Consider the following 56,155-nt stretch of genomic DNA (forward strand, 5'->3'; position numbering starts at 1 on the left):
CCTGGCTGGCCTGGTTGCCGGTTCTGCCGGCATGCGCATTCTCGGCCAGCGCGATAAGAATGAACAGGGCCAAGACAACAGCAAGGAGGAATAATCGATGGATATCAGTCGTCGTAAATTCCTGCAGATCGGAGCTGTCGCCAGTGGCAGTGTGGTCTGTGCCGGGGTCAAGCCGGCCTCAGCGCGAGATCTTCGCGAACCGAATCCGGAATGGCTCGGTATGCTCAATGACACCACGCGCTGCATAGGTTGTAAGGCTTGCCAGGTTGCTTGTAAAAAAGAAAACAAGCTGCCCATGGAGAGCACTCTCAACGAGTCTGCTAATGTTGGTCGCGATGTTTATGATGCGCCGCGAGGCTTGTCGGAGCGGACCTACACCTTGATCAAGATGCAGCAGGACGAAGAGAATGGAAAAACAACCTTCGTCAAGACTCAATGCATGCATTGCAGTGAACCGGCCTGCGCTTCCGCCTGTATCGTCGGGGCCCTGAAGAAGCAGGAGAATGGTGCCGTTGCTTATGATTCGGGCCTCTGCATGGGGTGTCGTTACTGTATGGTTGCCTGCCCGTTCAATGTGCCCCAGTTCGAATGGCAGAATGCTATCCCCTCAATCAAAAAGTGCACTCTTTGCCGTGAAACAAAGCTCAAGGAAGGCAAGCCGACGGCATGCAGCAGTGTCTGCCCGGCGGGTGCCATCAGCTTCGGCAAGCGCTCTGATTTGATCAAGCTTGCTCGTAAACGAATCGAGAAAGACCCGGAACTTTACCAGGATCATATCTATGGTGAAAAGGAAGTCGGTGGTACCGGCGTTCTCTACCTGGCGCGTCCGAAGATGCAGTTTGCCTCCCTCGGCCTGCCCGCGTTCAAGTACCGCACCGTGGCCGGTCTGACCGAAAGCATCCAGCATCGAATCTTCCAGTACTTTATTCCACCCATCGCTGTTTACAGTGTCCTGGGTGGCATTATGTACCGCAATCAGAGCCGCAAGAAAAATGGCGGTGAGGAAGGAGGCAGTCATGAATAAAGCGGCCCCTCTGCAACATAATTTCTTTACCCCGAACGTCTGGCTGCTGATTTTCTTCATGGGCTCCGGCGCGGTCTTTGCCTTCTTCCGTTTTTTCTACGGCTTCGGCAGTATCACCAATCTGAATGCTGCCTATCCTTTTGGTATCTGGATCGCTTTTGATGTTGCCTGCGGGGTGGCCCTGGCCGCCGGTGGTTTCACCACTGCGGCGATCGTCGAAATCTTCGGTCGCGACAAGTACCACGCGCTGGTACGCCCCGCTATTTTGACTGCCTTTATCGGTTATTTCCTGGTCGGCCTGGCGGTCTTCTTCGACCTTGGCAAATACTACAATATCTGGCACGCCCTGGTGTACTGGAACGGCACCTCGGTGCTCTTCGAGGTGGCCTGGTGCGTCATGCTCTACCTGACCGTCCTCGGGATTGAAAATATTCCGGCCGTAGTGGAGCAGTTCAAGGGCAAGGTCAACCTGCCCGGACAGATGGCTTCGTTTAACAAGCCTTCGGAGTGGCTGCTTGGTAAAGCGGACAACATTCTCAACCGGACCATGGCTTTCTTCGTGATTGCCGGTGTTGTGCTCTCCTTCGGGCATCAGTCGTCACTCGGCACCATGATGTTGATTGCTCCTTACAAGCTGCATGACCTGTGGTACACACCGCTGTCTCCTTTGCTCTTCTTGACCTCGGCTGTAAGCGTTGGTCTGCCCATGGTGATTTTCGAAGCGTCGCTGGCGACCGTCCTCTTCAAGCGTAAGCCGGAAACGGAACTGCTCGCTGATATCGCCAAGTACATCCCGCTTTTTCTCGGCACTTACCTGCTGCTGCGAATCGGCGACCTGGCTTACCGTGGTGTTTTGGCCCAGGCCTTTGACGGCAGCGTGCAGGGCAACTCTTTCCTGGTTGAATTTGCACTCTTTGCGGTTCCTTATTTTATGCTCAAACGGCGCAAGATTCGTCGCGACGCGCTTAAACTCTTCCTCTGTGCCTTCTCGGTAATCCTTGGCGTGGTCCTGAACCGCTTCAATGTTTTTTTGATCGGCATGGATATGGGCCCTGAATTCAACTACTTCCCATCGGTCGGTGAGTTTGCTGTCACCTTCGCCTTTTTGGCCTTTGGAGTTTTCCTCTATAGGTTGGGTGTTAATTACTTGCCAATCCTGGAAGAGCAGTAAGGTTTTTACGTTGTACATAAGGATCATCCGACCTCTCTCCCGGATTGATCTGCTTTTGCAGGGCCTGCCAATCGGCGGGTCCTGATTTTTTAGAGGGACGGCGTATACGTCGTGATGTGCAACGGCTGTATCGCGCCATGAGCTTGATTTAACGTTACTTTTTTCGTATACAATCTTCTCCTGGAGCTTGACTCATATTTATGTCGTCACGTAGACTGAACCTCGGTGGTCAGTACCAGCTGCCCAGCAAAAACACCTATCGAGGTTTCCCCCTAATGCGTACCACTCAGGCGCCGACCAGCGCCGCGGCAGAATCATCCACATGGCGTGCTCTCAGCCGGGTGGAGATAGATCTTTTTGTGCGCTCCATGATGACCGCCTATGAAGTGGTCGGCGTACAGAAAAAGCATGGTCGCATGACTATGGACAAGGTTGAAGATCCGTCCGAGCTTTTACTGGAGTTTCCTCCTCAGGTCCACTCGCCGAAAAAATTCCTTTTCCCCAACTGGCAGAAACTGTTTCGGTTCAGCCTCGGTGGCAAGGTTCATCTCGAAGCTGACAAGGCCGCAGTGCCACGCGTCATCTTCGGTATGCATCCGTGTGACCTGCATGCAGTGCAGGTCCTTGATGACTGTCTTTTTGAGGGTGAGGCTGACAGTGTCTACCGTTCCAAGCGTGAAGCGACCCTGTTGATCGGTGTTGACTGTCTCCCCGATGAGCACTGTTTCTGCAGCAGTGTCGGCACAGATCGCACCGACAGTGGCTTTGATTTATTTTTTCACCGTGCCGATGAAGGCTACCTGGTGCAGTCAGGTTCTGAACGTGGCGAAGCCCTTTTGCGCCGCCATGCACCCCAGGTCGCCAAACGTGATGAGGAAGCTCCTTTGCCGCTGCAGGTGAAGCCTTGCGAGCATCAACTCGATTTTGCCGTTGATGCCTTGGCGCCATTGCTCGGTGATGTTTATGACCATCATCTCTGGAAGGAGATTGGCGAGCGTTGTCTTGGCTGCGGAGCCTGTACCCTGCTTTGTCCGACCTGTTACTGCTTTAACGTCGAGGACCGCATGGATGACGACCTCGCCGGTGGAGAGCGGGTGAGAACCTGGGACTCGTGCCAGTTCGATCATTTTACCCGGGTCGCTGGTGGGCGGGACTTTCGTTCCGACCAGGCCGACCGTCAACGTCACAGGTTCTTTCGCAAGTACAAATATCTCTGGGAAAAGCACGAACGCACGGCTTGCGTCGGTTGCGGCCGTTGCAGTCGGGAATGCCTGGCAAATATCGCCCCGGTCAACGTGCTCAACCGGCTCTTTGTTGAAGAAGCCAGCCCTGAACTCAAGGCTCTTCCGGCGAATGAATATCAGCCGGACATGGTTGAAATTATTGCTGTTGAGGACCTCACCAACCAGGACAAGCTGTTTCGTCTGAGGTTGAACACTCCGATTCATTTCACTCCCGGCATGTTTGTCGCTATTTCGATCTTCGGCCTTGGAGAAGCTCCTTTTACCATCGCGTCCTCGTCAGATGATGACATGCATGTCGAGATTGTGGTGCGTGCCAAAGGGGCTCTGACCCGGGCCCTGCATCGTCTGCAGTCCGGTGACAGCGTCGGTCTGCGTGGCCCCTTCGGCCATGGCTTCCAGGTTGAAGGTTTTGCCGGCCGTGACCTCCTGCTGGTGGCTGGCGGCCTTGGCCTTGTGACGCTGCGTTCTTTACTGTTGAGTCTGTTGGCCAACAGGCAAAGCTTCGGGACGATCCAACTGCTTTATGGTGTTCGTAACATGGACCACATGCTCTTTCAAAAAGAGTTGCTCGAATGGCATGGCAGCAACCAACTCGACTGTCGCTTCGCTATCAAAGAGCCGGGAAACAGCTGGGGGGTGCCGACAGGAGATATCACTCACCTCTTCCGCAACCTGGATCTACAGCCACAACGGACCAGCGTTGCCGTCTCCGGCCCGGCCGGAATGTATCGCTTTATCAATCCTTTACTGCTGCGTATGGGTGTTGATGAAGAGGCCCTGTTCCTGAACCTGGAGCGTCACATGAAGTGCGGTCTTGGCAAATGCGGCAAGTGTCGCATCAATGATGTCTGTGTCTGCGAAACCGGTCCGATATTCCCCTATAGCAAAGTCAAGCATCTGAAAGAGGCGATTGAACGATGAAGCCGCGTGTCGGATTTTTTGATTTTACCGGTTGTGAAGGTTGTCAGTTGACGATCCTCAATCTCGCCGAAAAGCTTCTGGACGTGCTCGACTTGGTCGAGGTCGTCGAGTTCCGCGAGGTGCAGGGCCATTGTAATGAAGACCTCGACATTGCTTTCGTTGAGGGTAGTATCTGTCGCCTTGATGAAGAAAAACGCCTGCGAATGATTCGAACCAGGAGCAAAAAACTGATTACCCTGGGCGCCTGTGCCGATCTAGCCGGCATCAATATCGCCCATGAAGAGGCTGGTGGCGCAGAGCTGGCCATGGCCGTTTATGGCAGCGACAGCAAGCATCTGCAGGGGGGGCAGGCTCGTCCCGTGAGTGTCATTGTGCCGATCGATGGCCGGATTCCCGGTTGCCCGGTCGATGGTCAGGAGTTCCTTTCCATCCTTCATGCTCTCCTGCTTGATCGTCCAACAAACCTGCCGGCCTTTTCTCTCTGTGTCGAATGCAAGCTCGCCGAGTTACCCTGTACTTTTGAGCAGGGCATCGTCTGTCTTGGTCCGGTGGTTCGGGCGGGGTGCAATGCGCTCTGTATTGAAGGCGGCGACCGCTGTCGCGGCTGTCGTGGTTTGGTCGATAATCCACGGGAAAGTTCGTATCACCGTGTACTGGAAACGTTTAATCGCAGCGTCGATGATATTTTAGAGGAATACCGCACCTACAACCTGCGGATTGATGAAGAATAATGAAAGTTCAGGTCCCTTATCTTAGCCGTATTGAAGGTCATGCTCACCTGGTTGTTGACACCAAGGCCGGCGAGGTCGTGGAATGTCAGCTTGAGGTGGTGGAGACGCCACGCTTCTTTGAAAAACTGCTGGTCGGGCGACATTACTCCGAGGTCGCTGGTTTGGCTTCACGGATTTGCGGAGTCTGCTCCCACTCTCACACATTGGTTTCCCTGATGGCCACCGAGCGGGCTTTCGGCATGGAGGTCAGCGAACAGGTCACCAGCCTGCGGCGTCTTCTGATGTACGGCGAGATTCTGCAAAGCCACCTGTTGCACCTGTACTTTATGGCTGTGCCTGATTACCTGGGGGTGAACAGCCTGCTGGCTATGGCGCAGTCCCGCCGAGACCTAGTCGCCAGGGCTTTGCGCTTGAAAAAACTTGGCAGCGACATTTGCGAAGTGATCGGTGGCAGACCGGTACACCCGGTCACAACCTGCGTCGGTGGCTTCCACCGCTTCCCCGAAGCGAGTGAGTTGCAGCGCCTGCGTCGTTGTCTTTCCAAAGCGTTGCCGGACCTCGAGCAGACAGTGGAGTTGGTTGCCGGGCTCGATTGGCCGGACTTCTCCCACCAGGCCGAGTGCCTGGCGTTGCATGATAGTGATGGTTACCCGCAATTTGGCGAAACCCTGATTTCGAGCGCCGGTCTGCAGGTCCCGAACAGTTGCTACCGGGAGATGATTCGCGAATATGTGGTGCCGCATTCAACGGCCAAGCATGCCCGGATCAACGACGAAACCTATATGGTCGGTCCGCTGGCCCGTTTGCGGCAGGGTTTTCATCATCTTTCACCCTTGGCCCGCGAGGTCGCCGACTTGCAAGGGCTCTCGCCCTCGACCAATAATCCCTACCTCTCGCAAGGCGCACGCCTCGTCGAAGTGCTGCACTGTGTCGAGCAATCGATGCACCTGATTGATCATCTTCTGCTGGAGGGTCTCAAATACGAAGAACCGGTTGTGACCTGCAAGGCGAGAGAAGGGGTGGCGACGCTTGAGGCTCCACGGGGTGTTCTGTTGCATGCCTACAGTTATGACAAGGAGGGTTTTCTCACCTCGGCGGATTGCGTCATTCCTACGGCGCAGAACCTGGCCAATCTTGAGATGAACCTGAGAGCTAGAGTGCCGCAGATTATTGATGAAGAGCCGGATACCTTTCAATCAGAGTTGGAGAAGCTGGTGCGGGCCTACGATCCCTGCTTGAGTTGCTCGACTCACCTGTTGACGATAGACAGGCTCTGACTGGTTGCTATATAGAGTTGCTTTAAATCAAACAACTAAGGCCCCGCAGCATATGCTGCGGGGCCTTGATTATATGGTTGTCCCCAAAGGGGTTCTTAGAATCTGAATGTCGCCCGAACGGTTGCGGTCTGGGTCGAGCCTTCGCCGTCGCTGTGACCAAAGGCGTACCCACCCTTAATCTCTGCAATGTCTTTTATGGGGATTATCAGCTGGGGAACGGACTGGTAAATCTGACGGTCACCAAAGTCGGTACTGTAGAGGACTTCAAAGGCCGGTTTGATGAAGCCCTCGGCATTGAAGACTGCCCCGCCACTCAAGTTCATGAAGTAAAATTCCGTGCCGTTATTACTCGGGTTGAGGTCATCCGTGTCGAAATAATATCGGCCGTCCAGGCTCGCCTGCAGACGAATATCACGATCAGAACGGGCATTGTCCATGTTGACACCGAAGCGAATCACCTGGCCTCGGTGGTTGTACTTGTCGTCTATGCTGGTGTCCAAGGCATTGGTGCGACGACCGTATCCAAGGTAGGTGGAGGTGTTGACCACAGACTTTTTGGTCGTGCTGAGCTCTCTTTGCAAGACCAGGTTGGCAAAGTCAAAAACGCCGCCGTTTCCGTCTATGTCAATTTTTTGTTGCGCTTTAATTCCCCAGGCGTCCCCATCGGTATAGAAAGGAATTTCAAGCCGGACTTCCCAGCGTTTTTCTGTGCCGAAGGGTAGGATGCCTTCGATTTTTGTGGTGTAGCCATCAAACTCTTCCGCTTCCTCGATACGCACGTTTCTGAAATCGTCGTAGGTCAGATTGATGGTGAATCTTTGAGCATTGCGGGCGTTTCGGGTGTAGAGAGGTTCCAGTTCGTAAAGGTTCTGTTGTACTCTCCGGTCGCTATTGTCGGCGAAGGAGGTGGCTGCAAAACAGAGCAGGATGCAGAGGAGGCATGACGATACTTGTTTCATCTTAATTTCCCTTACTTGTTCTTTAATGATTGCGGGTTTCGACTCTTTAGATGGTCGGCCGCGAAGTGTAATTATTTTATGAGCGGCTGTCAAAGGCTTATAGAAAATGACCCCGAATAACCAGGTTGACAAACTTTCTCAACCTTTATTGTTTCCCGGAGACCATAGCGCTGCAGCTATAACCGAAGTCTGTGATGGCTTTGCAGACACCAAGAGATCGTAGTGCTCCGGCATGGCTGATGTCCTTGATGTAGCCGGTAAACTGCACATCGTTCCACTTGGGGTGGCCTGTCTTCTTGAGCTCTTCCTTGTTGCCAAGCAGGGAGTAATGCACCGAGCTGACTAGATCGTTTGCCAACCCCTCCTCCTCCTGAATCATGGTGGCCAGAACTGAACGGACAGCAAAGACCTCCACGTCCCTCTGTAACCAAGGGTAGTCTTCAGGGCCCAGACTCGTCCACGAGTAGAAACTTGAGGATTTTTTAAAGCGAGGCAGCGCCACCAGGTCAAGTCCGGTCTGCTCGACCAGTAACGGGTAGGGCTTCCCTGCAGTAACGATAACCAGTTCAATTGCTCCGTTCCTGAGTTCGTCAAATGCGCTTTCGTAGTCCTTGTGGGTGTAGCTGAACTGTTTATCGTAGACGTCTTCAATAACGGCAGCCGTCAGGCATGACCCGCCGTTTTCCGGGCCACATCCAACCACGAAACTCTTCTGCTTGGCAAAGTCGAGGTCCTTTCCTCTGGCTTTTATGACATGGACCTCTTCGCTGAAAAGGGGCATCACAACGTGGATGTCCTCGTTTATACTGATTCCGGTATTGCGATAAAGGTTCTCTGCCGCCCTCGCAAAGGCATCGATCTGGAAGATGGCAAATTCAGTATCGCTGTTGAACAGTGCGACGATATTCTCCCATGACCCCTGTGAGGGTAGAACTTGCAGGTGGACTCCTGAAGGGGCAGTGACCAACGAAGTCTCCTGCCCGATCTGGTAGTAAGTCCCCGTCTCCGGGCCGGTCATCAGGCGCAGCTCAACGGCTTGAGAGGATGTTGACCAGAAGCAGAAAAGCACTAGCGTCAAAAAAAGTTTTTGCATAAGAAACCACCCAGAAAAGATAAAAGATGTGTAGCCGTTTAGCTTCATAAGTTGCACGTAAGGCGTATCGTGCTACTGCTTTATATGACACCGCGCGCAATGACTCCGGGCATCAAAGGCACGCTCGCCGTTATGGCAGACCCCGCAAAGCTTGCCAGCGTAAATATCATCCATAGTCACCTCTACGGTTCCCTGCTTCATCCTCGGAAACGTTTCCTCGTTGTGGCAGTCCTTGCATTTTTGGCCCGCCTCCCTGTGCAATGCGCCGTCAAAGGTCACAACGCCCATGGGGCTTTTGCTGAATTCAAGGGTCTTTTCTGCCGGCACAGCCAGGGCAATACGGGTGCTTACGAACAGGACCGTCACAATGAGAAACGCGAACTTCTGCATGGTTCTTCTCCTTGAAGCCAAGGCCTTGATTGATATCGTCGGGGGCCTTGATTTTAGTCAACCTTCTGCAAGGGCTTAGCTTACTTTATTGTTTCCTGACTGACCAGTGCTTTAACTGCTGTTTTTCACCGCGAGTCGTCCGCACCAAGAGATGCTCCAGCTTTTTGTTTCTGGCTTGCGAGGAGCAAGCTCCTCAGCAGACGGATTGGTCTCATTTCGACATCTCCTTTGCAGGCTCGCTGCTCATCGAAATCTCCAGGGTGCTGACATAGGTCCCCGCTTCTTTGAGCCAGTTCTCGAGTTGGTTGACTGATACTTGTTGTGGATTGAAGATGACGCGATCAACTTCGCGTGCGCCGCTCCACCCGGGTTCGACTGAGAGCACCCCGGCTTTACCAGACAGGGCGTCGACTCCTACAGTGTAGCAGTGAACCACGAAGGTTGCTCTGGCCATTCCGGGAGGGATTTCTGCTGTCGCCTTGAAGGCGAACAACACAAGGGCCATCAGGGTTGCTGAAATGATCAATGAGGTTTGCATTGCGGTTGTCCTTTCGGTGTCTGGTTTGCGACCTGAGAGGACGATAGCAAAAAGATATAAACAGGTGAGAAAGGTTCGGTAAAGGTCTTGTAAAGGTTGATGCCCGGGCAGATCAAAGGCTTTTAGACCCGGCAGGGGGTCCGCCGGCAACGTTATCTTCTCTGTGTCGACAAATAAAACGGCAGCAAAGAAAAGACCCTTATCCTATGTCTGGAGTTCGAACCAGATACGGGTTTCGCCTGTTACGCTTTGGGCGCCGACTTTTCCGCCGTGGGCTTCAACCAGCTGCTTGACGATCGCCAGGCCGATCCCCGCACCTCCAGCCTCGCGGGAGCGGGAAGGGTCGGCAGTGAAGAAGCGTTCAAAGATAAAAGGAAGATCTTTTTCGGCAATGCCTGGCCCGCTGTTGATAAAATCGATTCGAATCGACTTTGCGGCATGAGTGCTGGAGATGGTGACTTCGCCACCTACCGGAGTATATTTCCAGCAATTTTCCACCAGGTTGCGAATGACCTGAAGCAGTTTGTCGCGGTCTGCCTGTACCTTCACCTGATCGACAAAATTTGTCGTGACGCTGATTCCCTTCTCTTCGAAATTCATCCGATAGAGTGTTAATATCTCGCGGAGACATGCCTGCAGATCAACTGGTTGACGTTCGAGATAGGCGTGGGCTGCGTCGGCCCGGGCCAGCTGGCCAAGTCCTTCGACCAGGGTGACCAGACGCAGGTTCTCCTGCTGCAGCATCTCGAGGGTTTGTTTATCCGCAGGGATGACGCCGTCGCTCAAGCCTTCCAGGTAGCCACGCAGGTTTGTGAGCGGGGTGCGTAGCTCATGGGCGACGTCGGCGACCATGGTTTTGCGCAGCCGTTCGAGTTTTTCGAGACTATCCCCCATCAGGTTAAAGGCCGTGCCGAGCTCACCGATCTCATCGGCTTGGTTTGCTTCCACCCTGGCGGTAAAGTTGCCGGCTGCTATCTGGCGGCTGGCCTCGCTCATCTGTACGAGGGGGCGCAGTACCTGTTTGGTGAGCAGGTAGCTGAGGGCAAAGGCCAGCAGCAGTGCGACCAAACTCGCCCAGAGCAGGTAGCGGTGTACTGCGGTTAAAAAGGCCCGGTGGGTATCGGTAGGCGACACCATGTACTTGTCCATCAGCACCATGAAGTAGTCGGCCGCCAGCTGGTCGAAGGCCAGCCAGATGATCCCGGTGATTACAGCGATGACCGGGATTGTGGTGGCCAGCATCAATTTCCAGTGCAGACGAAGTCTCATGAGTCTTGCCGTTCTGCAAAACGGTAGCCGAAGCCCCTCACCGTCTCGATGTAGCGAGGCTCTGCCGGGTCGTCGCCGAGTTTCTGGCGCAGGTGACCGATATGCACATCAACGACCCGGTCTATCACGGTTTCGCCGCGCTCATAGACATGACTGAGCAGGTCGTCGCGTGAGAAGGCCTTGCCCGGCGCGCTCATCAGCGCCTGCAGCAGTTTATACTCCACCGCGGTCAGATCGACCGGCTGCTCATCGAGGGTGACACGACGTTTCTCGACATCGAGAACCAGGCCGGCATGGCTGAAACGGATAACCGGATCCGGTCGGCGGGCCGTGCGGCGCAGGATCGCCTTGACTCGTTCTACCAGCTCGCGCGGGCTGAAAGGCTTGACCACATAGTCGTCGGCACCGAGGGAAAGGCCTAAGACCCGGTCGATCTCCTCTTCGCGGGCGGTCAGCATCAGGATCGGTACATCGGAAAATTTTCGCAGTTCACGACAGATTTCCCATCCATCGACCTGCGGCAACATGACGTCAAGGATCACAAAACCGGGTGCTTGCTGGCGCGCTACGGACAGGGCCTCGGCACCATCGTGAACCTGATGTGTGGCGAAGCCTTCTTTCTCAAGATAGGTTGCGATCAGGGCTGCAGTGTTGCGATCATCTTCGATGATCAGGATGGGCTCGGTGTTGCTGAGAGGTGGCATGGGTGACTGTTCCTTTGGCAATTATCCTGATTGGACAGATTCTCGAGCATTGAAGCATGGTTTCACTCTGGAAGGGGAATATATTCCGTTTCGCCCGGAACTTTCGGAAAGCGCCCCTCTCGCCAGTCTTGTTTTGCCTTTTCCATGAGGTCTTCCCGGGTGGAAACCAGGTTCCACCACATAATCCGTTTTCCCAGCGGGGCGCCGCCGATGATCACCAATGTCGTATCTTCTTTTGCGACCAGTTCAACGCCCGGTGTCTCATCTAAAATGGCCATTGTATGTTTTGGAATCAGGCTCCCTGTAGCAGAGATTTCTCCAGTAACGACGTAAACGGCTCGTTCCTCGAAATGTTCCGGTACGACGATGCTTTGTCCCGCTTTTAATTGCGCTTCGACATAGAGGGTTGACGAAAAGGTTTTGACGGCTGACTTAACCCCGTAGGCTTCACCGATCATGATCCGTATCGACCTGCTGCTCTCCTCAATCAAGGGCAGGTCTTCGGAACCGTAGTGAGAAAAGCCTGGCTCGGTCTGCTCATCTTTTTCCGGTAGTGCCAGCCACAGCTGCAACGCGTGCAGGGTATGCCCTTGTTTGCGGATATCGGGGGGCGTACGCTCCGAGTGGGCAATGCCCTTGCCGGCGGTCATCCAGTTGATTTCATTTGGGCGTATGTGCTGGACCTTACCCAGACTGTCTCGATGCAGAACCTCTCCTGCGAAGACATAGGTGACCGTGGCCAGGCCTATGTGCGGATGGGGGCGGACATCAATGCCTGTGCCGGGGGCGAAGAGGGCGGGGCCGAGGTGGTCAAAAAAGATAAAGGGCCCCACAGAACGTTGCTCTCTGGACGGCAAAAGCCTGCGGACGCTAAAACCTCCGAGGTCTTTGTCTTTCGGTTCAAGTCTCATTATTACAGCGGAACAAGAGTTTCCGGAGCTCTTTTTACAGTCGCCATTTTCGCCAAGTAAATCGCTCATGCTCAGGCCTCTTTTTTCTCGCCGTCCAGGGTTTCCTGATTATAGCCCCAACCCTTGCAGGAAGGCAGATCAATCAGAATGAAGTCGGTGTATAGCAGAGCGTGAAGGGATAGGGGCTGTTCGGAATCGATGCGCGCTTGATCACATGCTTGCAACCCTTGACCATCTACAGTTATTTCTCCTGTGCGAAGATAAAGGAAGAGCCTGCGGCCAGAGGTATGGTCGAAGGATAGGCTGCGTCCGGCTTCAAGTTCACAGCGGTAGATTGTGGCGTCGGTATTAATGCTGACAACATCTTTAAAACCTCGCCCGGAAGCGATCGGCAGCAATGTGTTCTGCCAATCGCGCGGCTGAAAGTTTCTTTGGTCGTAGCTGGGGTTGAGCCCTGGTGTATCGGGAAGAATCCAGATCTGGTAGAAGTGGACGGGTGTCTCAGCCAGGTTGAATTCCGAGTGGGTCAGCCCGGTTCCAGCCGACATCCTTTGCACATCCCCCACTTTAATGACGATCTTGTTGCCCATGCTGTCCTCATGGGTCATCTCACCCTCGAGTACGATGGTAATAATCTCCATCTCATTGTGGGGGTGTGTCGGGAAGCCTGTGCCCGGTTCAACCACATCATCGTTGAAAACCCGCAATGAGCCGAACTGAATGTTGTTGGGGTCAAAATAGCTGGCAAAGGAAAAGAGCCAGAAGGTTTTCAGCCAACCGAAATCAGAAAAATGGCGTTGCCCTGATTTTATAATCTCCAACATCCGGGTCTCCTGGTTAGCGCTTGTGAGCAAGTTGTTTTGGCCGAGGCCAGGAGAGGGCTCATGAATAGCGGGAGAGAACACACCCCTGTTTGAATATAGTGCTCAGTCAGCTGACTTTTCCTTCTCCACGAACTATATCGCAAAAAACGGACAAGAAAAGAAGATCCTTTTGCTGCGCGGCTTGAGAAAAAGGTCCGGTGTTAGAAAATTGGATCGGCGTAAGCTTTTGGCCGGTAGCTGAGGCTGATCTCTTCTTTGCCGGTCATGCTCGAGGAAAGCGGGTACATGGTGTCGTTGAGGACCAGGGCCAGAAAGCGGGTCAACTCCTCTGTTGCACTGTTGTTGATGTGGTCTTTACGCATTCCAGCCTCGAAATATTCAACAAGGGAGGGGGTTATGACGATCTTTATTTCGATCTTTTCTGACATGACAGACCTTTCTCGCTGCTGTTCTCTACCTGGACCAGGTGAACGGCGCAGGAGATACATGGATCATAAGCACGTACGATGCGTTCCGCGACCTTGCACAAGCGCTCATGATCCTTTTCATTGGCCAGGTCTGCCAAGATCTGGGCTGCCATCACGCGTTGATTGATTGCGGTTGGCGTGACAATGTCAGCCGCCACGACCTTGCCCCATTCATCCACAACATAGTGGTGAATCAACAGCCCACGCGGTGCTTCTGTTGCCACTGTTCCGACACCTCCGTTGGCCTGCTTCAGAGTCGTTCGCAAGGGCTCTGAACGATCTGCCTGACGCAGGGTTTCGAGCAACTGGCCGATGCGTCGTAATGTCCAGCCGATTTCACTGGCCTGGGCAAGGTTATTTCCGTGAATGCCGAATCTCTCTGCGGGCTTATCGAAACGCAGCTTCCTGCCGGCGGCAAGGCTGGCGCGCGCCAGAGCCCCGGTTAAAAAAGGCCCTGCTTGCCCGTTTGAATCCTTGGCATGCGAATCTGCTCTGGAACGCTCCCCGAGCAACTGCGCATAACCTGAACAGTCGATCTGCTCCTCGCCATAGGAGAGAGACTCGCCGTTCAAGGAAAACGCCTCCTGCAATCCGGTCGCAAGAGGGTTGCCTAAAACCGGACCTGCTTCTGGATAATTGCCCAGCTGTAAAAACTGCTGGTACAGGTCAGGCCAGTAAATTTGCCAGTGGCGAAGCTCTTCAGAGAGACCGTCGATCAGCTGTTTGTCTGGAATGTATGCAACGCCACCGAAAACCGGATTGACCGGATGAACCACCCGTCCTCCGGCGATTTCCTGGATATGGTTGCCAAACGCTTTCAATCTGATCCCGGCCTCTGCCAGGGGCTCTTTGCGCTGCAACAGGACCAGAAGATCTGGAGTGCCGCACAGGTCAGGCAAGATCAGGCAGAACAGGTGCAGGGCATGGCTCTGCAGGTGTCCGCCAAGCAGCAGGAGTTCGCGGAGCACTGCGGCAGTGGTTGGAATCCTGATGTCCATGAGCTTTTCGAGGGCCTGCAGGGAGGTCAACTTGTGCGCCGCCGAACAGATGGCGCAGATACGGCAGACCAGGTCGGGCACTTCGTCGTAGCGCCGCCCTACGACCAGCGATTCAAATAGGCGCGGCGACTCGAGCAGGCGCACCTTGACATCATAGAGGCGCCCTTCCTTGAGCAGGAGCTCAACCCGTCCGTGACCTTCGACGCGAGTTAAAGGATCAACAACCAGCCTGGTCATGTTGTTTCTCCAAAGCGTTCCAGGCGATGGCTAATATCCTGGTCGGTCAGGCCCGCCGTCTTGAATAGCCGGCATAGTTCGTCGCGGTTGGCCTCGGCGACGACACCACGGCATCCTTCGCAAGGCACCCCCAGGTTCGGGCACCTGGCGTTGCAGCCGGCGAGGGTGATGGGGCCAAGGCAGGGGGCGCGATCCCTCTCCAGCAGGCATGGATTTTCGTTGATGCGGCATTCCATGCAGACCGGCATGACCTGGTGGCCAGCCCAGCCGCCATTGAGGAGAGTGCCGATACTGTTGAGGAGTTCTCCGGGTTCCGGTGGACAGCCGGGAATCTGGCCGTCAACTTTCACAAAATGGGCAACGGGCTGCGGCGGAAAAGTGTTCCAGTCGTCACCTTGCTCGGCGTAGACCTTTGTCATGGCTTGACGGCGTTCGCCTCTAACCAGGCTGTTGACGCCTGCGGTCAGGGCGCAGGCTCCGACGGCGACCAGCAGATGCACCTTGCGCCGGAAGGCCAACAGTCTTTCGAGTTCAGAGGGGGTCGTGATCGAGCCCTCCACTAGACCGATGTCGATCTCTGTATTTTTGCCCAAGGTGGAAGATGCTAGTGGGAAGTCGCGGATAGCAACAATCCGGGCAAGTTCTGCCAGGGAAGGTTCACAGTTGAGTAGCATGAGCTGACAGCCACTGCAGGAGGTAAAGCGGATCCAGGCCAAATTGATGGGCGGCTTCAGTTTCATATCGCCTCCGTCATATTGCGAAGCTGCTCCAGGCTGAAAACAGGACCGTCCTTGCAGATGTAACGGCCGGCAACCACGCAATGGCAACACTCGCCGACACCGCAACGCATGCGGCGCTCAAGAGTCGCAAAGATCTTTGCCGACGGTATGCCGATCAAGGCCAATTCTTCAAGAATGCAGTGGTAAAGAGCCGGTGGACCGCAGACCGCGGCGATGGTTTTACGTGGGGTAAAAGTCAGGCCTGCAAGGAGTTCGTTGACCAGGCCTATTTTGCAGACAACGCGGCCATCAAGGCTGGGCAACTCCTCGGCAAAATCAACCGAGAAGCGAAGCTCTATCTGTTTTTCCAGTGACAACTTAACCAGCTCGTCGCGAAAGAGCAGCATCTCTGGTTGCCTTGAGCCATAGAGCACGATGATCCTGCCCGTGCGGTGATGGTCGTCAAGCAAGGCGTGCAGCAAGGCCCGCAGGGGCGCCATTCCGAGCCCGCCGGCAATCAGCAGGGCATCCTGGTCTTTAAACAGTTCCAGTTGGAAGCCCATGCCAAAGGGCCCGCGCAAACCAACAACATCTCCCTCCTCAAGGTGGTAGAGAGCCTCGGTGACCCGCCCCGCCCGGCGGATACAGGAGGTGATCAGTCCATTGCGAACCTGATCGCATGAAGAGACGGGAAAGCTGCCGATTCCCGGAAGAGTGATCTCGACAAACTGCCCCGGGGCAAGGGATATCGGCTGTTCGGGAAGGAAGGAGAAGAGGTGGTTGTCAGCGGCCAGCGGCACAATCTCGTGCAGCACGGCGGCAACCGGAAGCAGGGCGTTTGTCATGACAACTCTTCTCCTCCCAGCGTCGCGGCGATCTGGTCGAGGTCGATGTCGACGGGGCAGACCTTGCGGCAACGACCGCAGCCGACACAGCTGTTCTGCCCGTGCAGCGCGCCGAAGCCGAAAAACTTGTGCTCCAGGCGAAAATGCAGTCGGTTTGCACGTCCGGGCCTGAAATCGTGACCGCCGGCAACCTTGGCATGCTCGGCGAAAAAACAGTTGTCCCAGCGGCGGCCCCTGGTCACTGATCCATCTGTCGCGGTCTCATCAAGCAGGTCAAAGCAGTAGCAGGTCGGACAGACAACCGAACAGGCCCCGCAGGACAGGCAGCTTTGTGCCGCTTCTGTCCAGATTGCGGCATCAGCAGAGCTGCGAAGTTGCTCTTCCGTCAGCAGTGGCCGTTTTTCAGAACGAGCCGTAGGCCATGGCAGGGGTTGGTTCGCAGCGCCGCCGGCGCCGCAGGCCCGTAAGAGAGCGTCGCCTGCAGGGGAAATGGCCCAGGCGCGATTTTGTTCCAGAAACAGATCGCCGGCAACCGGCACCAACTGAGGATCGCAGCGACATTCCGGCGTGGGCTCACAGGGCATGGCCACCACCAGGGACCGGGCACGTCGTTTTTGGTAAGGAAGATCTTCAGCAAAGACCTGATCCAGGTACCAAAGTGCCTGCAAGTCGCAAAGAGGTACACCGACAACTGCAAAAGGTTCTGCTTGCTCAAGCTCGCTGAATTGTCCCGATTGAAAAGACCACAGCTTCTCCCGGGGCGGTAAAAACATTTTTTTCAAGGGGACAAAGGAGGAGAGGGCCTGGCCTGGCAGAACTCTTGCCGAGAGTGGTTGCAGGCGGCATAGGTTGTCGGCATCGACTTGTGGAGCGAAAGCCGAACGTTTGGTGATGGCGTCCGCAAGGGTATCGAGGGAGGACTGCGTCAGCCGGTAGCTTGGTAAGATAGCTTCGACCATGAGAAACCTCTAAATCTCATTGTACCACTCTTCCTTAACTCGGCAATCTCCAGAGGTTTGTGTGAATCAAGAGCCGGGAAAATCCCACATAAAGCGTTATAGTCTATGGGAGAAGGCTAATTGTCCGGAAGGCTCCGCGAAAGCTGGAAGCCGAGGCTAACATGTCTGCCATTGATCTGCTTCTGCTGCATCCTCTGTCGGTAAATTTTCGATAGATGGGGATTCTACGTACCGTTTTCGACTTCTGCTATGAAGAAATTTTCAGCCGCTGGAGGAGACGATGAAAGGGCAGATTGGTACCTATGTGCGCAGAGTCTGCCTGTTGCTCAGTAAGAGCGGGACAGTGTCCATAGGTCCGAGACCCTTAAATTATCATCAAGATAATGACGTGGGAAAAGATCTATTAGTTTGTTATGGTTGATCAATTGAAACATTAAAGGAGGCAGAGAAAGTAACAATGACTTTTTTAAAACGCTTGACGCTACTGGCGCTCGCTGGATTATTGACGACCGCCTGTTCCAGTACAACGGTGAAAAACTCCTGGGTCAAACCAGGCTACTCAGATAAAGTCGAGAATGTCTATCTTGTCGGCATCGCCAAGGAGGAGGATTTCCGGAGGCTTTTCGAAGAAGCCTTTAAGCGCAAGCTGACTGATCAAGGTGTCCGGGCGATCCCCAGTCATAACGCTCTTGACAAGAGCCAGGAGAGCAACCGGGAAAGTATTATCAGGGAGATGGAAGCGAATGGCTGCGACTCGGTCCTGCTCACCAAAATGATCAGGAAACGGAAAGATAAAGGTACTTCGGGGAAAGGCATACAGGTTGTCCAGGTCGTCCCGGTCGCGGCACCTGTCTATATAGATCCCTGGTACAACAGTTGGGGATCCTATTACTATCAGGGCACTAGCGTTAAGGACGTTCAGCCAACGACTCCCGGGACCACCACCCTGACGATTGAATCTGTACTCTATGACCTGAAAACCGAGGAGAGGATCTGGTCAGCTCAACTGGAAACGGTCAAAGAGATAGATGTCATGAAAATGATACAGGATCATGTCGATGCCGTGGTCAGAAACCTCAAGCAAAAAGGTCTTATCTGACGACCTCTGCAGCCAGTCGATTAAAGCCTGCGGCAGGCGCGTTTATAGTCACTTGATACTTCAACAATAAAGGATCAACAACATGAGCACTCCCAAATACCTCTGCGCTTGTCTCGTTCTTTTGCTTGTGACGCTAACGGCCTCCTGTGCCCCTATCAAAAAGCTGGAGGTCTGGAAGGAAGAAACTTACACCCAATCTCCGCAGAAAGTCCTGGTCATTGCCAGGGCTCAAGAGAAGAGTGTGCGCGAACAATTTGAAAACGTCCTTGCGAACCAGTTGTCTGACCGGGGTGTTGACGTTATCCGCAGCTATAAAGTTCTTCCAGATTTGAAGACGAAGCCAGATCGCGAGACGGTTGTGGCAAAAGTCAGAGAGCTTGGCGTTGACAGTGTGCTGGTGGCACGTTCGATCAGTAAGAAAGAGATCACAAATCACCAGTATGGAGGCGTCGTCCTGGGAGGGTCTGCTGTTTACACAGGTGGCAGCTGGTACGGCTACAGTTACGGTTACACTTATGACAAGCAATACGACACGGATTACTTTACAATATCGACCAAGCTTTATGATGTGGGTTCTGAAAAGCCGGTCTGGTCATACATTGCGCAAGTCAAGGTCGACGGCTCCCGTCAGGGCGCGGTCAATGTATTCGTTCCGGCCATCGTTGAGCAGCTAGAGGGCAGCGAGCTCGTCAACAGCAAACGCCCCTAGCGGCCTGTCGGACAATCCTCAAATTAGCTGCCAGTCTCAGTCTTTTTGGTCTGTTTAGACGAATGAACAACCCTTCCTCCCGCAATGAAAGGGCCCGACACATTCATGTGTCGGGCCCTTTCTGCTTTTCAAAAGGATGTTCTCACGGTTTTATCCCGTCAGGCAATCGTATGGCGCACGATGGTTCCTTCGTTTAAGTAGATGACATCCTCGGCGATATTGGTTGCAAGATCGGCCACGCGTTCGAGGTGACGGGAGACGGTCAGGTAACTCAGCACCGTGTCGATGGTCTCCGGGGCCTTGCGAATATAGTCTTTGAATAGGCCGTAGTTACGGCCATGCAGGATATCGACCTCATCGTCGAGTTCAAGGACAGCCTGGGCCAGTTCCAGATCTGCATTGATAAGCGCCTCGATCGCCTGTCCGAGCATAAGGATGACTTTTTGTGCCATGTCCTCGAGGTTTAACGGACAGTCCATATGAGCGAATTTGGCTAAGTCGACAGTCCGCTCGGATATATTGACCGCCTGATCAGCGATCCGCTCCAGGTTGCTGTTGATCTTGAGTATCGCAACGATCATACGCAGATCATTAGCCACCGGCTGATGTAGGGCCAGAATCTTCAGACATTCTTCTTCGAGCTCGACCTCCTTGCGATTAACCTCCTCGTCGGAGGCAATCAGTTTTTCTGCCAGGGCGACATCTCTTTCGGTGAGAGCCCTGAATGAGAGCTGCACGTTCTCTTCGACGATTGCCGTCAAGGCGAGCAGCTGCTTCTCAAGCTGTCCCAGCTCTTTATGCAATAAGCTTGTCATGGTTTAACTCCTCAACCAAACCGCCCGGTGATGTAATCCTGGGTCCTGGTATTGTTTGGGTTGGTGAAAATCTTGTCGGTGGCACCGAACTCGATAATCTCCCCTTTGTAGAAAAAGGCCGTGTAGTCAGAGATGCGGGCAGCCTGCTGCATATTGTGGGTGACGATGACGATGGTGTAATGCTCTTTCAGGGTGTCAACCAGCTCTTCAATGCGTGCCGTGGCGACAGGATCAATCGCTGAGGTCGGTTCGTCCATCAACAGGATTTCCGGCTCCACGGCGATCGCCCGGGCGATGCAGAGACGTTGCTGTTGACCACCGGAGAGTGCTGTGCCGGGCTGGTTCAGTTTGTCTTTAACGTCATCCCAGAGCGCGGCCTGCTGCAGGGCTTTCTCGACCCGGTCACGCAGCTCACTGCGGTTGATGTGGTAGTGCTGCTTGAGGCCGTAGGCGATGTTGTCGAAGACGCTCATCGGGAAGGGCGTCGGTTTCTGAAAGATCATGCCGACCTTGCGACGTAACTCCAGGACATCACAACTGCTGTCGAGAATGTTCTGGCCGTCGAGAAGAACTTCACCACTAACACGCTGACCGCGATAGAGCTCAAAGATACGGTTGTAGGTCCGCAGGTGAGTCGACTTGCCGCACCCCGAAGGGCCGATGATCGCAGTCACCTGGTTGGCGGCGATCTCAAGGTTGTTGTCAAAGAGGGCCTGCTGATCGTCGTAATAGAAGTTAAGGCCCCGGGTCGCGATTTTGATCTGAGTTTTCTGTGCCAAGGGTCCGGCCTTCGTTGAATGTAATGCAAAGGGTCGCTTCAGCTGTTGATCCTGATATTCTGCGGTCGCAGTCTGAATCATAATTATTTGCTCCTGTACCAGAGAAGTCCCCGGCTAATAACGGTCGTGCCTAGAACGCTGGCTGCAATAAGCAGCGAAGCCCCCCAGGCCAAGGTTTGCCAATCTTCGTAAGGGGACATGGCGTAGTTAAAAATGGTTACGGTTAAATTCGCAGTCGGCTCGTTGAACGATTCGGGCCAATAAGGACTGTTCAGGGACGTGAAGAGCAGGGGAGCCGTTTCGCCACTAACCCGGGCAACGGCAAGTAAAATGCCAGTTAAAAGGCCCGTCTTTGCAGAGCGGAAAACAATGCCCAGCGTCGCTTTCCAGCGGGGCACGCCAAGGGCTAATGCTGCTTCGCGCAGAGCACTCGGCACCAAAGCCAGCATGTCCTCAGCGGTGCGTGCGACCACCGGCAACATGATAATTGCCAGGGCTACGGCGCCTGAGATTCCCGAGAAATGTCCGGTCGTCATGACGATTGCTACGTAAACGAAGACGCCAATGATGATCGACGGTGTGCCCATCAGTAAGTTAGCCGCAAAACGGACGGCTTCAGCCGTTTTCGACTGTTGACCGAATTCCGCCAGCCAGACGCCTGCGGCGAGCCCGATCGGGACACCCATCAGAACGGCTAACAGGGTAATTAGCAGGGTGCCGAGGATTGCGTTGGCGAGCCCGCCGCCCGGCATTCCCGGCGGCGCCGGTAACTCGGTGAAAAACTGCCAGTTGATGGCCGGCATCCCCTTGAGAATGACGATGCTGAGAATCCAGCCGAGCATGGCCATTCCGAACAGGGCCGCCAGGAAGCTGATCAGGCGAATCCCCAGGTCGATGCCACGACGGTATGTCAAGCTGCGTTGTCTCATCTTACGGCCCCCAACTTGCGCGCTGTGCGGCGCAGCCACCAGCGGGCTGCCCACTGCAAGACCAGAGTGACGCCAAACAGGACCAGACCGAGTTCGATCAGGGCAGCGAGGTAAAGATCGTCGGAAGCCTCGGTAAATTCGTTGGCCAAGGTCGAAGCGATGCTGTTGCCGGCAGCAAACAGCGAGGCAGAGATCTCGTGCCGGTTGCCTATGACGAAGGTTACCGCCATGGTTTCACCGATGGCGCGACCGAGGCCGAGGAAGCAGGCGCCGACGACACCCTGGATGCCGTAAGGAATGGTCACCTTGCGGGTCACTTCCCAGGTCGTGCTGCCCATGCCGTAGGCTGATTCCTTAACCACCGCGGGGACCATCTGAAAGACGTCGCGGGTCACCGAGGTGATGAACGGCAGCACCATCAGGGCGAGGATGATTCCGGCTGAGAGCATGCCAATACCCATGGGCGGGCCCTGGAAGAGTGCGAATCCAGGGGCGATGCTTGCCAGCCACGGTTGTGCGTGATCTGCCATGAATGGAGCAAACACGAACAGGCCCCACATGCCGTAAATAATGCTTGGGATGGCGGCCAGAAGCTCGATGGCGCCACCCACGATGCGGCTCACTGCCGGCGGGGCAATCTCCACCAGGAAGAGAGCGATCACCAGGCTTAAGGGAACGGCGATCAGCATGCCGATGGCAGTCGAAGCAAGAGTGCCATAAATGCTGCTGAGCGCGCCGAACTCCATGAAGGCGGGATCCCACTCCTGCGAGGTCAGAAAGCCGAAGCCGAAATGTTTGAGCGCTGGCATGGCTCCCATTACCAAGGTGTAGAGGATACTGCCAACGAGCAACAACACAGCTAGCCCGCTGGCTAGTGTCAGCCAACGGAATGCCGGGTCAAGATTGATATGGGTTTTCGTCTGCATATTTCAACCTTTTGAAGGTTTGTTTTTTCCGCGCTTCACGCCACGAACACGCTCTTTATGGCCAAACCGGTTTGCCTGTTGATTGGATCTCTTGCGCCCAGGTTTTTTCAACCAGGCTGACGACGGCATCGGGCATCGGCACATAATCGAGTTTTTCTGCCGTGCTGGCTCCGTTGCGATAGCACCAGTCAAAGAAGGTCAAAATCTCTTTGGCGGTTGCGACATTCGCCTGCTCTTTGTGGACCAGGATGAACGAAGCTCCGGTGATCGGCCAACTCTCAGCACCGGGCTGGTCGGTCAGCACCAGGTAGAAGCCCTCGGCGTTAGCCCAGTCGGCATTGGCCGCTGCAGCCTGAAAGGCTGTGCTGGTTGGGGCGACGTAATTACCAGCCTGGTTTTGCAACAGGCTGTAGGCCAGTTTGTTCTGCAGGGCATAGGCATATTCGACGTAACCGATCGAACCTTTGATGCGCTGCACGTAGGCGGCGACGCCTTCATTACCCTTGCCACCAACCCCGGCAGGCCACTTCACCGCCTTGGCGTTGCCGATCGAATCTTTCCACGTCGGTGAAACTTTGCTCAAGTAGTTGGTAAAGATCCAGGTTGTGCCCGAGCCATCGGCCCGGTAGACGACCGTAATTGCTGTTTCTGGAAGCGCCAGGCCTGGATTCTCCTTGGAAATCGCTGCATCGTTCCAGGTTTTTATCTTGCCCAGGAAGATGTTGGCCAGGGTGGTTCCGGAGAGTTTTAAGGCCCCTTCTTCAATGCCCGGCACATTAACAACCGGAACCACGCCACCCATGATCATGGGAAATTGCAGCAACCCGGCTTCGTCCAACTCAGCCACTTTTAATGGTGCGTCAGACGCCCCGAAATCGACAGTTTTAGCTTTGATCTGGCGAATGCCGCCGCCCGAGCCGATCGACTGGTAGTTCAACTTGACGCTGGTCTCTTTGTTGTATTGCCAGGCCCACTGCGCGTAAACCGGGTAGGGGAAGGTTGCTCCCGCGCCGTTGATCGTGGCTGCGGCGAGAGCAGGAGCGGAACTTAGTATCAGGGTGGTCAGGGTGATCAGGATCGTGCGGAAAAATTGGTTGCTCTTTGGGTCCATGGGACTTGTCTCCTTAATGGCTTTCTCGTTAATTTGGAGACGAGTCTGACGTGAAACTGTTAGCGGATGGTTAGAGGACGGTAAGCAGTGAATTAAATATGGCCGACGGGAGAGTTTTCCTTGTGGCCGTATTTGCTGTGTAGTGTACTCAATAAATCTCGGGGTGATTCAGGGAAGAGTTGCGATAGGCTTTGTAGTAATCAGTTCCTGCAGCATGGTGCCATTACTGGAAATCATAAATTAGAAGGAGCCTTCGTTTATCCTGTTCATAAAGTCAAAGACTTAAGTTAATCCTTGCCCCTGGAATTGGTTAACCCTCTCCAGGAGCAAAAAGAGGCCGGTTTTGATCACACCTCGCAAGTTTGAAAGGGTTCTGGAATAACCACATTTTCGAGATCAAGTTCATTGCGCAAGTCGTTAGCCAGACTCTCGGAGGATTCCTCTTCGCCATGAACGATGAAGGTATGTTGCGGTTTGCACTGCATGGCCCGCACAAAATCGATCAGACCATCCCGGTCAGCGTGCCCGGAAAAGCCGGTCAGAATCTCTAGTTTGGCACGCACAGTATATTCTTCACCGTAGATGCGAACCGTCTTCTCCTTCTCCACTATATGGCGGCCCAGGGTGTTGGGCGCCTGCCAACTGGTGAAGAGGATTGTGTTGCGCGGGTCTCCGATACGGTTTCGCAGGTGATGGAGAATACGGCCGCCCTCAAGCATGCCGCTACAACTGATGATGATCGCCGGGAACTTTAAGTTGTTGAGCGCCTTCGATTGCTCAACGGTCTGGGTGTACTGGAGACGACCGAAACCAAAGGGGTTGTTATCATCGTCTGTCAGCAGGAACTCGCGGATTTCGGCATCATAAACCTCCGGGTGCAGTCGGAAGATCTCGGTGGTGCGGGTGGCCAGCGGGCTGTCAACGAAGATTGGCAGATCGGGGATCGCTCCCTCGCTGTGCAAGCGGTGGAAAGCATAAACGAGCTGCTGGGTCCGACCAACGGCAAAGGCCGGGATCAGCAGCAAGCCACCGCGACTGGCGGTTTCGTTGACAATGCGTTCCAATTCCTTCTCTGAGTCGGGATAAGCCGGATGTTGCCGGTTGCCGTAGGTGCTCTCCATGATCAGGATATCGCAACCGTCGCTTATTGGCACGGGGTCACGAATGATGGGGATGTCCGGCCGGCCGATATCTCCGCTGAAGACCAGACGGCGGTTCTGGCCGGTCACCTGATCGTCGATGTCAAGGAGGACATGGGCGCTGCCTAGCATGTGGCCGGCATCGATCAAGGTGAGGTGAATGCCGGGAAAGAGCTGGTGGCGACGGTTGTAGCTTAAACCGACGAATTGCTCCATCGCCTTACCCACATCGGCCTTTCTATAGAGAGGCTCAAAAAGGCGCTGACCTTTCTTCTTCCTCCGGCGATTGACGAACTCCACGTCATTTTCCTGAATAAAGGCGCTGTCCATGAGCATAACGGCACACAGGTCGCGGGTGGCCGAGGTGCAGAAAATGTCACCGCTGAAACCATCCTTGACCAGCCGCGGGATGCGTCCTGAGTGGTCAATGTGGGCATGGGATAGCACCAGGCAATCGACACTCTCGCCCGAACACAATTCCTTGCGGTTACGCTCGAAGGCTTCCTTTCGTTTGCCCTGAAACAGACCACAGTCCAACATGATGGTTTTGTCGTTCACTTCGATAAGGTGCTGGGATCCGGTAACGGTACGGGCGGCGCCATGGAAAGTGATTTTCATGTTACAGTCCTTTCCCGAAGATTAAACTTGTGGTTTGTGAGTTAGTCGTTCATCCCGTTTGAGATCGAATGCCATAATCTTATGATGACAAACCTCAACATTTTGTCAAAATATCAACGTTTCATATTGCCTGGATTACAAAAAGGCCACCCGTTTCCAGGTGGCCTTTATTGTTTGGCTAAGGTGCCTCTCAAATGTCTCTATCAATAAGAAGCCGTTTCTTTTCTCTCACAAGTCGTGACGTATAAGAAAAGCTAAAGGTACGAACCTGAGGATGTTGCTTCTATGGCAGGTCAGGCAATCGTTGAGGGCCTCAGTTATGGTTTTTACAGCAACCCCGAGAATAGAATTGAAGTAAAAACCAGTACGGCAGCGATAAGTAGAAGCTCTTGCATCAACTTCATCACCAAGCCCTTTCCAGATGGAGCCTCCAACATGCAACCTCGACGATCTACCCCCTCGTATACTCGAGAACGGCTATGCCTGCGAATCTTATCACGGCCAACAATAGCCCAGCCCTCTGCGCGCAAGATACCAGACACCAACTTTCTATCTAGCATGCGGTCTAGCAGCTGCGGTTTAATCATGCCCAACCTGCCATCAGCATACATAACCCGTATTAGCATGCGACACCTCTCCTTTTGTCTCAGGTTTGAATCTGAAGAATTAAACCAAAAAACCGCTACTCAACAATAAGCTGAGACAGCGGTTTTTTAACATAAAGTAGGGTTCTGCGAGTCTAAGGACCATTCAGTTTCCCCAGCTAAATAATTTGAATAAGACAGTTTCAATTTACATTAAAATGGCAGAAATGTAAAATTTTTACTGCGAGGGCAAGAAAGCTCCCTATCCTAAAATGGGTTTGTTTTGAGAGATTTAAAGGATCGGGCTTTAATTTTCCAAGCTATCAGGAACTCCTGTGTGAGCTAAAATATAGTCCCATATACAGGCTCTGGTTTTTTCATTTAAATTGATGAAACTTACGCCCATCGTGATGCTGTTTTGTTCCTCATCAGTCTTGTTTTTGTCAATCCAAGCGATTTTCGCAGCTATAGATAAGGGTTCCGCATCATCTGGCAAGGCTAATCGCAATTGAACTTCCGAGCCCTTCTGAGGAAATCCATGCAGCCTCTTCGGTTTTATGGAGGCACCCTTGGTACATAAATTTAATAAACTCCCGTTCGTTACATTCCCTTCCCATTCGAGGTCTAAAGGTAACTCTTGAGAGATTTTCAGTCGGTAATTTCCTCTTGAAGCTTCCAATAGTTCCCGAAGGGCGGCATAGTTTTGATTCAGGCTCTTTTGGGCAGCCGTGGATGAGACATCACTCTTCCCCAGAGACAACTTTTCCCGCTCAATCTCTTTTAAAAGAGTCCGGTAATGCCGGATTCGATCGAGGAGAGTGTCTCGGTACATTGTGAAAGCCTCGGTTGTTACGAACACATCCTTGACTATGACATTTTTTTTACACTGACTACATGTGATAGAGCCCAGCTCAACAAGTAATGAGGAGCTGATGATTCCATCGCATTCCGGGCATTTCATTTGCAACATTTGCGACTCACTTTGTGACCAGATGTCCTAAGCTATTAGACATTACCTCAACAAAAGAATCCGGGTCATAGAAACAACCTTCCCCAGGTTGGTCTTCGGAATATATGCTGCGCAACCATGCCCTCGGGCTTCCTCTTGCGTAATGTCCTTTCCGGTGAGCATGATGACAGGTATAAACTTATTGCTCCTGTTCTTGTTTTTAATAAATTGAGAAACATCATATCCACTTAACCCCGTCATCTCTAAGTCAGTTATCACCAGGTCAAAGGGTCCAGTTTCTCCAAGCTTTGCGCTATCGATCTCTTTAAGAAGGTTGATTGCCTCTTCTCCCGAGATAGCTGTTTCGACATGAAAATCCACAGACAAGGAATCACTGAGGGCTTTGAGGAAAAAGGGGCTATCATCAACCAGAAGGATTTTCTTTCTCATCGTTTTCTGAGTTGTCTCCTAGCTCCCGAGGCCCTCATTACCTACCATAAACGGGAAAGGCCATCCAATGTATCAGCGGATGGCTTGTGCTCATATCGCATCTTCCCCTTGCAATTCTCAGATACCACCATAAATAAGATACTGGCAATTATACCCGTTCATTCGTTGAGGTCAAAGAGGAGGGTTTCTTATTCATCGTCCTGGATTGTTTGGGATGGTTCAGATTGGCGACAACGAAGCTGAAACAGGGGGGCTACGCTCGAGGTCCTCAGGATCAAGCCTTGCAAAGCGTATAATGCACGGCAATCATCAAAAGCCACAAATTAAGCCGAGGCACGACCAGCCACGCAAAGTCTATCTGGTAATAAATGCTATATTTGTATAACCCTGTTCTCAATTAAAAATCCCTTATAATTACAAACACCTACTCAACTCATAATTATTACTTCCTGACACCGCCACAACAGCAAAACATACCAACTGTATACTGTATAAAACAATGCAGGCTTTAAGTAGCTGTAAAATATAGAGAATTTTATTTTTCTAGCTTGACTTTGTTGGTGTTTCGGTAATAATTATATCAACTGTGTTAATAAATACCTCTTAAGTTATCGATTGCCGCCATACAGAATCTCCTCTTTCTTCATTCTGCATGCTGCAAAAAGACGGACGACAAAAAGTCCAATTGAAAAGTAAAGAGAGGGCCTATGAAATCTCGACTTAAAAAAGCTGGTCTACTGCTCACCGACGATGCTGACACCGAGATAGACATCTCTGTCGCCTGGGGCACCTTGTCTCGGCTTGGCTACCCTTCACGGTATGGCGGTAAAGCCCAAGACGGCTCCTACGAATATGTCATCATCGACCCCAAAACGGGCAGCTTTTTGGCCACAGGGAAAGGAGCAACACTTGAAAAGTCCATGTGCGAGGCCGCCCTGAATGCTGTGACACGATTCGACAGGAGTTAGCACTTCATTTGCCACTTACGACAAATAAAACCATCACAAGCAGCTCAATAAAATTAAAGGAGAAAATCATGAAGTGCCCATTATGTAAAAACACCGGACATATTGAAATTGACATGCACACCGACGGTTACTGCCAGGATGCATTCGAATGTGGAGATTGCGGAGGCATTTGGACCTACTCCGGCAAAGATTTAAAAATCATCAAAGGGAAGAGCAGCAATAAAGTCACAGCTTATTCTGATTTCATCTGCCCAACCTGCAAAGCCGTTCATTGTATTGAAACAGATTTGGATGCGTTTCAGTTTCATGAAGAAATCCAGGAATGCGAGAACTGCGGCACGGCGTGTTCCTCCGCCCATGACCTGGTCGAAGTCATCGAAGATTCACAGGCCGACTCGTTTCTCAGCACCACATCCGAACATGTCGAATCAGACGACTACGTCTATATATAAGAACCCTTTTTCAGGTAGTGAAACTACAATTATCAAGTGAGGGGCCCCATGGAAAAGTTATGGAAAGAGCACTACTCTGCCATAGGAGTTGAGGATTTCGCCAATACTGTCGTCTTCAAACGTTTCCTCGAGCGCTTCTGCAAAGAAGAAGAGAATAACCATCGAAGCAGATTGCTCTATGGGGAAGAGGACGCAGAAAATTAACGCAAGGAGACGTTCAATGTACCTAGAACACTGGTCTCATGAAGAGATTGTGACATATTGCAATAACGCTAACCTCCTTTTTTCTAAAGTGAACGAGTTACGCAGCAGAGTAATTCGAGAGCTACTCGTTCAATTAATAAGACGAGCGACTTCAGTTCTGAAGGAACAGGGCAGGTAAACGACTAACAGGAGCAACAATAAATATTGCCAACGGGGGTGCATAATCGGGTGATCAGAAGACTATATTCATGTCACAGGTGCAGACATGTACTTAATACAACAAGGAGAATTGATCATGATGCTGCTCTCTAACGCAAATAAGATGCTGGCCAAAATTTTATTTTGGGGAGAAATACACAGGCAACGAAAGCAACTGAGTAAAATGGATGATTCTCTACTGAAGGATATTGGTGTCAGCCGTGTAGAAGCTGCCCGTGAAGCGGAACGCAAGTTTTGGGATTATGCGCCAGTTGTAGATGAATCTCTCCAGAGGCGAACGGATACGACCTTAGCCTCATCATCGAAGAAGAACACCGCCTTCAATCTTCTCTTTCATTGAAGACAGGAATGATTTGTTAAACATAGGGGGACTCCTTTTGTTTCACAGGCTTCGTCAGCAGGTTTTGATTGCCTTAAATTGCCCATTGTGAATAATTCTAAGAAACCCTGCATTACAAGGCCACCAAGGAACGACCCCTGGTGGCCATAGTTTTGCGTACTAAAGAGCTTTCTGAACACCTCTATCAATAATAAGCCCGTTTTCTTCTTGGAAGTCGTGACTCATAAGAGAAGCCCCCGGTCAGAAGATTGAGGGCTTTCGTATTTTATAGACAGTAACTTATGCGATGATTCAGTCCTCATTTTCCTTGAACATAAACATGAGAAGCTTAATGCCTGCCATGAAGATAGAGCTATATAGCAAAATCAGTAGAGTAATTTCTATTTTTTCATTCATTTTATAACCACCGCTAAGAAAAAAACCTCAAAACTATCTTAAAAAAGAACCCCACAGCCCAGGAGGTAGAGAGCGGTGGGGCAAGTTTTATGTTTTTAGGAGGTTTTGAAGAAGCTTGTCTCAGACCCGCCTGCCACAGCAAGTCTTCGATGGTGGTTAATTTATAGAATCCTTCAATAAAAATATACGTGGTGTACCGTAAACTTTGAATCGATACCGCACGAAACGACACTGTGCAAAAGCGCACCGTGAATAAAAATGGCCACCCGCTCCCTGGTGGCCATAATGTGTCAAGTAAACTATCTCTCAAATTCCGCTATCAATAAGAAGCTGAGTATTCGTCTCAGAAGTCGTGTCATTCGAAAAGGTTGATTCGGCTGATTTTAGTTTTTATCGTTGGCCTTGGTTGGAATTGGGCAAAGGCTCACGAAATGCCCATGGGGAAAAATTTAATCGTTGTTTTGATGTTAATGGATTAAAAGCTATCTAAAAGTATTTAGGTTATATGCCAAAGCAAGAGTTACATCAAAAAATAGCTCGGCAGTGCTCAAAATCCGTCTCTAAACCATCTTTGATATAGAGAAAAAGTACTGATGGCTGGTGTTGAGACGGTGTTTTGTGCGAAGATATGCCCCGTTCAGTTAGAACAAGAATTGTTGCAGAGGAATGAGTAATATTCAATTTTTATAAGGAGGAAAAAATGAAAAAGTTACTGGTATTGTTGGTTGTCTTTGGGATGTTTGTCCCGAAAGTTTTGCTGGCAGCCGAGCCGGTCAAGATTGGTATGGTTACCACGCTTTCAACCAAGGCTGGCTACCTTGGTGAAGACGTGCGCGACGGTTTCAAACTGGCTATCGCGCAGGAAGAGGGAATGCTAGGTGGAGTGCCGGTTGAACTGCTGGTCGAGGATGACGCTCGTGACCCGGGTAAGGCCAAACAGATTGCCGATCGCTTCGTAAAGCGTGACAATGTTAAGATCATGACCGGTATTATCTTCTCCAATGTCGCTCTGGCTGTGGTTCCGAAGGTAGTACGCGGCGAGGTTCTCTACATCAGCCCTAACGCTGGGCCCTCGGACCTGGCCGGCAAAGGCTGTAATGAAAACTACTTCAATGTTGCCTATCAGAACGACAACCTCGATGAGGTCGTTGGCAAGTACGTCAGCGATTCCGGCTTCAAAAATGTTTACCTGCTGGCACCCAACTATCCGGCTGGCAAGGATCACCTCGCAGGTTTCAAACGTTACTACACGGGTAAAATATCTGGCGAAGTCTACACCAAGCTTGGCCAATCTGACTACGCGGCAGAAATCGCTGCGCTGCGTGCTGCCAAGCCGGATGCGGTCTTCTTTTTCCTTCCCGGCGGCATGGGGATCAACTTTATCAAGCAGTATTCTCAGGCTGGCCTGAACAAGACGACCCCTGTCTTCGGTCCCGCCTTCTCCTTCGACGAACGACTACTTGGCGCGGTTGGTGCTGCTGCCCTGGGGGTGAAAAACGGCTCCCAGTGGACCCACGACCTCGACAATCCGGCCAACAAACAATTTGTTGAAGCTTTCCGCGCTGCCTACGATAGGACCCCGACTCTCTACGCCAGCCAAGGGTATGAGGCTGCACGTTTGATCGGCAGTGCCCTCAAGAGCGTCGGTGGAGATGTGACTAAGTTCGACCAACTGCGTACCGCAGTTCGCAAGGCTGATTTTGAGTCAGTGCGCGGCCAGTTCGCTTTCACTTCCAACCAGCACCCGGTACAGAACCTCTACATCCGCGAAGTCGTCGAAGATGGCGAGGGGGGCTTCACCAACCAGACACTCAAAGCGGTTTTCACCAACCACGGCAATGCCTACGTTGATGAATGCAGCATGAAGTAGGCGGTTGCAGGGTCGATACAATTTTATGGTAGTAATAGGCACGTTTCTACAAGCAGGAGTGTTCTCTTTGCCGGAGAAACGTGCCGGCCTTTATCCGCCCCGTAACGGGGCGCGGCGAGTGATCTCATGCTCCTGGTTATCGAACAGCTCTTCAACGGCCTCCAACTCGGTGTGACCCTGTTTCTTATGTCGGCCGGTTTGACCCTGGTTTTTGGCATCATGCAGGTGATCAACCTCGCGCACGGGTCCTTCTACATGATTGGAGCCTATGTCGCGGCAACGGTGACCGCACGCAGCGGTTCTTTCCTGCTTGGCATGGCCGTAGCGTTGCCCGCAGCAGCGGTGGTCGGCATGCTGGTCGAGATGGTCGTGCTGCGGCGACTCTACAAAAAGGAGCACGTCGACCAAGTTCTCGCCACCTTCGGACTTATTATGTTTTTCAACGAGTTGACCCGCATCATCTGGGGACGCCAGCCGTTGTTCATGGACGTGCCGCCCTGGCTGTCCGGCAGCGTTGAGCTTATTCCCGGCATCCCCTATCCGAGCTACCGTATTGCGGTTATCGGCGTTGGTTTGATGGTGGCGCTGTTCCTCTACCTGATGTTTACCCGCACCCGAATCGGTATGCAAATTAGGGCCGGGGCGAGCAACAGAGAGATGGCTGGTGCTTTGGGCATCAATATCCGGCTTTTATACACCTTGGTCTTCGGACTCGGAACTCTGCTTGCCGGTTTGGCTGGAGTGATGGCTGGCCCGATCCTTGCGGTCGAGGCGGGGATGGGAGAGAGTATACTGATCTTGACCTTCGTGGTGATCGTGATCGGTGGCATCGGCTCGGTGCGCGGTGCATTTATCGGAGCGCTTTTGGTCGGCATGGTTGACACCCTCGGGCGTGCGTTTCTGCCCGCCCTGTTTCGTATGTTTCTGTCGTCAGCACATGCCGACGGGGTTGCTGCCTCGGTGGCCTCGATGTCGATCTACATTTTAATGGCTATTATCCTGATCTGGCGCCCCAAAGGGCTACTGCCGGCACATTCCTGAGTTGGACAATAAATAGATGCGCATGCTGTCACGATTCGATCGAAAAAACCTCTGTATCTTCAGCAGTGCGCTGTTGCTGTTACTGCTGCCAATGCTGGCGGCCCTGGCCGGTGAACCTTATCTGGTTTCACTCTTTTCCCGCATCCTGATCTACGCTCTCGCTGCAGCGAGTCTCGATTTAATCCTCGGTTATGGAGGCCTGGTCAGCCTCGGACATGCTGCATTCTTCGGCATAGGTGCCTACGCAGTCGGGATTCTTGCCCATCATGACTTTGAAGAGACCGCGCTGATCTCCTGGCCGCTGATCATTCCGGGGAGCGACAGCGGTCTGGTCGCCTGGCCGGTCGCAATACTGTTGTCCGCCTTGCTGGCGGCAATCATAGGAGCTCTGAGCCTGCGCACCCGCGGCATGCACTTTATCATGATCACTCTGGCTTTTGCGCAGATGCTCTTCTTCTTTTTCGTCTCCCTCGAAGGTTACGGAGGCGACGATGGGCTCACCCTCTTTTCGCGCAATACCCTGCCGGGACTCGACTTGGGCGACGACGTGCAGTTCTACTATATCTGCCTGGCTTCGCTGAGTGTTTTCCTGTTCTTGGCCGGCCGGCTGGTAGCGTCACGCTTCGGAATAGTGATCCGAGGTTGTCGCGAGAATGAAAAACGCATGCAGTCGCTCGGTTTTCCAACCTATCGCTACAAGTTGCTCTGTTTCGTGATCGCCGGTGCTGCGGCTGGTCTTGCAGGCGCCCTGATCGCCAACCAGGTCGAGTATGTCAGCCCGGGGCTGATGCACTGGACCCGCTCCGCGATTATCCTGGTCATGGTGCTTTTGGGGGGGAGCGGCACTCTCTATGGGCCGGTGTTCGGTGCTGCGGCCTTTCTGTTGCTTGAAGAGGTGCTCTCGATCTACACCGAGCACTGGATGGTCTACTTCGGCCCGGTGATGATCCTGGTGGTGTTGTTTGCTCGTCACGGTCTTTTCGGCATCCTGGTTGGCAAGGAGAAGCGCCATGGCTGAACCGTTGCTGCGCATCGAGGGCCTGTGTAAGAGCTTTGGCGCGGTCAAGGCCTGTCATGACCTTTTTCTTCAGGTTTATGCTGGCGAGATTCATGCTTTGATCGGTCCTAACGGCGCCGGGAAGACCACTCTGCTGAATCAGATTGCCGGTGACTTGACCCCCGACAGCGGACAGATTTTCCTGGCCGGGCAGGACATTACCCCTCTTCCATTGTATCGACGTGCTCCTCTCGGGCTGGCGCGCTCCTACCAGATCACTTCGGTGTTCGCCAACTTGAGTGTCGAGGAGAACATGCTGCTCGCGATTCAGGCCCACCATGGCCATAGCTTTCGCTTCTGGGGCCGAGGACTGAAGGACCCGCAACTGTTGGCTGAGCTTGGACCGGCACTGGAAACGGTGGGCCTCAGTGAGCGTGCCGAGGCTATTGCCGGTAATCTCTCCCACGGTGAAAAGAAGCAGCTTGAGGTCGGTATGGCGCTGTCCTGCAAGCCGAAACTACTGTTGCTTGACGAACCGATGGCAGGGATGGGACCGGGAGGGAGCATCGAACTTTCCAAGTTGATCCGCAAGCTAAAGAAAGAGATGACCATCCTCTTGGTCGAGCACGACATGGAGGCGATTTTCTCTCTCGCAGATCGCATCACAGTGCTGGTATACGGCGAGGTGGTTGCAACCGGTAGCGTCGAAGAGATTCGTAGCAACCCGGCGGTACGACAAGCTTACCTCGGTGAGGAGGACTAGACATGCTAAAGGTCGAGCAGATAGAAACCTTCTACGGCAGCAGCCAAGCGTTGTTTGGTGTCAGCCTTGAGGTGAGCGCCGGCGAGGTGGTGACTCTGCTCGGGCGGAATGGCATGGGCAAGAGCACGACGATCAAGTCGATTATGGGCCTCACACCGGTGACACGGGGACGCATCACCTTCAATGACGTTGAGATCCAGCAACTACCGAGCTATCAGGTGGCCCGTCAGGGGCTCGGGCTGGTTCCCGAGGGACGGCAGATTTTTCCTAATCTGACGGTTCTTGAGAACATCATGGTTGGTGCCGCTAATCGCGGTGGCAGAAAAGAGCCTTATACCTTGGACGAGGTGTTGGAGATTTTTCCACGCCTGGCAGAGCGCCTGAAAAACTACGGCAACCAGCTCTCTGGTGGAGAGCAGCAGATGCTTGCTGTGGTCCGCGCCCTGATGACGACACCCAAACTGTTGATCCTTGACGAGGCAACCGAGGGATTGGCACCGTTGGTAAGGAAAGAGATCTGGTACGGACTCAGTGTGCTCAAAGCACGGGGACAGTCGATCCTGGTAATCGATAAGAACCTCGATGCGCTGATGAAACTCGCCGATCGACACTACGTGATGGAAAGGGGGGCGGTGGTCTGGTCCGGGGAAACGGATGAGATCGCTGATAACGAAGAGCTCAAGGCACGCTATTTGGGGGTGTGATGAGGTAGGGGACGCTGTGGGTTAGTCTGAAAATTCTAAGCCTCTATTTTTACTGACACCACGAGACCATAACTTTCTGGATTTAAAGTGTCTCTGAGGTAGCTCTATTAATAACAAACCTTGTCATGTCATAACTTGACCGCATGGCCTACGACCCAGTTAACCTGGCAAGGCGCTTTCGCAGACAGGAAATGACAACAAAGAAGCATGCGCCCTGTTAGGCACCGTGGTTAGTCGGAATAGCTTATTTCGTTGCTGCGGCTTTTGTTATTCCAGATAAGGCTTTTTCAACTTTGCTTATTACTTCATCGCAACCAATAATATTATGTCTTTTCCCCAAGTATCTTGGATCATTATAAGATATCCACACCTTAGACTTATCATCTTCCCAAATAATCGCTTTTTGAGGTAAATCGATAGCGACACTTTGTTGGCATTGCATGAGAGGGCTTCCCACTTTTGGGCTCCCGAATATTATGAGTCGTGTTTCTCGAAGTTCTACGCCCACTTTTTGTGCCGCGTCGGAATGATTTATTTGATTGAATATCGTCATACCTTTTTCATTTAATATGTTCTCAAGTCTTTCGGTTGTTTCCTTAACGGTGAAATCACTTTGAACCTTGAGCAGGCCCTCTGCGGCCATTAATGGCAATACAGTAAACAAGATTAACAGCAACGTTAAAGATGATTTTTTCATTACTTACTCCTTGCGTGGGTTGTCGTAATATACAACTCATTAATGAGAAATCTTGATGCCGACTCACATTATCTCTTCTGTCCTTATACTGAAGTGTAACGGGCAATAGGCTTCGGTCAAATACGTAGTTTTTCTAGTGCTGATCAGTTGGTTTTGAGAAGTTGTAAACAGCTTGTTTCTCGAGGTCTCAGATACCTTCTGCCAAAGAAGAAAAGGCTACCCGGTTAAGGGCAGCCCTTTTATGAAATTTATAGGTGTTGTTCGATTGGATCGCTATGAAACTGGCAGCCTAATCGTAAACACACTCCCTTCACCGGGTGTGCTGTGTGCTGTCACCTCACCGTCATGGGCCTGAACGATGTGTTTGACGATTGCCAGCCCCAGTCCGGTACCACCGATGGCACGGCTGCGGGCCGCATCAACGCGGTAGAAACGTTCAAACAGTCGAGGCAGATGTTCTTTGGAGATGCCCTGACCACGGTCCTGAACCTTGATCATGACGTGCTCGCCCTCCTGCCAGCTCTCAACGGTCACAATTTTTCTGCTTTCGCTGTATTTGATGGCGTTGTCGACTAGGTTTATGACGGCCTGTTCAAGCAGGGTGCTGTTGACCTTTGCTACGAGCTCCTCTGAACAGAACAGTTTAACGTCTACCTGCCGGGACTTCGCAATGCTTGAACATGATTGCAGCGCTGATTCCAGAATTGGTAGCAGCCTCTCATGCGTACGATCAACCTCATCAGATTCGGCATCCCGCTCAAGGCGCGAGAGGGATAACAGGTCTTCTATGATGGCATTGAGACGGTCAGATTGCCGGTTGGCGATCTCAAGAAACCTCTGGCTGTCTTCCGGGTTCTTGTTGGCTCCGGCCAATAGAGTTTCTACCGCACCTTTAATAGCTGTAATTGGTGTTCTCAATTCGTGGGAGACGTTGGCGACGAAGTCTCGACGCAGGTTCTCAAGTCGTCGTAGGCGGGTAAGATCATGGATGACAATCAGCGCGCCGATCGTTTGCCCGTCTGAACCTCGCAGAGGTGTTCCATGGGTCTGCAGAAAACGTTCTTCTCCCTGGTACAAAAGAGTCATGTCAGCTTCGATGCTGGTCCGGCTCTGTAGCGATTCGGTGATGAATCTCTGCAGCTCGGGTTTACGGACCACCTCCTGAAGACTCCGGCCAACGGCCAACTCAGGGTTTGTCCCGAGCAGAGTTGCTGCCGCCCGGTTAATCCGCAGGATGCCTTCTTGATGATCCACGGCCAGAACGCCCTCGATCATGCTGGCAAGAACGGCTTCCTGCTCGTTACGCTGACTCACCACTGTTTGAAGTCGATCATTGAGCTGGGCCGCCATCTGGTTCATGGCTTCGGCCAGCCCGCCCATTTCTTCGCCCTTGTAGACCGGAAGGCGTCGATCGAGTTCGCCACCGGCAAAACGTTCGGCACCGCGTTTCATTTCCACAAGAGGGCGACTGATGCGTCGTGATACCCAAAGGCTGATCAGGGCGGCTATCAGGGCAATCAGAATGCCGCTGTTGATCACATGGAAGAGGACGGTTTCAAGGGCTTTGTCAACTCGGGCGATGGGTAAAGCCGTGCGGACGCATCCGATAATTTGACCGTTGCTTCTGACCGGTAGAGCCACGTACATCATTTCCTGTTGCAGGGTTGTGCTGTAGCGTGTTGCCGCACCGGAACGCCCTTCCAGGGCCACCCGGATCTCAGGCCTTCTGGCATGATTATCCATTTTGACGGGGACTTCTTCAGAATCACCGACGACGCGGCCATCCGGCAGGATAATGGTCAGGCGGGTGCCAGATTGTTTGCCCAGGGCGAGGCTCAGGCTTTCAAGAGAGCCGATATTGCCCGACACGAGAGCGTCTCGTGCCTGGTTGACGACCAACTGCCCCTGCGCCTCAAGGCCTCTGCGCTTTTCTTCGCGATAGAAGTCATCCAGAGTTCTGGAGAAAAACCAGGTGAGCGTCACCAGTGCGATCAGGATGATCACCAGGAAAGGGGGGTAGATCTGCCATATGAGACGTTTACTAGGCATAGAGGCCAGCTTTTAGCTTTCAGTTGTAAGCTGCAGGAAAAAACTATTCGCGGAAGCGGTAGCCGATACCGCGGACGGTCTCGATATATTCACCGCAGCTGCCGAGCTTCTTGCGCAGGCCGACAATCTGGACATCAACGGCACGATCGGTGACGGCATAACTTTCGCCATGGATGGCGTCGACGATCTGGGTGCGGGTGAAGACCCAGCCGGGTCGGCAGGCCAGTAGGTAGAGTAGCTGAAATTCGCTAAAGGTCAGCTCGATGTTCTCGCCGCAGGCCTTAACCTTGTTGCGTCCCGGGTGAATATAAAGGTCGTGGATCTCTATCGGTTGTTCCGCGTCCGCTGGTTTGTCCGGCTTGACCCGCCGTCTCAGCACTGCTCGTGCTCTTGCCTGGAGAATCTGCGGGCTGAATGGTTTGGTGATGTAGTCATCAGCCCCGAGTTCCAGGCCCTGGACAATATCGGCCTCTTCGCCCTTGGCTGTGAGCATGATGATCGGGGTTTCCTGGGTGTCGGGAGCCTGGCGCAGTCGCCGACAGACTTCGAGGCCATCGATGCCCGGCAACATCAGGTCAAGAAAGACCAGGTCCGGCTTGTATTCGCGGACTTTGGTAAAGCCTTCTTCGCCTGTCATGGCGCATTCCACCTGGAAGCCTGCCTTGACCAGGTTGAAATGAATCAGGGCTAGAATGTCCTCTTCATCTTCGATAACCAGGATGCGTTGTTTGTTCATGGCCTGATGACTCTCTTGTAAAATTAGATGGCGAGCCAAACTTACCCGGTGACTGTTGTTTGAATTTACGTCGCGGTCGAATCCTCGGCAAAAAGGGCCTCATGCAGGTTAACCGTGTGATTCTTGATCCGTCGCAAGGCAACGGCCATATCGCTGAAGGTCAGGGCGGGCAGAGCACCGCAGGAGCCCTCCTTCATCCGGACGAGGTGTGCTTTACGAACCTCATCAGCCAGATCGTTGAGACGATTGGCCTCATCGTAAATTTTGCGCATACTGCTGACATCTTCATCCTTGAAGGCATTGCTGACCAGGTTGAAGAAGGCAAAAACCTCACGGTGAAAGGCGCGCAGGTCTTTCCAACCATCTTCGCTGAAATCAAGCTCATGCTTATCGAGCCGTTTCATATATGAGCAGAGGGAATAAGCGTAGTCGGCAATCGACTCAAGCTCATCGGCGGCACGAACGTAATTGTAGGCCCGGTCCGACTGTGCTGTACTGGCGCCACCGGCTTGCATGAGGGTGACGGTAAAGCTCGTGATTTCGTGCTGCATGACATCGGTTTCGTCTTCGAGCTTCTTCACTTCGCGGTAGATGCTGTCGCGCCCTTTAAGGTCTCGTTGCAGAAATTTTTCGGCATTGATCAAAACCTCATGAACGGCCTCCTGCATGCGCTTGAGTTCTTCGAAAACCATCGAAATACCCATCGCCACGGGCATGGTGCCGGGAGAACCGATATATTTGAAGGAACCTTTTTCAGCGCCGGCTTTCTCAGGGATCAATTTAGTGACGAGCTTTGCCAGCTGGTTGAGAAACGGTAGCATCACCAGGGTGGCGGTTACATTGAAGAAGGTGTGCGCCATGGCGATATGAGCGGCAATGTAGGGACGACTGCCATCGGCATCGACAAAGTTTGAAAGGCCGGGCACAAATAGTTCAATCATGTCGACATAGGTCGAGAAGATCGAAATAATGATGAAGACCCCAAGAACATTGAACACGCTGTGGGCCATCGCCGCACGTCGGGCAGCAATGGATCCGCCGATCGCGGCGAATTGGGCGGTGATGGTGGTGCCGATATTTTCACCCATAACCAAAGCAACAGCTGTATACAGAGGGATGGCGCCGGTTGCCGCGAGAGCCATAGTGATACCGAGCATCGCCGAACTGCTCTGGATGATCATGGTCATCATACAGCCAATGGCGACGCAACCGAGGATACTCAGCAGCGACTGGGCATCAAGGGTCAGCATCAGGTTCATGAAGCTTTCATCGCTGCGCAATGGTTTGAAAGCATTACTCATGATCTCAAGGCCGAAGAAGATCAGACCCAGAGCTACCAGAACCTTGGCCGTTGCCGAGGTCCGATCATTTTTGGAAAAGAGCATCGGAAAGACACCGATGGCGACCAGCAAGAGCCCGTACTTGCCGACCTTGACCGCCAGGATCCAGCCGGTGATGGTGGTGCCGATGTTGGCACCGAGGATAACACCGATCGCCTGGGTCAGATGCATCAGGCCGGCGTTGGTCAGGCCGACCACCATGACCGTCGTGATCGACGAAGATTGAACGAAACAGGTAACCACCAAGCCGACTATGACCGCGAGGAAGCGGTTGCTGGTCACTGACGAGATCGCCTTGCGGATCAGGCCGCCCGAGAGCGACTGCAAGCTGTCGGAAAGGTATTTCATGCCGAGGATAAAAATCCCGAGGCCGCCGATGGCGGTGTAACCCATTGTGAATGGTTCGATCATTTGATTCATCCTTGAGGAGTGTAATGGCTTAGCAATAAAAATATGGCTGTTTAACCGTGGGTGAATATCAGCCTTTTGTTAGGGTTATGTTAGGAGCATCAACTTTTTGACTGTATGAGTAAAGATAAAAGGCCAAATTCAAAAAAAAAAATGCTCTTTATCTGCTGTCGTTGTTTGAGGCGGCACGACGCCACCCCGAATCATCTCTGTATGGCGAGACCAGGGTTCTGTCAAGGTCTTGGAATGCGAAGGATTGACAGTAGTATTGTCCAAGAGTTTTTGTAATAATCGGACGCGTGATATTAATTTGTCAAACAACCAAACTCTTAAGAAAAGGATGCATAACGTGACCAAAACACAAAAAGCAAGTCTGGCCATTGCTCTTCTCTTCATGTCATTGATCGTCGCCTGCGCCCCGGTCAAAATGTTAGAAGTTCGCAAAGATCCTGCTTATACCGAGAAGATGGGCAAGGTTCTGGTTCTAGCTATGGCGGGAGAGCCCTATATCCGCAAACAGTTTGAAAAAGTTCTCGCTAACCAGTTGATTGAAAGAGGGGTCGAGGTGGTCCTGAGTCATGAAGTTCTGCCCCAGTCCACCAAGGAGCTCGATCGGGAAATTGTGGTGGCCAAAGTCAAGGAGCTCGGGGTTACAAATGTTCTGGTCAGCCGTTCTATCAGTCGACAGGAAGTTACTAACCAGCAGGCGGGTGGCCTCTATTTTAAGGAAACCTCTCTTTATCCTGATGGTTGGTCTTCTTATGCTGTCGCCTCTTCAGGGCAACGGGAGGCGGGCTACACGACAGATTTTTTGACTGTCGAATCCAACCTCTTTGTGGTTGGGAACAAAAACCCGGTCTGGTCGAATCTTGCCGAGCTCAAAGTTGAAGATTCCAGGCAGGATGCGGTTAACAAATTTATTCCTTTCCTGGTGGAACAGCTTGAGTTGAGCAATCTCCTCTGATCGGTCTTGCATCATAAGTTCTGGTACTAAAAAGCCCCCAACCGCATAAACGGTTGGGGGCTTTTATCCTTCTGCAAAGTTCTTAACCGACCTGTCGGTGCTCTTTAATAAACCTTGATAAGCCAGACCCCGCCGCAGAGCATCAGCACGCCGGCAACGCGGCCAAGACTGATCGGATGGATTGGATAACCGAGCACACCAAAGTGATCGAGGAGCAACGAGGCGAACATCTGTCCGGCCAGGATCAGGGCGACCATGGCGGTCGCACCGAGTTTGGGAACCAGGATGATCGTTGCCGTGACGAAAAAGGCGCCCAGCATGCCGCCGAACCAGATCCACCAGGGGTGACTTCCGGCTGAAGCCAGCGCCGGGAGAGGGAGGCGGGTCGCCAGTGAATAGATGACCAGGGTCAACGTTCCTACAGCGAATGAGATGGTTGATGCGAGGACCGGAGACTTAGTCCAGAGACCCAGCTGTGCGTTGATGCCGGCTTGGGTCGGCACGGAAATGCCGGCCAGAATCGCCATTAAAATAAAAAGCGTTGTTGATGACATAAACAAGTCCATTTTTGCTGGTGTAAGTAGTTTGTAAATAAGAGCTTTTTCAGCCCCAGCCTTCGCTTAACCCGCTAGCTCTTCCAGGGTCAGAATCGATTCTATATCGCGCCGTTCCGATTTGTTGATAATTACGGCAGCGCCGACCAGGCTCGCTTCGGCCTGCTCAACGATCTGTTCGATCGCCTTGTAGGTGGAGCCGACAGCGAAGAAGTCGTCGGCAAGCAAGAGGCGCTCACCGGGCAAGAGGACTTCATCCGAAACATAAAGAGTGGTTGATTCTTGTTTGGTAAAAGAGTAGCTCGATGCGGCAAAGAACCCGCTCATGGTGAGTGGCCGTTTCTTTTTGGCGTAAATAAAGGGGATGCCGAGGTGGGTTGCCATGGCCTGGGCGATCATGATTCCGCTGCTCTCGGCGGTGATGATCTTGTCGACAGGGCTTTCGCTGAAGCGGCTTGCGAGTTCGGCTCCGATGCGATTTATCAGCAGGGGGTCGACCATATGATTGAGAAAACGGTCAACCTTGATGACCTGGCCGTTGATTGAGCCGTCCTGCTTGATGCGTTGAAGCAGTTCCTGGGCGACCTGGTTCATTTACGGTCCTCGCGATCATAGGGCTGACCGAGACCTTCGGGCTGCTGAGAAGCACCCTTCTGTAACCGGATGGTTGAGATGACCAGCACCAGAATGGTGAAGAAGTAGGGCAGCATCTGCAGAATGTGCACGCTGACTGTTGTACCCATGGCCTGGAAGCGCAGCTGCATGGCGGTGATGCCGCCGAACAGGTAGGCTCCGGCCAACGCCCGGTAACTCGACCAGGAGGCGAAGATGACCAGGGCTACGGCTATCCAGCCGCGCCCGGCCGTCATATTCTCAATCCACATCGGCGTAGTGGCGAGGCTCAAGTAAGCGCCGCCAATGCCGACAATTCCAGAACCAATAGTGACGGCCAGAAAGCGGAACAAGAGAACCGGTACGCCGCAGGTGTCGGCCGCGGCCGGGTTCTCGCCCACGGTCCTCAGTGCCAGTCCCCAGCGGGTGCGGGCGAAAAAGAAGGCGATACCAAAAACGAGCAGGAAGCTGAAATAGATCAGCAGGTCCTGGTTGAAGAATGGTTTGCCAATGATCGGCAGCTGGCTCAACCCCGGGATAGCCACCCGTTCGAAGCCTTTGATGGTCAAGCCGACCATGCCGCGGCCGAACAGGGCGGTGATGCCGACACCGAACATGGTGAGAGCCAGGCCGCTGACGATCTGGTTGCCGCGTAACTGAACGGTGATGAAGGCGTGGATGCTGCCGGCAATCAGCGCCGCGGTAAATGCAGCAAGAACGCCGACCAGTAATGAGCCGCTGGCCTGGGTGCCTGCGAAGCCCGCCAGGGCGCCGATCAACATCAGGCCTTCGATGCCGAGATTGATAATGCCTGCCCGTTCGTTGATGATCGCACCCAGGGTGGCGAAGAGGATCGGGGTGCCGGCTCTGACCGTTGCGTCAAGCAGGATCTCAAGCATGGTGATCTCCCTTTGCCAGCTTCAGTCGGTTATGGATGAAAAAGTCGGAGGCCAGCAGGAAAAAGAGGATCAGCCCTTGGAACGCATAAACAAACGCCACCGGCAACTGCCAGGTCAGCTGCAGACTGTCACCACCGACCAATAAAACACCCATCAGGAAAGAGACGATGACAACACCCAGGGCACTGCGTTTGGCGAGCCAGGCGATAATGATCGCCGTGTACCCATAGCCGGGCGAGATGCCGTGCTGCAGGCGGTGCTGCAAGCCGGAAACCTCACTGAATCCGGCGATACCGGCGATCGCACCACTTAAGAAGAGCACCGCGAAGATCGCCAGACCGGTGCGCATGCCGGCGTAACGGGCGGCCTTCGGGTTGCTGCCAATGACCTTGATTTCATAACCCCAGACCGTGCGCTCCATGAACAGGTACAGCACCAGGGCACAAAACAGAGCCAGAAAGAAACCACTGTGGAAGCGGGTGTCGAAATATTCCGTCAGGCGGGCCGCATCGCTGAACTGTGCAGTCAAAGGGAAGTTGAAGCCTTTGGGGTCTTTCCATGGGCCATAGATCAGGTAGTCGACACCGAGGATGGCGATGTAGTTCATCAGTAGTGTAACGATGACTTCGTTGACCCGCCAGCGGGCTCGCAAAATACCGGCCACACCGGCCCAGAGCCCGCCGCAGAGGAACGCGGCCAGGAACATGGCTGTGATCATCACGGGGTGACTTTCGATGCCGGAGAAAAGCGCGACGCCACTGGCACCGCAGGCGCCCATGTAAATCTGGCCTTCGGCGCCTATATTCCAGATCTGCATGCGGAACGCCAGCGAGACACCGAGACTCGCAAAGATCAGCGGTGTGGTTTTGACTAGGGTTTCGGAGAGGCCATAGCTTGAGCCCAAAGCCTCCTGGAGGATTTCGAGATAAGCTTGGGCCGGGTTGACTCCGGCGGCCAGAAGCAGGAACCCGGCGACGAACAGGGCGACCAGGACCGAGATGATGGGTGCCGTGAATCTGAACAGCCGCGAGGAGAGTTCACGTTTTTCCGTGATCAGCTTCATGTCTGCACCTCGCCGCTCATCAACAGGCCGATCTCTTCGCGGGTGGTTGTCTGTGGGTCGACGCAACCGACCAGGCGACCACGGAACATGACGACAATCTCGTCGGAGAGCTTGAGCAGCTCGTCCAGGTCTTCGGAAATCAGGATCGTGCTCATCCCCTGGTTGGCACCGTCGATAATGACTTTGTGTACATATTCGGCGCTGCCGATGTCGAGGCCGCGGGTCGGGTAGAGGGCCACCAGCACGGCGGGTTTTTCGGACAACTCGCGGGCGATGATGACCTTCTGGATATTGCCGCCGGAGAGGTAACGGACCGGGTTGCCGTCGGGGCCGGCCTTGATCGCAAACTGGTCGATCTTGGCGGTTGCGTTCTTACGGATGGCGGCGCGGTCCTGGAAGATCCAGCGACGAAAAACCTTGGAGTTGAAGTTTTTCATGATCAGGTTATCGCCAACCGTCATGTCGGGGGCGATGCCGATGCTTTTGCGATCCTCGGGAATATGGGCGATGCCTGCTATATAGGAACTTCTTGCCGTACTGTTGGTGATGTCTTTGTCGCCAGCCAGGATCCGGCCGCTGGTTGCTTCCTTGAGGCCGGTGAGGACTTCGGCCAGAGGCTTCTGGCCGTTACCGGCGACTCCAGCGACACCCAGAATCTGGCCGCTGTAGAGCTTCATGTTGAAATTGTCGAGGTCCGCCCGGCCACGGGTGTTACTCACCGACAGGTTCTTGATCTCCAGGGCCAATTGATCGTGCTTGCAGGCGGGCTTGATCCACATGGGGATCTGGTCTTCGCCGATCATCAGTGATGCCAGGCGGTTCTCATCATATTCGCCCCGCTTCAGGGTGGTCAGGCTGCAGCCCTTTTTCAGTACGGTGACACGATCGGAGATCTCCATCACTTCGCGCATCTTGTGGGAGATGAAAAGGATGCTCTTGCCCTGGTCGCGCAGTCGGTTCAGAACCTGGAAAAGTCGTGCGCTTTCCTGGGGGGTCAGAACGGCTGTCGGCTCATCCAGAATCAGCAGGCGGCAGTCCCTGACCAGCAGCTTGATCAGTTCGATCCACTGCTGGGCGCCTATCGACAGCTTCCAGACCGGATCATCCAGATCAAGGTCGAGCTCGAACTCGTCGAGTATCTTTTGCACTTGTTGTTTATACTTGCGCCGGGAAAAGAGCAGGGGAACGCCATCCAGTGCCAAGAGGATGTTTTCAAAAACCGTGTGGGCGGGGACCAGCATGAAATGCTGATGGACCATGCCGATGCCTACGGCCAGAGAATCCCGCGGGCTGTTGAAATGAATCGGTGTGCCGTTAAACAGGATCTCGCCTCGATCCGGTCGGTAAAGGCCGGTCAAGACGTTCATCAGGGTACTTTTGCCGGCACCGTTCTCGCCTAGCAGGGTGTGGATTTCACCGGGAGCAATAGACAAAGAGATGTTGTCCAGAGCGATGACGCCGGGAAAAGTCTTACGGATGTTCTGGATTTCGAGGAGATCAGTCATGGCCAATAAAAAGAGGCACGCGCCGGTAGCCACCGGCGCGTGCCTTTAAGTCTCAGGAAAGAATCCTTACTTGGGGATGGTGCCTTGTACACCTTTGACGAAGTAGCTCATGCCGAGCAGTTGACCGTCGTCATGGGTGCTGCCTGCGGCCACCTGGATTTTGCCGTCCTGATCCGTGATCGGACCGGCGAAGGGGTGCAGTGTGCCCGCTTTGATCGCGGCCGTTTTTTCTGCGACCAGTGCCTTGACGTCGGCAGGGATCTTATCGTTAAGCGGTGCCAGCTGCACCAGTTCCTCTTTCATGCCCCACCAGATCGACTCTGATTTCCAGGTGCCGTCTTTGACTTCCTGGGCGACTTTCGAGTAGAGCGGGCCCCAGTTCCAGATCGGCGCGGTAAGGAAGGCGTTGGGGGCGAACTCTCGCATATCGGAGTTGTAGCCGATCACGTAAGCGCCGCGAGCTTCGGCCGCCTGCAGGGTGGCCGGAGCGTCCTGGTGCATGGTTAGCACGTCGGCACCAACATCAAGCAGACTGTCGGCTGCGTCACGCTCGACACCTGGGTCGAACCAGGTCTGGGTCCAGACGACGCGAACCTGTGCGTCCGGGTTAACACTCTGTACGCCGAGGGTGAAGGCGTTGATGCCGCGAATCACTTCCGGAATCGGGAAGGCGGCAACGTAGCCGATGACGTTCTTTTTAGTCATTTTGCCGGCAACGATGCCGGAGAGGTAGCGGGGTTCATACATGCGACCGAAGTAGTTGCCAACGTTCTCGGCAGACTTGAATCCTGAGCAGTGCATGAAGACGACGTCTTTGTTGCGCTTGGCAACGTCCAGGGTCGCGTCCATGTAGCCGAAGCTGGTGGTGAAGACCAGGTTGTGGCCTTTGCGGACCAGGCCGTTGATAACGCGTGCAGATTCAGCACCTTCAGGAACGGATTCAATATAGGTGGACGGCTCGACAAACGAGAGCTCTTCCATCTCTTTACGGCCCTCGTCGTGAGCATAGGTCCAGCCGGCGTCACCGACCGGTCCGACGTAGATAAAGCCGGCTTTGATCTTCTTGTCGCTTGCCTCGGCGGTGGTCGCCAACTGGGGCAGGATCAGCAGTATGGCAAGAGCCAAAAAAGCAAATCTTTTCATCGTCACGTCCTTTCAAAAGTCAGGGGAAGGTGATTGGGCCAAGGTCCCTTCTACCCTACCCCCGAAACCATGTCAAACCAAAACCCGACAGGCCTGGAGTGCTCGTCTTTTTGTCGCCTGCTGAAGTGGTTGTCAGACAAAACCCGACTGCGGTCGACTTTTGTCTTGACATATCCTTCTTGGGATGTAAAATCTCGACCGCAGTCGACTTTATCTGGAGGTTTTTATGTCTGGAGTGCGTGAACAGAAAAAACAGCAGACGCGCAAGGCTATTATCGATGCGGCGGTCAAACTCTTCACAGTAAAGGGTTTTGAACAGACCAGTATGGATGAGCTGGCCCGCGCGGCCGGTGTTGGCAAGGGTACTATTTACGGGTATTTCAAGGCTAAGGAAGAGATTTTTCTGTCTTATTGCGAGGCTGAGCTCGAATTTGCTTTCGCCGCGCTGGATCGTAAGATCGACGAAGAGGCCTCCCTGGTTGACCAGTTGGTCGCCTACATGATGGGGCAGATTACCTTTGTCACGGAGAACCGAGAGTTTGGTCGCATCTTCGCCCGCGAGATGACCTTCCCCGGCGAGAATACCCGATTAAGGAGCCGTGACCTGGATATGCGCTACCTGAACAAGCTCGGAGAGGTCCTGGGCCGGGCGCAGCTTCGCGGCGAGTTGCCTGCGGAGAGTGAACTTCTGCTCCTGATCGCCCATCTGCACGCACTCTACATTCTGGTTCTGTCGTCCATTTACAGTGGCGATGTGACGAGCCTAGAAAATGCGAAAATATTCTGCCGCTCACTGGTCCTGCAGGCCCTGCACGGTCCAGCGGCGATAGCTCAGGCCCCGGTGGACGTTCAAAAGGGTTGGCAAGAGTTGAGACAGAAATTTTTAGAGCAGCGCAAGCTCGAAATGTGAGGAACATCATGCGAAAGATAGTCATTGCCCTGATTCTTCTGGCCTTCTCAACAACGAGTTTTGCCGAGACTGAAACCCTCAGTCTGCAGCAGGCTCTGGCTTTGGGACTTCAGTACAATTTTGATCTGCAGATCTCCCGCCTCGATGTTGAGCGAGCAGATGCCGGCATCATGGGTGAAGAAGGTCGTTTTGATGTCCTGGCCGAGCTGGGGCTTGGGGTCAGCCGAGATGAACGCCCTGTTGATTCAACGCTTATTGCCGATGATCTTGTTTCCACTGACAAGGCAAGCGCTGAGGCAGCGCTGAGTAAAACCTTTGCGACAGGTTTGCAGACGCGCCTCAGCCTGATCGGTGAGAGTAATGACACCGACGCTCTGGCCGATCGACTTGACCCCGCCTATCGGACTTACCTGGTCCTTGACTTTACCCAGCCCTTGCTCAAGGACATGGGCATCGATATCAATACAACAAGTTTACAGATTGCCAGAACACGACAGCAGCAGGCGGCGCTCGGTTACTTGAGTCGGGCCCAGCAACTCGCAGCTGAAATCGAGCTGACATACCTGGACCTGGTGCAAGCTGATGAGGAGTATCGCTACGCAATCCTTGCCCGCGACCTGGCACAGGAACTTCTCGATGGCAACCAGCGTAAATTTAATGCCGGCCTTATACCCGTTACCGAAGTCAACGAAGCCCGCTCGGCAAAGGCAGGTCGAGAGGAGAATATGCTTCTGACTGAACAACAGGTGACCCTGGCGCGCAATCAACTCCTTGAATTGATTGAGCAGGGGGAAGCACAATTACCGCAGATCTGGCAGGCTGATTTACCCGAAGTCACAAATGAAAAAAGCCCTGACCTGATGAACGCGCTCGCAACCGGGCTCAAGAAGAGGCCGGATCTCCAGCAGGCTCGTCTGGAGATTGAGTCTCGTAAGATTGCGCTGGTCTATGCCGACAACCAACGCTTGCCACGCCTCGACCTTGAGGCCAGCCTCGGTGTCAATGGCCTTTCCGGCGAAGGCGACAATACCCAGTACGACGGTGACTGGCAGCGCTCTGCAAGCCGTGCCCTTGAGCAAGATGGCACCAGCTGGTATGCCGGGTTGCGTTTCAGTGTGCCCCTGCAGAATCGCACGGCAAAAGCTCAATATCGTGATGCAGCCGCACAGGATAAACAATCGATCTATCGCTTGCGACGTGCAGAAATATCTGTCGAAACTGTGATTCGGTCGGCGCATGCCGTCCTCGACCTTGGCGAAGAGCGTCTGGAGGTCGCAAAGCACTATGCTGATCTGGCACAGACCACCCTGGATCAGGAAACCCGTCGCTTGCAGGAGGGTTTGTCCAATACCTTCCGGGTCCTGACCTTCCAAAATGCTCTGGTGGATGCGAAGATCCGCGAGGTGGCTGCGAAAACTGATTACTACCGGGCCCAGACCAGCCTGTATGAGGCCATGGGCACCAATCTCGAACGCTACAATATTGTCGCGGCTTTGCCGCATGAAGGAGTTACACCATGAGCAGCGCAATCCGCAATCTGGTTTTCTTGAGTCTCTGTCTGGCGCCCCTCTTGGCGGGCTGCGGAGCTGATTCGGCAAGTGAAGCAAGCCCGGCAACGCAAGGGCCTGCCAATGACAAGGCAACCTCGGTCAAGGTGCAGATCGTTACGGCCCAAGATCTTGAAGAGCGCTTCAGCTTGCCGGGTTCCCTGCACGCCTGGGAGGATTTGACCCTGGCGGCAGAGATTGCCGGGCCGGTCGACTGGGTCGGTCCCGAAGAGGGTGAGATGCTGACCGCCGGGCAAAAGATCATGACGATTGATTCGGTGAGCCAGAGGGCCAATCTGGAACGCAACCGGGTTGATGCCGATATCAAGGAGAAGGCGATGCAGAGGCTGCAGCGGTTGGTTGCTGAAAACCTGGTCAGCCAGCAGGAGTACGATAATAGCGTAACCGCCTATGAGGCGGCCCGGCAGAATCTTAAGCTTGCCAGCATTGCTCTGCAGAAAAGCATCATTAATGCCCCGGTCGCCGGTGTCCTCGATGATCGCATGGTGGAACGCGGTGAATATGTAAAAGTCGGTGATCCCGTGGCGCTGGTGGTGCAGGTGGATCGCCTCAAGGTGTTGATCAATGTGCCGGAAAAAGACGTTCGTTATTTCCACCCCGGAGAAGAGGTGAGTGTCGTTCAAGCGCAGATCGACACCGGGGAAGAGATCCATCGCAGCGGCAAACTTGTCCATCTGGCGTACAAGGCGGACGAACTGACCCGCACCTACCTGGGCAAGGTCGAGGTCGACAATCAGGATCGACAGCTGCGCCCCGGCATGATCGTCCGCATTGATGCCTTGCGGCGAGAGCTCAAAGGTGTGATTGCGATCCCTCTCTATGCCGTAGTTGATCTCGATGGCCGCAAGGTGGTCTACGTTGAAGTCGAGGGTGTGACGAAGCTGCGTCCGGTGAAGATTGATAAAGTGATCGGTGGTCAGGCCGTCATTCTGGAGGGCTTGGGCCTTGATGAGAAATTGATAGTCAAAGGCCACCAGTTACTGGCTGATGGTGCCAGAGTCAAAGTCGAGGCCGATTGATATGCTGATTTCCAATGCCGCAATCAAGCAGCGCAGTACGGTCTTTGCCCTGATGCTGATCATCATCGTGGTCGGTATCTACAGCTATGCCACCCTGCCGCGCGAGTCGACTCCCGATATCACCATTCCCTACGTGTTGGTGGTGACTCCCTACGAGGGGGTGTCGTCCAGTGATATCGAATCGTTGATCACCAACCCGATTGAACGCAAACTGCGTGGCCTGAAAAACGTCGAAGAGGTCCGTTCGGTGAGCGCCGAAGGTTCGTCGATGATCACCGTCGAGTTTATCCCAGAAGTCGATATCGACGACGCCATACAGTGGGTGCGCGACAAGGTTGACCAGGCCAAGGGTGACCTGCCTGTCGACCTGGAAAATGATCCACAGATTCTCGAAGTCAATCTGGCCGAGTTCCCGGTGCTGATGGTGGCGGTCTCCGGTGAAGTGCCGGAAACGCTCCTCAAAGGGGTGGCCGAGGAGCTCGAGGAACATATCGAGGAAATTCCCGGCGTGCTCGATGTGGTCTTGACCGGTGGTCGTGAAAACCAGGTGCGCGTAGAGATCGATCCCGATCGCATGGCTGCCTACCGGGTTTCGTTCAACGAAATCGTGACAGCGGTTGCGCGCGAGAACGTCAATATCCCCGGCGGCAGCATCGATATCGGTCAGGGTAAGTACCTGCTGCGCATTCCCGGAGAATTTACCGACCCGGCGCAGATCGATAATCTGGTGATGGTGGTGCGCGACGGCAAGCCGATCTACTACAAGGATATGGCGACCATCGATTTCACTTTTGAAGACGCCAAAAGCTACGCGCGTCTCAACGGCAAGCCAAGCGTGAGCCTGGCGGTCAAAAAGCGCACCGGCGAGAATATTATCGAGCTGACCGACCGGGTCTTTGCCCTGCTCGAATATGCCAAGCCATTGATGCCGGAAGGGGTCGAACTCTCGGTCACGCTCAACCAGTCAAAAGATATCCGCAACATGGTCTCGGAGCTGGAGAACAACATCCTCACCGGTCTGCTCCTGGTGATCTCGGTACTTTTCCTCTTCCTCGGTCTGCGCAACTCCTTCTTTGTCGCCCTGGCGATCCCCTTTTCGATGCTCATGTCCTTTGCGATTATCCAGGCTCTCGGCATGACCCTTAACATGGTGGTGCTCTTCAGCCTGATGCTGGCGCTCGGCATGCTGGTCGATAACGCCATCGTTATCGTCGAAAATATCTATCGTCACATGCAGGAGGGCAAGAACCGGGTTGACGCAGCGCGGATCGCGGCCAGCGAAGTCGGTTGGCCGGTGATCAGCTCGACGATTACCACCCTCTGCGCCTTTTTCCCCATGACCTTCTGGCCGGGGCTGATGGGCGAGTTCATGAAATTCTTGCCCATTACCCTGATCATTACCCTCACCTCTTCATTGTTTGTCGCGCTAGTGATCAACCCGACGGTGTGTGCCACCTTCATGCGCGTTAAAAAAGGTGAAGTGCAGCCGGATGTGGAGCGGACCCTTGTCGTGCGTTTCTACAAGAGGGTCCTGCAATGGGCTCTCAAGCATCAGGGGGCGACGGTCGGTCTTGCCGTGGCAGTGTTGCTGGTTATCTGCGGCATCTTTGGTGGCATGGTCAGCGCCAAGATCCTCGGTGTCGAACTCTTTCCTGATACCGAACCAAACCGGGCTTTCGTTGAAATCAAGTCACCAGAGGGGACCGGTCTTGATACTTCGGACGAGTATGCCCGCATCGTTGAAAAGGTAGTTTCGCCTGAACAGGACATCAAGTACACGATCGCCGAAGTCGGCGTGGCCCCGAGTGGTGAAGCCGGCTCCGGCAGCGGTGGTCAGTCGCATATGGCCAAGGTCTCTTTGGAGTTTGTCGACAGCGAAGATCGTCACGAATCGTCTTCCCTGATCCTTGATCGGGTGCGCAACAGTCTTGCCAACTTTACCGGTGCGGAGATCAAGGTCGAAAAGGAAAAGGAAGGGCCACCAACAGGGGCGCCGGTGAGTATTGAAATCAGTGGCGAAAATGTCGTGCTTCTGGAAAGCCTGGTCAGTCAGGCACGTGAAAAGATAAAGGGTATCCCCGGGCTCGTCGACCTGAAAGATGACTTCTCCCGGGCCAAGCCGGAGATCCGTGTGCTGGTGGATCGTGAAAAAGCGACTCTTTTAGGACTCTCCACGGCTGACATCTCGGTGCTGGTCAAGGCCGCGATCAGCGGTAGCAAGATGGGGGTCTACCGTCAGGGCAAGGACGAGTACGATATCATCGTGCGTCTGCCGGAAGAGCGTCGTCAGTCGATCGCTGACATCGAGAGTCTGCTGGTGCCGACCAACCTCGGCTCACCGGTACCCTTGACAACGGTGGCCAAGCTGGAGATCGGAGCCGGCTTTGGTTCGATCCGCCATATCGACCAGAAACGGGTGGTGACTATCTCCGGTAATACCACCGGGCGTAACAGCAATGATGTGCTCGTCGATGTGCAAAACGCTTTGTCGGGCATCGATCTGCCTGGTGGCTACCGCATCGATTATTCCGGAGAACAGGAGGAACAGCAAAAAGCCTCAGCATTCCTCGCCAAGGCCTTCGTGATCGCGCTCTTTCTGATCGTGCTGGTACTGATTACCCAGTTCAACTCGATCTCGCAGACATTCATCGTTATGACCAGCGTGGTTCTCTCCCTGTCAGGCGTTTTCCTCGGCCTGATTCTGACCATGACCAACTTCGGTATCATTATGACCGGCATCGGCGTGATCTCGCTGGCCGGGGTGGTGGTCAACAACGCCATTGTCCTGATCGATTACATCAATCAACTACGCCGGCAGGGGGTGGAGCTTTACGAAGCACTGCTGCGTGCCGGCCTGGTCCGTTTCCGTCCGGTTATGCTGACTGCTATTACCACCATCCTCGGTCTGCTACCGATGGCTATCGGTGTCAGCTTTGACTTCCGCAACCTCTCAATGATCGTTGGTGGCGAGTCGGCACAGTGGTGGGGGCCGATGGCGGTCGCGGTCATCTTCGGCCTGGCGATCGCCACCTTGTTGACCCTGATCGTGGTGCCGGTTCTTTATGCGGTCTTCGCCCGTATCAAGGAGTCTATGGCCAAGCGCTTTCAGGTGGAGACGCAGGTGTGATGGTTTGTTATGATGCACAGAACAGCTTTCACCGCCCGTTCGATTCTCTCACTCGAGTCACAGAGAACACAGAGAAGACTAAATTATTGATTTACTCTGTGTCCTCAGTGTCTATTTGGTGAAATGCTTTATATCTTTTCCTATCGCCAGTAAAGGGTAATAGCGCGCCGAGGTAACTTTTGGGTACAACATCAGAACAAGACATCTTTTTTATGCAGGCCGCCGTGGACGAAGCCGACATTGCCCTCTCTCTTGGCGAAGTGCCGATCGGTGCAGTGATCGTCTTCGAAGGTGAGATCATCGGTCGTGGCCACAACCTGCGCGAAACCAGCAACGATCCGACCACCCACGCCGAGATGGTGGCGATCCGCCAGGCCGCAGAACATATTGGCCACTGGCGTCTGCTTGAAACCACGCTCTACGTCACCCTGGAGCCCTGCGTGATGTGTATGGGCGCCATGATCCTCGCGCGCGTCCCGCGGCTGGTTTACGCCTGCCGCGATCCGCGAGCCGGGGCGGTTGGCTCCATCTATGATTTTGCGCAAGATGATCGTTTCAACCACAAAGTCGAAGTCACCGAAGGTGTGCTGGGTGAAGAATGCAGCCAGATGTTGAGCGGGTTTTTTAAAGAATTAAGGGCTGGAAAAAAAACGAAAAAGACATTATAAAGGTGCTCCCAAACAGAACACCCACGGAGGGGTGTCCGAGCGGCCGAAGGTGACAGACTCGAAATCTGTTGTACGTTTACGCGTACCGTGGGTTCAAATCCCACCCCCTCCGCCATATTTGAAAAGGCCCAACCATTCCTGGTTGGGCCTTCAATATTTCAGCCTATTGCCTTGGCCTATGGCCTATCTCTTTGTTTTTACCCAACTAGCACCCTGGAGACGGCTTTTTCCCAGCCGCTCAGCAAATCGTGTCGTTTTGCAGCGCTCAGTTTGGGGGTAAATAATGCGTCACGTTGCCAATGGCTGCCTATGTTGGCCAGCGAATCAAAGACACCGAGCTGGACGCCCGCCAAAGAAGCCGCCCCCAAGGCTGTGGTTTCCGTGACCTGGGGGCGCTCAACCGGAACGTCGAGCAGGTCCGCCAAAAACTGCAGAAACCAGTTGTTGGCGGCCATGCCGCCATCGACCCGCAACGCCTTCGAGCCGGTTTTGCTGTCGCGCTTCATCGCTTCCATGAGGTCGTAGGTCTGGTAGCCGACCGATTCCAGGGTTGCCCGGACTATTTCAGCAATTCCGGTGTCGCGGGTCAGCCCGAAGATGGCTCCGCGTGCTTGAGGGTCCCAATGTGGAGCGCCCAGGCCCGTAAAAGCCGGGACCAGGTAGACGCCGAAATTGGAGGCGAGGCCTTGCGCCAAGCCTTCGACCTCGCCGGCGGAGTCGATCAATTTCAGCCCATCGCGAATCCACTGGACAGCCGCTCCGGCTGCAAAGATGGAGCCTTCGATGGCGTAGCTGGTCTGTCCGTCAACGCGGTAAGCGACCGTTGTCAGCAGGCGATTCCGGGAACGTAGAGCCTTTTCACCGGTGTTCATCAACACGAAACAGCCGGTGCCGTAGGTACTTTTGATCATTCCCGGTTCAAAGCAAGCTTGGCCGATGGCTGCCGCCTGTTGATCCCCGGCTATGCCACTGATAGGAATGGTTCGTCCGAACAGCTTGGCGTCGGTCGTGCCGAAGTCGGCGATGCAATCTTTGACTGCGGGCAACAGGGCCTCTGGGATGTTGAACATCTCCAATAAAGAGCTGTCCCATTCTTGCGTATGGATATTGAACAGCATGGTCCGCGACGCGTTGGTGGCGTCAGTGGCGTGTGCCTTGCCGCCGGTCAGCCGCCAGAGCAGAAAACTGTCGACAGTGCCGAAGGCCAGTTCACCCCTTTCGGCTTTGGCCCTGGCCCCGACGACATGGTCCAGAATCCAGGCTAGTTTGGTTGCCGAAAAGTAAGGGTCGAGCAGCAGACCGGTGCATGCGGCGACATGTTCCTCCTTGCCAGTGGCTTTGAGCTCGGTGCAACTGTCAGCGGTGCGCCGATCCTGCCAGACGATGGCGTTGTAGATGGGCTTGCCGGTTTGGCGATCCCATACCAGGGTCGTCTCGCGCTGGTTGGTGATGCCTATGCCCGCAACCTCTACCCCCTCTTCCCCGGCTTGCTGCATGGCCTGGCGACAGACATTGAGCACCGACTGCCAGAGCTCCTCCGGGTCATGCTC

Annotated in this window: 56 protein-coding genes and 1 tRNA gene (2 of these 57 cut by a window edge); 24 read left to right on the forward strand and 33 right to left on the reverse strand. The window is 53.7% G+C overall.

Going from position 1 to position 56,155, the window contains the following annotated elements; all coding sequences use genetic code 11:
- The 6 genes from P9J64_09180 to P9J64_09205 form a co-directional block, all read left to right on the forward strand.
- On the forward strand, positions 1 to 94 hold the end of the coding sequence (locus P9J64_09180; GenBank protein MDG5468487.1) for a hydrogenase small subunit. 1,013 nt of this gene lie to the left of the window's left edge; the window shows 94 of its 1,107 coding nt (coding positions 1,014–1,107); its start codon lies off the left edge, out of view; its stop codon occupies positions 92 to 94.
- Between the two features lie 3 nt (positions 95 to 97).
- Complete coding sequence (hybA, locus tag P9J64_09185; GenBank protein MDG5468488.1) at positions 98 to 1,024, forward strand: hydrogenase 2 operon protein HybA; 927 nt, start codon at positions 98 to 100, stop codon at positions 1,022 to 1,024.
- Positions 1,017 to 2,195, forward strand: coding sequence for a Ni/Fe-hydrogenase cytochrome b subunit (gene hybB / locus P9J64_09190; protein MDG5468489.1), 1,179 nt, complete (start codon positions 1,017 to 1,019; stop codon positions 2,193 to 2,195). The genes hybA and hybB overlap by 8 nt, the downstream gene beginning before the upstream one ends.
- Before the next feature lie 200 nt (positions 2,196 to 2,395).
- The gene (locus tag P9J64_09195; GenBank protein MDG5468490.1) at positions 2,396 to 4,360 is read left to right on the forward strand and encodes a 4Fe-4S dicluster domain-containing protein; all 1,965 of its coding nucleotides are present in this window, start codon (positions 2,396 to 2,398) and stop codon (positions 4,358 to 4,360) included.
- The gene (locus tag P9J64_09200) at positions 4,357 to 5,091 is read left to right on the forward strand and encodes a hypothetical protein (GenBank protein ID MDG5468491.1); all 735 of its coding nucleotides are present in this window, start codon (positions 4,357 to 4,359) and stop codon (positions 5,089 to 5,091) included. The genes P9J64_09195 and P9J64_09200 overlap by 4 nt, the downstream gene beginning before the upstream one ends.
- Positions 5,091 to 6,368, forward strand: a complete 1,278-nt coding sequence (locus tag P9J64_09205) for a Ni/Fe hydrogenase subunit alpha (GenBank protein ID MDG5468492.1) — start codon at positions 5,091 to 5,093, stop codon at positions 6,366 to 6,368. The genes P9J64_09200 and P9J64_09205 overlap by 1 nt, the downstream gene beginning before the upstream one ends.
- Positions 6,369 to 6,463: 95 nt before the next feature.
- Here P9J64_09205 and P9J64_09210 read toward each other — a convergent pair whose 3' ends face one another.
- From P9J64_09210 to P9J64_09270, 13 genes are all read right to left on the reverse strand, one after another.
- Positions 6,464 to 7,327 carry a hypothetical protein gene (locus P9J64_09210; GenBank protein MDG5468493.1) on the reverse strand — a complete coding sequence of 288 codons (864 nt, stop codon included), beginning with the start codon at positions 7,325 to 7,327 and terminating at the stop codon, positions 6,464 to 6,466.
- 145 nt (positions 7,328 to 7,472) lie between these two features.
- Complete coding sequence (locus tag P9J64_09215) at positions 7,473 to 8,420, reverse strand: TAXI family TRAP transporter solute-binding subunit (GenBank protein MDG5468494.1); 948 nt, start codon at positions 8,418 to 8,420, stop codon at positions 7,473 to 7,475.
- A 72-nt stretch (positions 8,421 to 8,492) separates the two neighbouring features.
- Complete coding sequence (locus P9J64_09220) at positions 8,493 to 8,810, reverse strand: cytochrome c3 family protein (protein ID MDG5468495.1); 318 nt, start codon at positions 8,808 to 8,810, stop codon at positions 8,493 to 8,495.
- A gap of 211 nt (positions 8,811 to 9,021) precedes the next feature.
- Complete coding sequence (locus tag P9J64_09225) at positions 9,022 to 9,348, reverse strand: hypothetical protein (protein ID MDG5468496.1); 327 nt, start codon at positions 9,346 to 9,348, stop codon at positions 9,022 to 9,024.
- A 204-nt stretch (positions 9,349 to 9,552) separates the two neighbouring features.
- Complete coding sequence (locus P9J64_09230) at positions 9,553 to 10,617, reverse strand: ATP-binding protein (protein MDG5468497.1); 1,065 nt, start codon at positions 10,615 to 10,617, stop codon at positions 9,553 to 9,555.
- On the reverse strand, positions 10,614 to 11,321 hold the full coding sequence (locus tag P9J64_09235; GenBank protein ID MDG5468498.1) for a response regulator transcription factor: 708 nt from the start codon (positions 11,319 to 11,321) through the stop codon (positions 10,614 to 10,616). Before P9J64_09235 ends, P9J64_09230 begins: the two co-directional genes overlap by 4 nt.
- A 62-nt stretch (positions 11,322 to 11,383) precedes the next feature.
- Positions 11,384 to 12,301 carry a pirin family protein gene (locus P9J64_09240; GenBank protein ID MDG5468499.1) on the reverse strand — a complete coding sequence of 306 codons (918 nt, stop codon included), beginning with the start codon at positions 12,299 to 12,301 and terminating at the stop codon, positions 11,384 to 11,386.
- Positions 12,302 to 12,303: 2 nt separating this feature from the next.
- Complete coding sequence (locus P9J64_09245) at positions 12,304 to 13,056, reverse strand: pirin family protein (protein MDG5468500.1); 753 nt, start codon at positions 13,054 to 13,056, stop codon at positions 12,304 to 12,306.
- Between the two features lie 200 nt (positions 13,057 to 13,256).
- Positions 13,257 to 13,484 (reverse strand): hypothetical protein, encoded by a 228-nt coding sequence (locus tag P9J64_09250; protein ID MDG5468501.1) that lies wholly within the window; start codon positions 13,482 to 13,484, stop codon positions 13,257 to 13,259.
- Positions 13,463 to 14,758 (reverse strand): nickel-dependent hydrogenase large subunit, encoded by a 1,296-nt coding sequence (locus tag P9J64_09255; GenBank protein ID MDG5468502.1) that lies wholly within the window; start codon positions 14,756 to 14,758, stop codon positions 13,463 to 13,465. The genes P9J64_09250 and P9J64_09255 overlap by 22 nt, the downstream gene beginning before the upstream one ends.
- On the reverse strand, positions 14,755 to 15,498 hold the full coding sequence (locus P9J64_09260) for an NADH:ubiquinone oxidoreductase (GenBank protein ID MDG5468503.1): 744 nt from the start codon (positions 15,496 to 15,498) through the stop codon (positions 14,755 to 14,757). Before P9J64_09260 ends, P9J64_09255 begins: the two co-directional genes overlap by 4 nt.
- Positions 15,495 to 16,322 (reverse strand): FAD/NAD(P)-binding protein, encoded by an 828-nt coding sequence (locus P9J64_09265; protein ID MDG5468504.1) that lies wholly within the window; start codon positions 16,320 to 16,322, stop codon positions 15,495 to 15,497. The genes P9J64_09260 and P9J64_09265 overlap by 4 nt, the downstream gene beginning before the upstream one ends.
- A complete protein-coding gene (locus P9J64_09270) occupies positions 16,319 to 17,281 on the reverse strand; it encodes a 4Fe-4S dicluster domain-containing protein (GenBank protein ID MDG5468505.1) in 963 nt (320 codons plus the stop codon). The genes P9J64_09265 and P9J64_09270 overlap by 4 nt, the downstream gene beginning before the upstream one ends.
- A 457-nt stretch (positions 17,282 to 17,738) precedes the next feature.
- Here P9J64_09270 and P9J64_09275 point away from each other — a divergent pair, with 457 nt between their 5' ends.
- On the forward strand, positions 17,739 to 18,380 hold the full coding sequence (locus tag P9J64_09275) for a hypothetical protein (GenBank protein ID MDG5468506.1): 642 nt from the start codon (positions 17,739 to 17,741) through the stop codon (positions 18,378 to 18,380).
- A gap of 82 nt (positions 18,381 to 18,462) precedes the next feature.
- Complete coding sequence (locus P9J64_09280) at positions 18,463 to 19,089, forward strand: hypothetical protein (GenBank protein MDG5468507.1); 627 nt, start codon at positions 18,463 to 18,465, stop codon at positions 19,087 to 19,089.
- A gap of 158 nt (positions 19,090 to 19,247) precedes the next feature.
- Here the strand turns inward: P9J64_09280 and phoU are convergent, their stop codons facing one another.
- The 9 genes from phoU to P9J64_09325 form a co-directional block, all read right to left on the reverse strand.
- Positions 19,248 to 19,904: a phosphate signaling complex protein PhoU gene (gene phoU, locus P9J64_09285; GenBank protein ID MDG5468508.1), complete on the reverse strand. Its 657-nt coding sequence runs from the start codon at positions 19,902 to 19,904 to the stop codon at positions 19,248 to 19,250.
- An 11-nt stretch (positions 19,905 to 19,915) separates the two neighbouring features.
- Positions 19,916 to 20,683, reverse strand: coding sequence for a phosphate ABC transporter ATP-binding protein PstB (gene pstB, locus P9J64_09290; GenBank protein ID MDG5468509.1), 768 nt, complete (start codon positions 20,681 to 20,683; stop codon positions 19,916 to 19,918).
- A gap of 83 nt (positions 20,684 to 20,766) precedes the next feature.
- Complete coding sequence (pstA, locus tag P9J64_09295) at positions 20,767 to 21,612, reverse strand: phosphate ABC transporter permease PstA (protein ID MDG5468510.1); 846 nt, start codon at positions 21,610 to 21,612, stop codon at positions 20,767 to 20,769.
- Positions 21,609 to 22,538 (reverse strand): phosphate ABC transporter permease subunit PstC, encoded by a 930-nt coding sequence (gene pstC / locus P9J64_09300; GenBank protein ID MDG5468511.1) that lies wholly within the window; start codon positions 22,536 to 22,538, stop codon positions 21,609 to 21,611. Before pstC ends, pstA begins: the two co-directional genes overlap by 4 nt.
- Before the next feature lie 55 nt (positions 22,539 to 22,593).
- Positions 22,594 to 23,649 (reverse strand): phosphate ABC transporter substrate-binding protein PstS, encoded by a 1,056-nt coding sequence (pstS, locus tag P9J64_09305; protein ID MDG5468512.1) that lies wholly within the window; start codon positions 23,647 to 23,649, stop codon positions 22,594 to 22,596.
- Between the two features lie 347 nt (positions 23,650 to 23,996).
- Positions 23,997 to 25,406 carry an MBL fold metallo-hydrolase gene (locus P9J64_09310; GenBank protein ID MDG5468513.1) on the reverse strand — a complete coding sequence of 470 codons (1,410 nt, stop codon included), beginning with the start codon at positions 25,404 to 25,406 and terminating at the stop codon, positions 23,997 to 23,999.
- Between the two features lie 326 nt (positions 25,407 to 25,732).
- Positions 25,733 to 26,032 (reverse strand): hypothetical protein, encoded by a 300-nt coding sequence (locus P9J64_09315; protein MDG5468514.1) that lies wholly within the window; start codon positions 26,030 to 26,032, stop codon positions 25,733 to 25,735.
- A gap of 265 nt (positions 26,033 to 26,297) precedes the next feature.
- Positions 26,298 to 26,960, reverse strand: a complete 663-nt coding sequence (locus P9J64_09320) for a PilZ domain-containing protein (protein MDG5468515.1) — start codon at positions 26,958 to 26,960, stop codon at positions 26,298 to 26,300.
- 42 nt (positions 26,961 to 27,002) lie between these two features.
- Positions 27,003 to 27,389 carry a response regulator gene (locus tag P9J64_09325; protein MDG5468516.1) on the reverse strand — a complete coding sequence of 129 codons (387 nt, stop codon included), beginning with the start codon at positions 27,387 to 27,389 and terminating at the stop codon, positions 27,003 to 27,005.
- Positions 27,390 to 28,096: 707 nt separating this feature from the next.
- Between P9J64_09325 and P9J64_09330 the strand changes: the two genes are divergently transcribed.
- The 9 genes from P9J64_09330 to P9J64_09370 all read left to right on the forward strand — a co-directional run bounded on the left by P9J64_09330 (position 28,097) and on the right by P9J64_09370 (position 35,343).
- A complete protein-coding gene (locus tag P9J64_09330; protein MDG5468517.1) occupies positions 28,097 to 28,357 on the forward strand; it encodes a hypothetical protein in 261 nt (86 codons plus the stop codon).
- A gap of 68 nt (positions 28,358 to 28,425) precedes the next feature.
- The gene (locus P9J64_09335) at positions 28,426 to 28,809 is read left to right on the forward strand and encodes a hypothetical protein (protein MDG5468518.1); all 384 of its coding nucleotides are present in this window, start codon (positions 28,426 to 28,428) and stop codon (positions 28,807 to 28,809) included.
- A 48-nt stretch (positions 28,810 to 28,857) separates the two neighbouring features.
- Positions 28,858 to 29,013 carry a hypothetical protein gene (locus tag P9J64_09340; protein MDG5468519.1) on the forward strand — a complete coding sequence of 52 codons (156 nt, stop codon included), beginning with the start codon at positions 28,858 to 28,860 and terminating at the stop codon, positions 29,011 to 29,013.
- Between the two features lie 295 nt (positions 29,014 to 29,308).
- A complete protein-coding gene (locus P9J64_09345) occupies positions 29,309 to 29,572 on the forward strand; it encodes a DUF1127 domain-containing protein (GenBank protein MDG5468520.1) in 264 nt (87 codons plus the stop codon).
- 1,096 nt (positions 29,573 to 30,668) lie between these two features.
- A complete protein-coding gene (locus tag P9J64_09350) occupies positions 30,669 to 31,838 on the forward strand; it encodes an ABC transporter substrate-binding protein (protein MDG5468521.1) in 1,170 nt (389 codons plus the stop codon).
- Positions 31,839 to 31,964: 126 nt separating this feature from the next.
- On the forward strand, positions 31,965 to 32,879 hold the full coding sequence (locus P9J64_09355) for a branched-chain amino acid ABC transporter permease (protein ID MDG5468522.1): 915 nt from the start codon (positions 31,965 to 31,967) through the stop codon (positions 32,877 to 32,879).
- A 22-nt stretch (positions 32,880 to 32,901) separates the two neighbouring features.
- Positions 32,902 to 33,897, forward strand: coding sequence for a branched-chain amino acid ABC transporter permease (locus P9J64_09360; protein MDG5468523.1), 996 nt, complete (start codon positions 32,902 to 32,904; stop codon positions 33,895 to 33,897).
- A complete protein-coding gene (locus P9J64_09365; protein MDG5468524.1) occupies positions 33,890 to 34,639 on the forward strand; it encodes an ABC transporter ATP-binding protein in 750 nt (249 codons plus the stop codon). The genes P9J64_09360 and P9J64_09365 overlap by 8 nt, the downstream gene beginning before the upstream one ends.
- A gap of 2 nt (positions 34,640 to 34,641) precedes the next feature.
- Entirely contained in the window at positions 34,642 to 35,343 is a 702-nt protein-coding gene (locus P9J64_09370; protein MDG5468525.1) for an ABC transporter ATP-binding protein, read from the forward strand.
- 244 nt (positions 35,344 to 35,587) lie between these two features.
- Here P9J64_09370 and P9J64_09375 read toward each other — a convergent pair whose 3' ends face one another.
- The 4 genes from P9J64_09375 to P9J64_09390 all read right to left on the reverse strand — a co-directional run bounded on the left by P9J64_09375 (position 35,588) and on the right by P9J64_09390 (position 40,576).
- Positions 35,588 to 36,040, reverse strand: a complete 453-nt coding sequence (locus tag P9J64_09375; protein ID MDG5468526.1) for a DUF302 domain-containing protein — start codon at positions 36,038 to 36,040, stop codon at positions 35,588 to 35,590.
- 273 nt (positions 36,041 to 36,313) lie between these two features.
- Positions 36,314 to 38,089, reverse strand: coding sequence for an ATP-binding protein (locus P9J64_09380; GenBank protein ID MDG5468527.1), 1,776 nt, complete (start codon positions 38,087 to 38,089; stop codon positions 36,314 to 36,316).
- 43 nt (positions 38,090 to 38,132) lie between these two features.
- Entirely contained in the window at positions 38,133 to 38,825 is a 693-nt protein-coding gene (locus P9J64_09385) for a response regulator (protein ID MDG5468528.1), read from the reverse strand.
- Between the two features lie 65 nt (positions 38,826 to 38,890).
- A complete protein-coding gene (locus P9J64_09390) occupies positions 38,891 to 40,576 on the reverse strand; it encodes a Na/Pi cotransporter family protein (protein ID MDG5468529.1) in 1,686 nt (561 codons plus the stop codon).
- A 346-nt stretch (positions 40,577 to 40,922) separates the two neighbouring features.
- On the opposite strand from P9J64_09390, the gene P9J64_09395 reads away from it, so the two are divergent.
- Positions 40,923 to 41,537, forward strand: a complete 615-nt coding sequence (locus P9J64_09395) for a hypothetical protein (GenBank protein ID MDG5468530.1) — start codon at positions 40,923 to 40,925, stop codon at positions 41,535 to 41,537.
- A gap of 104 nt (positions 41,538 to 41,641) precedes the next feature.
- Here P9J64_09395 and P9J64_09400 read toward each other — a convergent pair whose 3' ends face one another.
- From P9J64_09400 to P9J64_09425, 6 genes are all read right to left on the reverse strand, one after another.
- The gene (locus P9J64_09400; GenBank protein ID MDG5468531.1) at positions 41,642 to 42,091 is read right to left on the reverse strand and encodes a DMT family transporter; all 450 of its coding nucleotides are present in this window, start codon (positions 42,089 to 42,091) and stop codon (positions 41,642 to 41,644) included.
- A gap of 66 nt (positions 42,092 to 42,157) precedes the next feature.
- Entirely contained in the window at positions 42,158 to 42,685 is a 528-nt protein-coding gene (locus P9J64_09405; protein ID MDG5468532.1) for a phosphoribosyltransferase family protein, read from the reverse strand.
- Positions 42,682 to 43,602 (reverse strand): ABC transporter permease, encoded by a 921-nt coding sequence (locus tag P9J64_09410; GenBank protein MDG5468533.1) that lies wholly within the window; start codon positions 43,600 to 43,602, stop codon positions 42,682 to 42,684. Before P9J64_09410 ends, P9J64_09405 begins: the two co-directional genes overlap by 4 nt.
- Positions 43,595 to 44,665: an ABC transporter permease gene (locus tag P9J64_09415; protein ID MDG5468534.1), complete on the reverse strand. Its 1,071-nt coding sequence runs from the start codon at positions 44,663 to 44,665 to the stop codon at positions 43,595 to 43,597. Before P9J64_09415 ends, P9J64_09410 begins: the two co-directional genes overlap by 8 nt.
- Positions 44,662 to 46,170, reverse strand: coding sequence for an ABC transporter ATP-binding protein (locus P9J64_09420; GenBank protein MDG5468535.1), 1,509 nt, complete (start codon positions 46,168 to 46,170; stop codon positions 44,662 to 44,664). The genes P9J64_09415 and P9J64_09420 overlap by 4 nt, the downstream gene beginning before the upstream one ends.
- Before the next feature lie 66 nt (positions 46,171 to 46,236).
- On the reverse strand, positions 46,237 to 47,313 hold the full coding sequence (locus P9J64_09425) for a BMP family ABC transporter substrate-binding protein (GenBank protein MDG5468536.1): 1,077 nt from the start codon (positions 47,311 to 47,313) through the stop codon (positions 46,237 to 46,239).
- Positions 47,314 to 47,539: 226 nt separating this feature from the next.
- Between P9J64_09425 and P9J64_09430 the strand changes: the two genes are divergently transcribed.
- The 6 genes from P9J64_09430 to P9J64_09455 all read left to right on the forward strand — a co-directional run bounded on the left by P9J64_09430 (position 47,540) and on the right by P9J64_09455 (position 54,720).
- Positions 47,540 to 48,223: a TetR/AcrR family transcriptional regulator gene (locus P9J64_09430; protein ID MDG5468537.1), complete on the forward strand. Its 684-nt coding sequence runs from the start codon at positions 47,540 to 47,542 to the stop codon at positions 48,221 to 48,223.
- An 8-nt stretch (positions 48,224 to 48,231) separates the two neighbouring features.
- The gene (locus tag P9J64_09435; protein MDG5468538.1) at positions 48,232 to 49,743 is read left to right on the forward strand and encodes a TolC family protein; all 1,512 of its coding nucleotides are present in this window, start codon (positions 48,232 to 48,234) and stop codon (positions 49,741 to 49,743) included.
- Positions 49,740 to 50,810, forward strand: a complete 1,071-nt coding sequence (locus P9J64_09440; GenBank protein ID MDG5468539.1) for an efflux RND transporter periplasmic adaptor subunit — start codon at positions 49,740 to 49,742, stop codon at positions 50,808 to 50,810. Before P9J64_09435 ends, P9J64_09440 begins: the two co-directional genes overlap by 4 nt.
- A gap of 1 nt (position 50,811) precedes the next feature.
- On the forward strand, positions 50,812 to 53,937 hold the full coding sequence (locus tag P9J64_09445) for an efflux RND transporter permease subunit (GenBank protein ID MDG5468540.1): 3,126 nt from the start codon (positions 50,812 to 50,814) through the stop codon (positions 53,935 to 53,937).
- A gap of 179 nt (positions 53,938 to 54,116) precedes the next feature.
- Positions 54,117 to 54,605, forward strand: coding sequence for a tRNA adenosine(34) deaminase TadA (gene tadA, locus P9J64_09450; protein MDG5468541.1), 489 nt, complete (start codon positions 54,117 to 54,119; stop codon positions 54,603 to 54,605).
- Positions 54,606 to 54,630: 25 nt separating this feature from the next.
- Positions 54,631 to 54,720: transfer RNA gene (locus P9J64_09455), tRNA-Ser, on the forward strand.
- Between the two features lie 82 nt (positions 54,721 to 54,802).
- Here the strand turns inward: P9J64_09455 and glpK are convergent.
- Positions 54,803 to 56,155: the 3' portion of a glycerol kinase GlpK gene (glpK, locus tag P9J64_09460; protein MDG5468542.1), read on the reverse strand. Its footprint extends 135 nt past the window's final position; 1,353 of the gene's 1,488 nt are visible here — the last part of the coding sequence; the start codon falls outside the window, past its right edge — the gene reads right to left on this strand; it ends in the stop codon at positions 54,803 to 54,805.

The sequence above is a fragment of the Deltaproteobacteria bacterium IMCC39524 genome (genome assembly GCA_029667085.1).
GTDB lineage: Bacteria > Desulfobacterota > Desulfuromonadia > Desulfuromonadales > BM103 > M0040.

What these genes read in the sequence shown, in the direction of transcription:
- P9J64_09430 (MDG5468537.1), top strand. Translation starts at nt 47,540, where the DNA reads ATGTCTGGAGTGCGTGAACAGAAAAAACAGCAGACGCGCAAGGCTATT.
- P9J64_09385 (MDG5468528.1), bottom strand. Translation starts at nt 38,825, where the DNA reads ATGAACAAACAACGCATCCTGGTTATCGAAGATGAAGAGGACATTCTA.
- P9J64_09410 (MDG5468533.1), bottom strand. Translation starts at nt 43,602, where the DNA reads ATGCTTGAGATCCTGCTTGACGCAACGGTCAGAGCCGGCACCCCGATC.
- P9J64_09265 (MDG5468504.1), bottom strand. Translation starts at nt 16,322, where the DNA reads ATGACAAACGCCCTGCTTCCGGTTGCCGCCGTGCTGCACGAGATTGTG.
- P9J64_09235 (MDG5468498.1), bottom strand. Translation starts at nt 11,321, where the DNA reads ATGCCACCTCTCAGCAACACCGAGCCCATCCTGATCATCGAAGATGAT.
- P9J64_09425 (MDG5468536.1), bottom strand. Translation starts at nt 47,313, where the DNA reads ATGAAAAGATTTGCTTTTTTGGCTCTTGCCATACTGCTGATCCTGCCC.
- P9J64_09360 (MDG5468523.1), top strand. Translation starts at nt 32,902, where the DNA reads ATGCTGTCACGATTCGATCGAAAAAACCTCTGTATCTTCAGCAGTGCG.
- P9J64_09435 (MDG5468538.1), top strand. Translation starts at nt 48,232, where the DNA reads ATGCGAAAGATAGTCATTGCCCTGATTCTTCTGGCCTTCTCAACAACG.
- P9J64_09315 (MDG5468514.1), bottom strand. Translation starts at nt 26,032, where the DNA reads ATGCTAATACGGGTTATGTATGCTGATGGCAGGTTGGGCATGATTAAA.
- P9J64_09400 (MDG5468531.1), bottom strand. Translation starts at nt 42,091, where the DNA reads ATGTCATCAACAACGCTTTTTATTTTAATGGCGATTCTGGCCGGCATT.
- P9J64_09260 (MDG5468503.1), bottom strand. Translation starts at nt 15,498, where the DNA reads ATGAAACTGAAGCCGCCCATCAATTTGGCCTGGATCCGCTTTACCTCC.
- P9J64_09335 (MDG5468518.1), top strand. Translation starts at nt 28,426, where the DNA reads ATGAAGTGCCCATTATGTAAAAACACCGGACATATTGAAATTGACATG.
- P9J64_09320 (MDG5468515.1), bottom strand. Translation starts at nt 26,960, where the DNA reads ATGTTGCAAATGAAATGCCCGGAATGCGATGGAATCATCAGCTCCTCA.
- P9J64_09245 (MDG5468500.1), bottom strand. Translation starts at nt 13,056, where the DNA reads ATGTTGGAGATTATAAAATCAGGGCAACGCCATTTTTCTGATTTCGGT.
- P9J64_09370 (MDG5468525.1), top strand. Translation starts at nt 34,642, where the DNA reads ATGCTAAAGGTCGAGCAGATAGAAACCTTCTACGGCAGCAGCCAAGCG.
- P9J64_09440 (MDG5468539.1), top strand. Translation starts at nt 49,740, where the DNA reads ATGAGCAGCGCAATCCGCAATCTGGTTTTCTTGAGTCTCTGTCTGGCG.
- P9J64_09325 (MDG5468516.1), bottom strand. Translation starts at nt 27,389, where the DNA reads ATGAGAAAGAAAATCCTTCTGGTTGATGATAGCCCCTTTTTCCTCAAA.
- P9J64_09210 (MDG5468493.1), bottom strand. Translation starts at nt 7,327, where the DNA reads ATGAAACAAGTATCGTCATGCCTCCTCTGCATCCTGCTCTGTTTTGCA.
- P9J64_09445 (MDG5468540.1), top strand. Translation starts at nt 50,812, where the DNA reads ATGCTGATTTCCAATGCCGCAATCAAGCAGCGCAGTACGGTCTTTGCC.
- P9J64_09250 (MDG5468501.1), bottom strand. Translation starts at nt 13,484, where the DNA reads ATGTCAGAAAAGATCGAAATAAAGATCGTCATAACCCCCTCCCTTGTT.
- P9J64_09375 (MDG5468526.1), bottom strand. Translation starts at nt 36,040, where the DNA reads ATGAAAAAATCATCTTTAACGTTGCTGTTAATCTTGTTTACTGTATTG.
- P9J64_09220 (MDG5468495.1), bottom strand. Translation starts at nt 8,810, where the DNA reads ATGCAGAAGTTCGCGTTTCTCATTGTGACGGTCCTGTTCGTAAGCACC.
- P9J64_09270 (MDG5468505.1), bottom strand. Translation starts at nt 17,281, where the DNA reads ATGGTCGAAGCTATCTTACCAAGCTACCGGCTGACGCAGTCCTCCCTC.
- P9J64_09255 (MDG5468502.1), bottom strand. Translation starts at nt 14,758, where the DNA reads ATGACCAGGCTGGTTGTTGATCCTTTAACTCGCGTCGAAGGTCACGGA.
- P9J64_09275 (MDG5468506.1), top strand. Translation starts at nt 17,739, where the DNA reads ATGACTTTTTTAAAACGCTTGACGCTACTGGCGCTCGCTGGATTATTG.
- P9J64_09205 (MDG5468492.1), top strand. Translation starts at nt 5,091, where the DNA reads ATGAAAGTTCAGGTCCCTTATCTTAGCCGTATTGAAGGTCATGCTCAC.
- P9J64_09310 (MDG5468513.1), bottom strand. Translation starts at nt 25,406, where the DNA reads ATGAAAATCACTTTCCATGGCGCCGCCCGTACCGTTACCGGATCCCAG.
- P9J64_09330 (MDG5468517.1), top strand. Translation starts at nt 28,097, where the DNA reads ATGAAATCTCGACTTAAAAAAGCTGGTCTACTGCTCACCGACGATGCT.
- P9J64_09225 (MDG5468496.1), bottom strand. Translation starts at nt 9,348, where the DNA reads ATGCAAACCTCATTGATCATTTCAGCAACCCTGATGGCCCTTGTGTTG.
- pstA (MDG5468510.1), bottom strand. Translation starts at nt 21,612, where the DNA reads ATGAGACAACGCAGCTTGACATACCGTCGTGGCATCGACCTGGGGATT.
- P9J64_09350 (MDG5468521.1), top strand. Translation starts at nt 30,669, where the DNA reads ATGAAAAAGTTACTGGTATTGTTGGTTGTCTTTGGGATGTTTGTCCCG.
- P9J64_09340 (MDG5468519.1), top strand. Translation starts at nt 28,858, where the DNA reads ATGGAAAAGTTATGGAAAGAGCACTACTCTGCCATAGGAGTTGAGGAT.
- P9J64_09280 (MDG5468507.1), top strand. Translation starts at nt 18,463, where the DNA reads ATGAGCACTCCCAAATACCTCTGCGCTTGTCTCGTTCTTTTGCTTGTG.
- hybB (MDG5468489.1), top strand. Translation starts at nt 1,017, where the DNA reads ATGAATAAAGCGGCCCCTCTGCAACATAATTTCTTTACCCCGAACGTC.
- P9J64_09405 (MDG5468532.1), bottom strand. Translation starts at nt 42,685, where the DNA reads ATGAACCAGGTCGCCCAGGAACTGCTTCAACGCATCAAGCAGGACGGC.
- P9J64_09355 (MDG5468522.1), top strand. Translation starts at nt 31,965, where the DNA reads ATGCTCCTGGTTATCGAACAGCTCTTCAACGGCCTCCAACTCGGTGTG.
- hybA (MDG5468488.1), top strand. Translation starts at nt 98, where the DNA reads ATGGATATCAGTCGTCGTAAATTCCTGCAGATCGGAGCTGTCGCCAGT.
- pstS (MDG5468512.1), bottom strand. Translation starts at nt 23,649, where the DNA reads ATGGACCCAAAGAGCAACCAATTTTTCCGCACGATCCTGATCACCCTG.
- phoU (MDG5468508.1), bottom strand. Translation starts at nt 19,904, where the DNA reads ATGACAAGCTTATTGCATAAAGAGCTGGGACAGCTTGAGAAGCAGCTG.
- P9J64_09365 (MDG5468524.1), top strand. Translation starts at nt 33,890, where the DNA reads ATGGCTGAACCGTTGCTGCGCATCGAGGGCCTGTGTAAGAGCTTTGGC.
- P9J64_09230 (MDG5468497.1), bottom strand. Translation starts at nt 10,617, where the DNA reads ATGAGACTTCGTCTGCACTGGAAATTGATGCTGGCCACCACAATCCCG.
- pstC (MDG5468511.1), bottom strand. Translation starts at nt 22,538, where the DNA reads ATGCAGACGAAAACCCATATCAATCTTGACCCGGCATTCCGTTGGCTG.
- P9J64_09195 (MDG5468490.1), top strand. Translation starts at nt 2,396, where the DNA reads ATGTCGTCACGTAGACTGAACCTCGGTGGTCAGTACCAGCTGCCCAGC.
- P9J64_09390 (MDG5468529.1), bottom strand. Translation starts at nt 40,576, where the DNA reads ATGATCGAACCATTCACAATGGGTTACACCGCCATCGGCGGCCTCGGG.
- P9J64_09420 (MDG5468535.1), bottom strand. Translation starts at nt 46,170, where the DNA reads ATGACTGATCTCCTCGAAATCCAGAACATCCGTAAGACTTTTCCCGGC.
- P9J64_09380 (MDG5468527.1), bottom strand. Translation starts at nt 38,089, where the DNA reads ATGCCTAGTAAACGTCTCATATGGCAGATCTACCCCCCTTTCCTGGTG.
- P9J64_09415 (MDG5468534.1), bottom strand. Translation starts at nt 44,665, where the DNA reads ATGAAGCTGATCACGGAAAAACGTGAACTCTCCTCGCGGCTGTTCAGA.
- P9J64_09240 (MDG5468499.1), bottom strand. Translation starts at nt 12,301, where the DNA reads ATGAGCGATTTACTTGGCGAAAATGGCGACTGTAAAAAGAGCTCCGGA.
- P9J64_09200 (MDG5468491.1), top strand. Translation starts at nt 4,357, where the DNA reads ATGAAGCCGCGTGTCGGATTTTTTGATTTTACCGGTTGTGAAGGTTGT.
- P9J64_09215 (MDG5468494.1), bottom strand. Translation starts at nt 8,420, where the DNA reads ATGCAAAAACTTTTTTTGACGCTAGTGCTTTTCTGCTTCTGGTCAACA.
- P9J64_09345 (MDG5468520.1), top strand. Translation starts at nt 29,309, where the DNA reads ATGATGCTGCTCTCTAACGCAAATAAGATGCTGGCCAAAATTTTATTT.